The following is a 57,671-nucleotide window of genomic DNA, read 5'->3' as shown; positions in this document are numbered from 1 at the left end:
GCGGATGGGGGGAGTCGGCGGTGGAGTAGCCCAGTTCGGGTACGTCCACGAGCTTGTAGTCCACCACCGGGGGGCTCTGCACCCGGTGGTCCAGCATCACCAGACCGGTCTCGGTCGTGCCGTAGCTGTCCAGGAGCGGGACGTCGAGGGCGTCGCGGAGGAACTCGGCCAGCTCCGGGGCGAGCGGGGCGGACCCGCAGGGGGCGTGGATGACACGCCCTCCCAGCACATGGTCTCGCAGGTGCGCGATCACCTCGGCGTGGTCGGCGTCGCGCAGCTCGCCGCGCGCCGCGCGCTGGTTCAGCTGGGCGTGATAGCTCTCGAAGAGCAGCTCGCAGACCCGCGGCACCATGGCGATCTCGGTGGGCCGGATCAGTGCCAGGTCGTCCAGGAGGGTGGACAGGTCGCTGTTGGCCACGAAGTGTGCGGTGCCGCCGGAGGCCAGCGTCTTGATCACCAGCCTCCTGGCGACCAGGTGGCTCTGCGGCAGGAAGTTGGCCGTGATCAACGGGTACTGGTCATCGGGTCGCGCGGATGGGCGCCACATGAGGGACACCGTCGACTCCGGGAACATCACGCCCTTGGGCGTGCCGGTGCTGCCGGAGGTGTACACCAGGGCCGACAGCGCGCCGGCGGTGCTGCTGTCCGGCGGCAGTTCGGGCACCGGCGGCAGCGAGCCCGCGCGGTCCACGACGTCGGACAGCAGCTCCAGCGACATCGGTGCACCCGTCGTGGCCAGCAACCGGCCGGCGGCCGCCAGCGCCTCCCGGTGCTCGGCGAGTTCGGGGTGGTGGTCGAAGACGAGGATCCGGTGCACGCAGGTCTGTCCGTCCAGCGCTTCCAGCACGGTGGCCAGCCGGTCGGTGCTGGTGGCGAAGACACGCGGCGCGGCCTCCGCCACGAGGTGGCGGATGTGGTCGACCGAGGCGTTGGTGTGCAGTGGCACGGCGACCGCCCCGACCTGGCCGCACGCCAGATCGACGGTGGTGTAGTCGGTGCCGGCGAAGCCCAGGACCGCGACCAAGTCGCCTTCGCGCAGCGGGTGTCGCGGGTGGTGGTACCAGTCGGCGGCGACCGCGCTCAGTCGCGACCACAGTTCGCCGTACGAGACGGTGTCGAACCGGGGCAGCAGCCGCACGGTGACGCGGCCGTCCACGCTCACGTACTGCCTGGCCCGCTCGCCGAGTGCGGGCCGGTCGGCGTACGCCGCAAGGGTCCGCCTCACGATCGCGGACAGGCGAGGCCGGGGTCCGGCGGTCTCCGCGAAGACGCCGGCCGTCGGCATGTGGTCGGCGAGCTCCGGCTCGGCCCGGAACAAATCGGCAATACGCTGCTTCCGGCTTTTCCCTACGGGAGCGTGCATGGTGGCGCCCGGTGAATCATTACCCATGACCACGCCTTTCTGTGACCGCGAATTTGTTCCGGCGCATGGGCCTGGCAGAAAGCCGAGGGAGACCGCCACGGGCCGGGCCGGCGTATTGGAGCAGAGCGCTCCGGTGGCCAAGGCGCGGTCAGCTTACTGTGCGCCATGAAATGGAGGCCAGGGGTGGCGGGGGAGGGGCGGAAAGTGTGCCCGGGGCAGTGGTCGGCATTTTGCTCGTGCGCACCGGAGCGGGATTTACTCGGTCATTCGCACGCCGTGCCCGTCACCGTGGTTCAGTCACGGCGCCGGGGGGCTGCTGCGGCCGTTGCGGCCCTGCGGCCGGCCGGTCTCCGCGGTGGCCGGGTGTGCAACCGGGGAAAGTCCGCGGTTGCACACCGCGCGGGGTGCTGCGGCAGGGTTGCAAAAAAATACCTTGGCGGAGGTATTCTTATGGCGGGTCGGTCGGAGTGCGCGCAGGCTCCGAGGCCCCTGACTGAGAGCGCGGGTGTGGCTGAGGAGTGGTCGAACGTGACAGACAGCGAAGCAGAGCTCCAGCAACGGGACGCGCGCGTGCACCCGCCGGAACACGTGGACGTCGAAGCGCGGTACACCGATCCCGACGCCGGTGAGGACGTCGAGTGGATCCCGATCACGGCGCTCGACCTGTCCCACTCGCCGCGCTCCGCGGGGGAGAGCGGCGAGCACGTACGGGTCCTGGCGGAATCACAGGCCGACCTGCCGCCGATCATCGTGCAGCGCGGCACCAACCGGGTGGTCGACGGCCTGCACCGGGTCCGCGCCGCCCGGCTGAGGGGCGAAGCGACCATCCGGGCCCGCTGGTTCGACGGCGACGACGCGAGCGCCTTCGTCCTGGCGGTGCGGCTGAACGTGCGGCACGGACTGCCGTTGTCACTGGCCGACCGCAAGGCGGCCGGCACCCGAATCCTGTACGAGCAGGAGGACTGGTCGAACCGGGCGATAGCGTCGGCCGTCGGACTGTCGCCCAAGACGATCGCCGCCCTGCGCGAGACGGTCGGACGGCCCGGAGGGCAGGCCCGGATCGGCAGGGACGGCCGAGTGCGGCCCGTCAGCACCGCCGCCGGGCGCGAGCGCGCCAAGGAGATGCTCTTACGGGAGCCCTCCTCCTCCCTGCGGGCGGTGAGCGCGGTCGCCGGCGTGTCCACGGGCACCGTCCGCGATGTGCGCGACCAGCTCCACCGGGAGAGCGGGGAAGGGATCCCCAGGCAGCGGCGCACCCCGCCCGCGCGGAACGCGGAGGCGCCGCGCGCGCAGACCATGCCGTCGGAGCAGGTCGCGTTGGACCGGTCGACCGCGCTGCTGCGCTCCCTGCGTACCGACCCCTCACTGCGGTTCAACCAGTCGGGCCGGCTGCTGCTGAGCATCCTCGCGGTGGCCGCCATCGACCCACAGGCGCAGGACGGTCTCGTCCTCGACCTGCCCGACCACTGCCTCGACTTCGTCGCGGAACTCGCGCAGGCGAGCGTGCAGGCGTGGCAGGACCTGGCCGTGCGCCTGTCGCGACGCCGGTCGGCGCCGCCCGAGCAGCGGCAGCCGGCGGTGAACTCCGAAAAGCGGGGAAATCGCGGGGCTTGACGCTCCGGCGAATTCCTTGGTTCTGTCATGGAGCAACATCGGAAACACCGAAAAAGCTTCCAACAGAAAGCGCTTCGAATGCGCACCGGAAAATCAGCTTGGTTATTCGGATTTGGGACGGGGTGTTGAGGAAATGACCGATGCATACGGCTGGACCGGAAAGGACCGTAGGGTTCAGCGAATTGTCCACTCGGCTTCCGGGACGACTTTCCTGGTTCCGCTCGACCACTCCCTGGCCGACGGCCCGGTGGCCTCCGCCGACGGATTCGCCGGGCTCGTCGAGGCGATGGCCGCCAACGAGGTGGACGGGATCATCGTCCACAAGGGACGCGTCCGGTTCCTGCCGACCGAAGCGCTCGGGCGGCTGGCGTTGATCGTCCACCTGAACGGAAGCACACAGCACGCGCCGGACGTGGACGCGAAGATCCTGGTCGGGGCCGTGGAAGAGGCAGTCGCCCTGGGTGCCGACGGCGTCAGCGTCCACATCAACCTGGGATCGAGCACCGAGGCCGCCCAGCTCACCGACCTTGGCGCGGTCGCCGGCCGGTGCGCCCGCTGGGGCCTGCCACTGCTCGCGATGGTCTACCCGCGCGGCCCTCGTATCACCGACCCGGCCGACCCCGTTCTGCTGGCGCACGCGGCGAACGTCGCAGCGGACCTCGGAGCCGACATCGTCAAACTCCCCTACACCGGCTCGCCCCTGACGATGCGCGAGGTCGTCGCGGCCAGCCCGATCCCGGTCGTCACCGCCGGCGGCGGCGTGCTCGAGGACAGCGGGAAGTTCCTCGACCGCATCGACAGCACGATGCAGTCCGGCGTGCTCGGCGTCGCCGTCGGACGCAACATCTTCCAGGCGCCGGACCCGGGCGGCCTGGCCCGCTCGGTGGCCCGCCGGGTCCACGCCGGAGCGCGGTCGCTCGAACCCCTGGCCGCCCTGCGCCAGGAACTGTCCGAGGCGACCGTCTGACGGGCAGCCCCCACCCCAGCAATCCCCTCCCCGCACACCGTGACGTCCGTCGCCGACAGCCACGCGCGACCACGACAGGCAAGCAACCCACAAACAAAGGTGCGAACATGAAATCCGCATGGATCGACCTCCGCGGCACCGCCGCCGAACTCGCCACCGCCATTGTCGAGGAGAGCACCCACGTCGGCGTCGAGACCGTCGTGCTGGACGACCCCGAGCTGGCCGCCAAGGTCCCGCCCAACATGCAGAAGGCCGCCGTCGTCACCGGGGACACGCCCACCACCCTGATCGACCAGCTCGTCGACGTGGTCGACATCCTCATCGCCGACCACAGCATCGCCGAGAAGTTCGAGGGCCTGCGCCCCGACCTGCGCTCCGGTGTCCTGATCAAGGTGCTGGACGAGCAGACCCTCGACCTCGCCTGCCGGATCGCCAACGAGGCTGAACTGACCCTCGTCGAGTTCCGCCAGGACCCCAGCAAGATCCCGCTGGAGATCCTGCTGGCCGCGGCCGACAAGGCCAAGGGCTCCATCGTCACGGTCGTTGAGGACGTCGAGGACGCGGCCACCACCCTCGGTGTGCTGGAGCGCGGCTCGGACGCGGTGCTGCTGGCCCCCAAGCGCGTCGGCGACGCCACCGAGCTGTTGCAGGTCACCCGGGGCGAGGCCGCCTCGCTGGAGATGGAGGAGCTGGAGATAGTCCAGCTCACCCACCTCGGCCTGGGCGACCGGGTCTGCGTCGACACCTGCTCCCACCTGCGGCCCAACGAGGGCATCCTGGTCGGCTCGTACTCCACCGGCCTGGTGCTCGTCAGCAGCGAGACCCATCCGCTGCCGTACATGCCCACCCGCCCGTTCCGGGTGAACGCGGCCGCCCTGTCCTCCTACACCCTGACGCCCGGCAACCGCACCCAGTACCTGTCCGAGCTGCACTGCGGCTCGGAGATCCTCGCCGTCAGCACCGACGGCAGCGTGCGCACCGTCGTCGTCGGCCGGATCAAGATGGAGTCCCGGCCGATGCTGCGGATCGAGGCCCGCACCCGCAGCGGCCAACGCGTGGACATGGTCGGTCAGGACGACTGGCACGTCCGGGCCCTCGGCCCCGGCGGCAGCGTGCACAACTTCACCGAGCTGCGCCCCGGCGACGTCATCCTCGGCCACACCATGACCGACCAGCGCCACGTCGGCTACGCGATCCGGGAGTTCCTCCACGAGCAGTAGAGCCCCCGCCGGTCACCGCGGCGCTGGGGCAACGTCCTCCGCGTCCCACGGATCTGAAGGAAGAGAGTGCGTGAGATGGCGCTCATAGTGCAGAAATACGGCGGAACGTCGGTCGCCACACCTGACAAGGTCATCGAAGCGGCACGGCAGATCCGGGCGGCACACGAGGACGGGAACCAGGTCGTCGTGGTCGTGTCCGCCATGGGCGGGGCCACCGATGAACTCCTCCGGCTGGCATCGGCGGTGACCACCCGCCCCGACGCACGCGAACTCGACGCCCTGCTGTGCACGGGCGAGGCCGCGTCCGCCGGACTGGTTTCCCTGGCGCTCGACCACCAGGGTGTCGCGAGCCGCTCGTTCAGCGGCCCGGAGGCGGGCATCCGCACCGACCACCGCCACGGCCGGGCCACGATCGTGGCGGTGGACCCGCGCAGGCTCCGCGAGGAGCTCGCCAGGGGAGCCGTCCCCGTCGTCGCGGGCTTCCAGGGCGAGTCCATCGCCACCGGGGCCCGCACCACCCTGGGCCGCGGCGGCTCCGACACCACCGGCGTCGCCCTGGCCGCGGCCCTCGGCGCGGACCACTGCGAGATCGTCACCGACGTCGCCGGCGTCTACACGGCCGACCCCCGCACGGTCGCCGGCGCCCGCCGACACAACTCCCTGCTCTACGAGGAGATGGCCGAACTGGCCGTCAGCGGCGCCAAGGTGCTCGCCTCCGACTCGGTCGACTACGCGCGAACCCACGGCGTCGACCTGAAGGTGCGCTCCAACCGTGCCGCCATCGGCCCGCAGACCTGGGTGGGCGACGGCCGGCGCGCCACCGGGGCGGCGTCGGGGGAGTCCTGGACACCCGCGGACCACCTCCGCCCGATCGCCGGGGTCGCGGGGCGCTCCGGCCTGGTCCGCTGCGTACTGCGGCGGATCACCTCGGACCACGTCCTGCGCCTGCTCGGCGAACTCGTCGAGCGCGAGACCGAGGTCGAGCTGCGCCGCTACGGCAATCTCGGCACCGAGGACGCCGGCGACATCGCGCTCACCCTGCCCGAGGACGGCGTGGAGGACATGCGGGAACTGCTGGCCGACACCGACCGCGGCATCCGTCTGGACGAGGCGCACTGGACGTCGAACCTGGCCCGGCTCTCCGTCGTCGGACTGGGCATCGGCCGGCGGCCGTACGCACCGCTGCGGCTGCTGGAAGCCCTTCGCTCGGTCGGCGCCGCGCGCACCGACCTGCACGTCACCTCCAACCGGCTCAGCGTGCTCACCGGCCGCAGCGATCTGGCCGCGGCCACCCAGATCGTCCACGACACCTTCCTGTCCGAGCCGGTGACGTCCCTGGTCCACCCGGCGGATGCGGACCACGCCGGCACCGCCTGGCCGTTGGCCGCCGGGAGTCGGCAGCTCGACGCCGCGATGCCCGCGCTGGCCGCCGCCGAGTGACTCCGGCCCCACACCATGAGGGAGAACACCGATGCCCGTCATCCGACTCCATCCCGGCCGTCCGAGCGGGCCGACCCCACGCGGCCTCGCCGGGATGCCGCAGCCGGAGGGTCCCCGATGACCGTCCCGCCGGCCTTCGACCCCACCTCCGACGACCAACTCGCCGACCCTTACCCCGTCTACGCCCAGATGCGCGCGCAGTGCCCGGCGCTCCACGACCGGGAGCGGGACATCTGGATCCTCACCCGCCACGAGGACGTGCTGCGCGTCGTCCACGACCCCGAGACCTTCTCCTCCGAGAGCGCGGTGCGGATCACCGCGGGACCCGAGTCCGACGAGGTGAAGCAGGTCCTGGCCGAAGGCTGGGCGCTGACACCGAACCTGACCGAGAGCGACGGCGAGGAGCACACCCGGCTGCGCGTGGCGGTCAACCGCGTCTTCACGCCACGGCGCGTGGCGGCCCTTGAGCCCTTCGTCAAGGACACCGCCGACGAGTTGATCGCCCGGTTCGCCGCGGCCGGACGGGCCGACATCATCGAGGGCTACGCCTGGCCCCTGCCCCTGATGGTCATGGCGCGGATCCTGGGGATGCCGCCCCAGGACGTCCCGCTGCTGCGGCAGTGGAGCTCCAACTGGCTGAAGCTGTCCGTGGGCACCGGTGAACCCGCCGAACGCGTCGACTGGGCCCGCGACGTCGTCACCATGCAGCACTACGTGATGGGGCTGCTGGCCGACACCGACCGGGCCGGTGAGGACTCGCTGCTCTCCTCGCTGGCGCGCTACGGCCTCGAGCACGGTCTCGACGACGTGGAACTGATGCGTATCGTGATGAACCTGATCATCGCGGGGCACGTCACCGTCACCCGCGCCATCGGCAACGGCCTGGTCACCCTGCTGGAGAACCCCCGCCAGCTCGCCGCCCTGCGCGCCGGCGAGGCATCCGCCGACGACATGGTCGAGGAGATCCTGCGCATCGAGTCCCCGGTGCAGGGCCTGTTCCGCACCGTGACACGGGAGACGGAGCTCGGCGGGAAGCGTCTCGTGCCCGGCGACCGCGTGATGGTCCACTGGGGCTCCGCCAACCGCGACGACCGCGTGTTCGAGAACCCGGAGGAGTTCGCCCTGAGCGGCAGGCCCCGCCGCCACCAGATGGCCTTCGGCCGGGGCGTCCACGCCTGCCTCGGCGCCTCCCTGGCACGACTGCAGTTGCGCGTCGCCGTCCCGCTGCTCTTCGAGAGGCTCCCCGGCCTGCGTCTGGGCCCCGCCCACTCCCGCACCCGCGAACGGCTGGTCATCGCGCGCGGATTCGAGGAGCTGCACCTCCACTGGAACGTCCCCTCCCAGCCCGAGGCGGAACCGACCGCACCCGCACCCCACCCGCGACCCGTCGCCGGCCGCCCCGGGCCCGAGTAGGCGGCTGCCATGACCTACGACGTGATCGTGATCGGCGGCGGATCCGCCGGCTGTGTCCTCGCCCACCGGCTCAGCGCCGACCCGCGGCGCTCGGTCCTGCTCCTGGAGGCGGGCCCCGACTTCGCCACCACCGACGACACACCGCCGGACATCAAGGACGCGACCTACGCCCCGTACACCTACGACTGGGGCTACCGCTCCGTCCCCGACGCCTTCGGCAACGAGGTCGCTGTTCCGCGGGGCCGCGTCATCGGCGGCTGCTCCGCCGTCAACGTCTGCGTCGCCATGCGGGCCCGGCCCGCGGACCACGACGCGTGGGCCGCCGCGGCCGGTCCCGCCTGGGGCTACGCCGAGATGCTGCCCCTCTACCAGGAGATGGAGCACTACCCGTACGGCGAGGAGAAGTACCACGGACTCGGCGGCCCCTTCCGCATGACGCTGCCGGCTCCGGAGGATCTCGGGCGGCACGCCGTCGCCGCACAGCAGGCCGGCGTGCGCCTCGGGCACGCGGAGGTCGCCGACTTCAACGCGCCCGGCCCGCCGGGTTTCGCCCGCACCCCGCTCAGCGTGGCCGACGGCGTACGGCTGAGCACCGCCATCGGCTACCTCAATCCGGTCCGTGAGCGCGCCAACCTCCAGGTGCGCGGTGAGACGCTGGTCGACCGGGTGCTGTTCAGCGGCACCCGGGCCCGGGGCGTGCGGCTGGCCACCGGCGAGGAGATCCCCGCCCGGCACGTCGTGCTCAGCGCGGGGGCCTACAACTCGCCTTCCATCGCTCTGCGTTCGGGGATCGGCGACCGCGGCGACCTGACGGCGCTCGGCATCGGCGTGGTCGCCCACCTGCCCGGGGTGGGACGCAACCTCACCGAGCATCCCGCCTACTGGAACGTGCACGCGGCCAAGGAGCCCCCGGCCGCGGCCCGGTCGGTGTTCGGCAGCGTCCTCAGCGTCGCCACCGGGCCCGACGAGCCCGACTTCGACGTGCAGATCCTGCCCTCGGCGGCCGTCCCGGCCGGCAGCCTGCCCGAGCAGTTCGTGCCGCGGGCCGAGAACCATCCCACCGGCTGGGACATGGTCTTCTTCGTCTCCTGCGTCCAGCCCCGTTCCCGCGGGAGCGTACGGCTGTCCTCGCGCGAACCCCAGGACGCGCCGACGATCGACCTCGGCCTGTACTCAGCAGCCGAGGATGCCGAGCGGGTCGCCGACGGGGTACGTCTGGCCCGCCGCCTGGCCCGCACCCGCCCGCTGGCCGACCTGCTGGCCGACGAGCGGGTGCCGGGCCCGGACATCAGCGACCGCGAACTGGCCGACGCCGTCCGCCGGGCGCCGGCGCACTACAACCACGGCAGCGCCACGATGCGCATGGGCCGGCCCGACGACCCGATGGCCGTGGTCGACGCCGACGGCGCCGTGCGCGGCGTCGAGGGACTGACCGTCGCGGACGCCTCGGTGTTCCCCGCCATGCCCCGCGTGGCCACGAACGTCCCCGCCGTCGTGGTCGCCGAGCGGATCGCCTCGGTGCTGTGTGAACGACTCGCCCCGCGCGACTGAACCCCACCACCAGCCAAGCCGGGCACGCCCGGCGCACTGTCAGGAGGATCCCGTGTCCACGACCGTCGAAGCCGTACAAGTCCTGCGTACCCGCTGGTCGTCCGAGAACGAGGCCGACCGGTTCACCGTGGACGACCCGGCGACCGGCCGCCCCCTGGCGGTCGTCCAGGGGGCCGACGCCGACCGGGTGGACCAGGCGGTCAGGACCGCCCACGAAGCCCACCACGCGTGGAAGGCCCGCACCCCCCGCGAGCGCGGCAAGTGGCTGTGGAAGGTCGCCCAGGTGATCCGCGAACACGCCGACGAGATCGCGGCGCTGGAGTCCAGCGACAACGGCAAGCCGCTCACCCAGGCGCGCCAGTTCGACCTGGAGGGCGCCGTCACCATCTTCGAGATGTTCGCCGGAATGTGCGAGGCGATGCCCGGCCAGGTCCGCGACGCGGGCAGCATGCTCGACGTCACGGTGCGCGAGCCGTTCGGCGTGGTGGGCGCGATCGTGCCGTTCAACTGGCCCCCGCTGCACACGGCGGGCAAGCTCGCCCCTGCCCTGGCGGCAGGCAACGCCGTGGTCATGAAGCCGCCGGAGCAGGCACCGCTGTCGGTGCTGCGCATCGCCGAGCTGGTCCAGTCGGTGCTGCCGGACGACGTCGTGCACATCGTGCCCGGCGGCGGCGAGGTCGGCGCCCACCTGGCCGGCCACAAGCTGGTCGGCAAGATCTCCTTCACGGGTGCGCCCACCACGGGTCAGGCCGTGATCAGGACGGCCGCCGACAACCTGACGCCGACGCTGCTGGAGCTCGGCGGCAAGAACGCCCTGATGATCTTCGAGGACGCGGACCTGGAGTCGGCCCTGCCCTGGGCGGTGGAGGGCGGCTACTTCAACCAGGGCGAGGCGTGCACCGCCTCCTCACGGGTCCTGGTCCACGCCGACCTGCACGACGAGGTGGCCCGCCGCCTCGCGTCCGCCGTGCGGCGGTTGAAGGTCGGCGCCGGCTCCGACGCGGGCACCCATGTCGGCCCGCTGGTGAGCCCCGGGCAGCGGCAGCGGGTGCTGGACTATCTGGAGATCGGTGTCGGCGAGGGGGCCACCATCGCCGCGCAGGCGCCCCTGCCCACCGACCCGGACCTGGCGGACGGCTACTACGTGCCGCCGACCCTGTTCACCGGCGTCACCCCCGACATGCGGATCGCCCAGGAGGAGATCTTCGGGCCCGTCGTGTGCCTGATCCCCTTCCGTGACGAGGCCGAGGCCGTCCGCATCGCCAACGGCACGGAGTTCGGCCTGGTCGCCGGAGTGTTCACCCGCGACTCCGAGCGCGCCCTGCGGGTCAGCCGGGAACTGCGGGCCGGCATCGTGTTCGTCAACCACTACAACCGAGCCTTCACCGGCACGCCGTTCGGCGGCGTGGGCGCCAGCGGGTACGGTCGCGAGCACGCCCTGGAAACGCTCCAGGAGTACAGCTTCAGCCGCAGCCTGCGCCTGCCCTCCGGCCGGGAGTCGATCCCGCGCTGGGCCCCCTCCCTCGACGTCGTCGACGAAGCCTGACCAGAGTCCGGACATCAGCAAGGTGGTTGCCTGTGAGTACGACAATGCGCGCGGCGGTCTGCGGAGCGGCGGGCGGTCCCGAGGTCCTGGAGATCCGGGACCTGCCCGTCCCCGAGGTCCGCGACGGCTGGAGCCTGGTCCGCGTGCACGGCGCGGGCCTGAACCGCTCCGAGCTGAGGACCCGTCAGGGACACTCCCCGAGCGTCACCTTCCCCCGGGTGCTGGGCATCGAGTGCGTGGGTGTCGTGGCCGACTCCACCGACCCCCTGCTGCCGACCGGGACGACTGTCGCGGCGGTGATGGGGGAGATGGGCCGCCAGTTCGACGGCGGCTACGCGCAGTTCGCGCTGCTGCCGAACGCTCTGCTGATGCCCGTGACCACCACCCTGCCGTGGGAGGTCCTGGCGGCGCTGCCCGAGACCTATCTGACCGCGCACGGCTCCCTGGACGCCCTGGGCGTCACACCCGAGCGCGGCGGACGGCTGCTGATCCGCGGCGGGACCTCGTCGGTGGGGCTGGCGGCGGCGCAGATCGCCGCCGCCTACGGCATCGAGGTCGCCGCGACCACCCGCAACCCGGACAAGGCCGAGGCGCTGAAGGCGTCCGGAGTCGACCACGTCCTGCTGGACGACGCCCGGCCGCTGACGGACACCGTGCACGCGCTGTGGCCCGACGGCCCGGAACATGTCCTGGACCTCGTAGGCACCCACACCGTGGTGGACTCGCTGCGGCTGGCGCGCCGCGGCGGGACGGTGTGCGTGGCGGGCTCGCTCAGCGGCTGGCTGATCCCCGACTTCGAACCGATCGCCATGATCCCCACCGGGACCAGACTCACCGCCTTTCACAGCGACACCCTCAAGGGCCGCGCCGGTCAGGGGCTGTTGCAGCGGATCGTCGACGAGGTCGAGGCGGGCGTCTACCGGCCGAACCTCGACCGCGTCTTCGCCCTGGACGACATCGTGGCCGCCCATCGCCGGATGGAGGCCGACCAGGCCACGGGCAAGGCGGTCGTGCTGCCGTGGGCCGACGCCCCCGGCGCGTGAACGGACCCGATGACGCACCACCGCGTGACGAGAAACCACTTCCTATGCGGACCAGGAGCGCTGCCATGAGGACCGAGTTCGTCGAGACCGCCGTCGTCGGAGGGGGCCAGCAAGGGTGCTCGGTGGCGGGCTCACTGGCCCGGCTCGGCTACCGGGCGGTGGTCTTCGAGCGGGGGGAGATCGGCCAGACCTGGGCCAAGGAGCGCTGGGAGAGCCTGCGCGTCAACACGCCCAACCGGACCGTCACCTTCCCCGGGATGCCCTACGACGGCGACGACCCCGAGGGCTACATGCCGGCCCGCGAAGTCGCCTCGCGGCTGCGGCGCTACGTGAGCGAAGCGGGCATCGAGGTCCGCGAGCACACACCCGTGCGGTCGGTCGAGGCACCCGTCGACGCCCCCGCCCACCCCGACGCACGCTTCCTTCTCCACCTGGAGAACGGCCGGAGCGTCGAGGCCCGCAACGTCGTCGCCGCCCTCGGCGGCTACTCCTCACCACGCCTGCCCGAGCTGACCGCCCGGATCGACCCGTCGATCACCCAACTGCACACCCGCTACTACCGCGACCCCCAGTCCCTGCCACCCGGCGCGGTACTCGTCGTGGGCTCGGGCAACAGCGGCCAGCAGATCGCCGAAGACCTGCGCGACGCCGGCCGGCAGGTGTACCTCGCGGTCGGCCGGCACAAGACCTCGCCGCGCCGCTACCGGGGTGCCCAGGTCCTGGACTGGCTGCAACTGCTGCCGCTGGAGGGCAACTTGGAGTCCGCGTCCGGCGGGCGAGGCGACTCGCCGGTCCTGCCGGGCGTGTCGGTGCTCAGCGGCAAGGCCGGCGGCCGCGACCTCAGTCTCGGTGTGCTGGCCCGCAAGGGCGTCACCCTCGTCGGCACCGTCCGCGGTGTGCAGGGTGGCGTCCTGCTGCTCGAGGACAACGTCCGCGCGATCGCGCGGGACGCGGCCCGCGCCGAGACCGAACTCCTCTGCGCCATCGACACCGCGATAGAGCAGCACGGCCTGGTCGTGCCCGAACGCACGCCCGTACCCCCCTTCGATCCCTCGCAGTTCGCGGACTACGGGGACAAGCTCGACCTGACCGCGCAGAACATCACGACGATCGTCTGGGCCACGGGATTCGTACCCGACTACGGCATCCTGCCCCGTGCCGCCCTTGCCGAGAGCGGCATGCCGGTGCACCACGCGGGGGCCGGCACCCTGCCGGGGCTGTACTACGCGGGCCTGCCCGAGGGCGGCTCGGTGATGCCGCTGCTCATCGCCTCCACCCGGCTCCAGGCCGAGCGGGTCGCCCGCGGCATCCACCTGGACAACACGCTGCGCCACCGCTCGCCGGCGGCGCTCGGCCGGCTCTGGGGCTGACCGCCCGCCGGTTTCGGCAACACCGGTACGACGCAGACAGCGGCGCCCGGCGGGTTCTCCCGCCGGGCGCCGCCGGTGTGTCGTGCTGCCGGCTGAGCCCGCGGCCACAGCGTGGCGGTGACCCGTGCCGGGTGTTCTGGCAGACGGCACAAACGAGCCGGCGTCCGTCCCCGATTCCCTGGGGCGGACGCCGGCGGCGCGGGCACGTCATGCCGGTCGGGGCACGACCTCCAGGCCCAGGGGGCCGTTGATGATGAACGACTCCACGCGCGCGGGCTGTTGACCGGGGTGCGCCAGGGCGAGATCCGGCAGCCGGCGGAACAGCGTGCTCAGGGCGACGTCCGCTTCGAGGCGGGCGAGGTGCGCGCCGAGGCAGAAATGGGGCCCGTGACCGAACGCGAGGTGTTCCTTGCTGGACCGTGTGGGGTCGAAGCGCTCGGGGCAGTGCGGGTGTAGCTCCGGGTCGCGTCCGGCGGCCGCGAAGGCGACGGTGATCGCATCGCCCTTGCGGATGACGACGCCTTCCCCGAGGTCGATGTCCTCCAGGGCGCAGCGCATCGGTATGTGCATGATCGGTCCCTCGAGGCGCAGCGTCTCCTCGATGACGTCCTGCCAGCCGATGGTCCCCTCCTGGATCCGGGTGAGGGTCTCGGGGTGGTCGAGCACGGCCTGGACGGCGCTGGTGATGAGGTTGACGGTGGTCTCGTATCCGGCGCCGATCATGAGGAACAGCGTGCCGAGGAGCACGTCCTGCGACATCGGCTCCTGGCCGGGGTCGGAGGGCAGCAGCAGGTCGCTGGTCAGGTCGGCGGCCGGGTGCTCCTGCTTGTACCGCAGTAGTTCGTCGAGGCGGCTGTAGAGGTTGTCGCTGGCGGCCAGCGCCTCCTTCGGCCCGAGCGAGGAGTTGAGCACCGCGTCGATCCCGGTGCCGATCGCGGTGCGCAGGTGGTCGGGGACGCCGAACAGATCGCAGATGACCGTGATGGTCAGCGGCAGGGACAGGGTCTGGCGGATGTCGGCGACGGCCCCCGGAGGCAACGCGGCCAGCGCGTCGATCAGGCGGTCGGCGGTCGTCTGGACCTGCGGGCGCATGCGCTCGACCTGCCGCGGTGAGAACGTGGGGGCGACACGGCGCCGGGACCTGCGGTGCTCGTCGCCGTAGAAGTTGAAGAAGCTCTGCTGCAGGGCGAGGGCGGCGAGCGGCCAGCCGTCGGGCATGTGGTCCAGGTCGGGCCAGTGCTGCCGTATGTCGCGTGAGACGCGCGGGTCGTTGGTGAGCGTCTGGATGACGCTGTGCCGGGTGACCGCCCAGGCGCGGACGGGTCCGGGAAGTTCCACGAGCACGGCCGGTGCGTCGCGCAGCGCGGTGGCCTCGGCGTGCATCGCCCGGCCGGTGGGATCGAGAACGGGGCAACTGGTCATGGACAGGGACGACATGAGGCACTTCCTCACGGGAGATCGAACGGGCAGTGGCGCCGGTGCCTCTCAGCTCCTGGCGGTGGCGACGCCGGCGGGTGCGGCCACCGCCGGTACGGCGGCGGGGTGTTGCACGGGCGGGCCGGCGGGGTGTTCCCGCAGGAACAGCGATGCGACCAGGCCGATCACGCCGATGGCCGCCATGTACAGGGCGATGGGCGTCCAGCTGTGGTACTTGCCGAGCAGTGAGGTGGCGATGAGGGGGCTGACGGCGCCGCCGAGCAGACCGCCCACGTTGTAGCTGATGGACATTCCGGAATACCGCAGGACCGTGGGGAAAAGCAGCGGAAAGAGCGCCCCTTGGACGCCGTAGTTCGCGGCGAACCCGGCGAAGAGCAGCAGGAAGCCGAGTGCCATCAGCGGGAAGGACTCGCTGTCGAGCAGCGGGAACCAGGCGAACGGGGCCGCCGTCATGGCGACGATGCCGCCGATGAATACCGACTTGCGGTTGAACCGGTCGCCCAGCCAGCCGAAGAACGGCATGGCGAGGATCAGGAAGACGCAGGATCCGACGAGCAGCATCAGCATGGCGGACTGGCTCACGCCGATGCCGGCACCGTATTTGAGCGAGAAGACCGACCCGAGATAGAACACCAGGAACAGGGGAAGCGCCGACAGCGACGCGCACAGGGTGACCAGGCCGTACCGCGACAGGACGTCGAACGCCGGGATGGCCCTGACCGCGCCCTCGTCCTTCGACCGCTGGAACTCGGGGGTCTCCGCGAGCCGCAGCCGGACGTGGAGCGCGATGCCCACGAGTACGGCGCTGAAGAGGAACGGCAGTCGCCAACCCCAGGACAGCACCTGACGTTCCGGAAGCAGGGTGGTGAGGAGGAGGACTCCGTTGGCCAGCAGCAGTCCCCAGGCGTTGCCGGTGCCGACGATGGCGGTGAGCAGGCCACGCCTGTTCGGCTGGGCGCTCTCCAGCGCCATCAGGAAGCCGCCGCTGGACTCCCCGCCGACCGAGCACCCCTGGATGAAGCGGAGGATCGTCAGCAGTATCGGGGCGGCGATGCCGATCGTCCTGTAGGTGGGCAGCAGGCCTATCAGGACCGTCGCGCCACCCATCACGACGAGCGTGGTGACCAGTGTCGCCTTGCGGCCGATCCGATCGCCGCAGTGCCCGAAGACGAAGGCGCCGAGCGGTCTGCCCACAAAGGCGACCGCGAACGTTGTCAGAGACAGCAGGGTGCCGGTGGTGGGGTCGAACGAGGGGAAGAACAGCTTGTTGAAGTAGAGGGACGAGAACGAACCGTAGATGAGGAATTCGTAGAACTCGATGCTGTTCCCGATGAGGCTGCTCAGCACGGCTCTTCTGCGCTGGCCCCTGCTGATGATGACGGAATTCACTTCGGCTCCGAGGATGGTTTGCCGGTGGACGGGACAGCCCTTCAGTTCTGGAAGTCCTCCTCCCACCATTCCTGCGCCGAGCGCGATGTCCGCTGCGCCTCACGCCTGCGCAGTTCGGCGCGCTGGGTCTTGCCGGAGACGGTTGTCTTGGGCAGATCGGCGAACTCGATGCGGCGGATGCGCTTGTAGGGCGCGAGGTGTTCGCGGGCGTGCGCGAGGATGTGCTGTGCGATCCGGGCTTCCGGCACGTAGCCGGCGGCGAGCGTCACGTACGCCTTGGGCACGGCCAGGCGCAGTGGTTCGGGGGAGGGCACCACGGCCGCGTCCTGGACGGCCGGGTGCTGCAACAGCACGCTCTCCAGCTCGAAGGGGGATATCCGGTAGTCGGATGCCTTGAAGACGTCGTCGCCGCGTCCCAGGAAGGTGAAGCGGCCGTCGGTGTCACGGGTGGCGAAGTCGCCGGTGTGGTAGTAGCCGTCGCGCATGCTGCGTGCGGTCGCCTCGGCGTCGCCCAGGTACCCGACCATCAGGCCGAGCGGACCGGCGGCCAGCGGCAGGCAGATCTCGCCCTCCCCGGCGTCGCCCTGGACGGGGGCGCCGGTGCGCGGGTCCAGCAGCGTCACCTCGTAGCCCGGCATCGCCCAGCCCAGTGTCCCGTCGCCGTCCGGCATCCCCGGCGGATTCCCGATCGAGGCGGTGGTCTCGGTCTGTCCGTAGCCGTCCCGTACGGTGATGCCCCATGCCTCGCGGACTCGGCGTACCACCTCCCAGTCCAACGGCTCCCCGGCGGCCACCGCCTCGCGCAGCGACATCGGCAACCGCGTGAGGTCCTCCCTCAGCAGGCTCCGCCAGACGGTGGCCGGCGCGCAGAAGGAGGTCACCGCGCGGCTCGACATCATCTCCAGCAGGGGGCGGGCGGCGAACCGCGGCTGGTTGACGACCATGACCGTCGCCTCTGCGTTCCACGGGGAGAACAGGTTGCTCCAGGCCCATTTGCCCCAGCCGGGCGAGGAGATGTTGAGGTGCACATCGCCGGGGCGCAGGCCGAGCCAGTACATGGTGGACAGGTGGCCGACCGGGTAGCTCACGCTCGTGTGCCCGACCATCTTGGGCAGGGACGTCGTGCCCGAGGTGAAGTAGATGAGTGACACGTCCTCGGGCCCGGTCCGTACGGCCTCGCGGAGCGGGTCGGCGGCATAGGCCTGCTGGTAGTCACGCCAGCCGGGCACCGGGGGTCCGACGGCGATGCGTGTCCATCCGCCGTTCAGCTCCTCCAGCTTGGGGGTGAGGTCGGTCTCGGCGATGACATGTGCCACTCCACCGCGTTCCAGCCGGTCGGTCAGGTCGGCGGGCGTGAGCTGGACGGCCGTGGGGATGACCGTGCAGCCCAGCCGGAACGCGGCGAGCACGGACTCCCACAGTTCCACCCGGTTGCCGAGCATCAGCAAGATGCGGTCCCCGCGTCGTACGCCGGCCGACCGCAGCCATTGGGCGACCCGCTGGGAGCGCTCGGCCAGTTCGGCGAAGCTCAGTGCGGTGTCGGCGACGAGCGCACCCTGCTTGTCCAGGTCGACCACGCGCAACGCGGTGGCGTGGTTCCCTTCGGCGATGGCGTCGAACCAGTCCTCTACCCAGTTGAAGGTCTCCCCGATCACGGGCCTGGGAAAGGCCCGGGCGCGCGGGAGGTCCCCGTAGGAGGACAGCAGGTGGTCGCGGGCGCGTCGAAACTCCTCGGTCGCTGTACGCATGGTGGCTACCTCCCGGTGAACTCTGCGTGGCCCGGGCCGTCAGCGATGAACCGCTGCATGCCGGTCGTTCGATCCGCGGTGGCGAACAGCCCGGCGAACGCCGTCTGTTCGATCGCCAGTCCGGTGGCCAGGTCGGTGCCCAGGCCACGGTCGATGGCGGTCTTCGCGGCGTGCAGAGCCAGTGCCGGGCCTGTCTCGAAACGCCGCGCCCATTGCAGTGCGCTGTCCAGTACCTGGTCGGTGGGCTTGACGAGGTCCACCAGGCCGAGTTCCAGTGCCTCGGCCGCGCCGACCTGGCGCCCGGTGAAGATCAGCTCCTTGGCCCTGGCCGGGCCGATGAGCCTGGGCAGCCGTTGGGTGCCGCCGGCCCCGGGGATGACGCCCAGCAGGATCTCGGGGAGTCCGAGCCGTGCCTCGCTGCCGCAGATGCGTACGTCGGCGCAGAGGGCCAACTCGCAGCCGCCGCCGAGAGCGGGCCCGTTGATCGCGGCCACGACCGGCTTGGGGATGGCGGCGACCGCGTCGAAGGCGGCCTGGAGCACGGCCGCGTGCCGGACCATCTCGGCATGCGTCATCGTGGCCATTTCCTTGATGTCGGCCCCCGCCGAGAAGGCCCTGGGCCCGCCGTGCAGGACGACCGAGCGGACCCGGTCGTCGGCTGCGGCCTGCTCGGCGGCGCGGTGCAGTGCGACCTGCGCGGCACGGTCGAGCACGTTGAGCGGCGGTCCGCTGAGACGGATGACGCCCACCGCTCCGTCGACGTCCAGCCGGACGACGGGGCGTTCCACCTCGGGAAGAGTCCTCATGCCCACAACAGGCCTCCGTTCACTTCCAGGACGTGGCCGTTGACGTAGCTGGACTCGGCGCCGGCCAGGAAGACCGCCGCGTCGGCGGCCTCGTCGGCCTGGCCCGGCCGGCCGAGCGCCAGCCTGGTCTTGTAGCGCGCCCAGACCCGGTCGTTGGCGGTGAGGTGCTGACCCATCCCCTCGTCGAGGATCCCCGGGGCCAGGGAGTTGACGAGGATGCCGCGTGGGGCGAGCTCGATCGCGCTGACCCGGGTGAACATCTCCACCGCGGCCTTGGTGGCGCAGTAACCGGAGGCTCCGATGGCGACCCGGGTCGCCATGCTGGAGGAGACGTTGACGATCCGGCCGGCCGGGCTGCGCTCCAGGTAGGGGACGGCGGCCCGGGTGCAGAGGAAGACCCCGGTCAGATTGGTGGCCACCATGTCCTGCCAGTCGTCGACCGCCAGCCGCTCCACCCGCCCGTCCCGGCTCACGCCGGCGTTGGCGACCAGGATGTCGAGACCGCCGAAGAGTTCGGTGGTCCGGGCCATCAGCGCCTCGACCGAGCTGTCGCTGGTGACGTCGACCGGGATGTAGGCACTGCGGTCGGGCGCGAGGTCGAGGACCTCCTTGATGTCGTAGGGGTTGCGGGCGGCGCAGACCACCCGCGCTCCCTCCTGCAGGTAGCGTTCCGCGATCGCCCGGCCAAGGCCACGAGAGCCCCCGGTGATCACGGCGGTCTTCCCTTTGAGCCTCATCGTGGTCCTCCTTGGTCGGAGTCGGCGAAGGGGAGCCCGGCGGAGCAGCCGGCCGTGCCGATCACATCGAAGAGCGAGCCGCAGCCACGGCAGTCGTAAGGCACCTTGCACACCGCCCCGCCGAAGCGGCCGGCCCGCGCGACGTTCTCCCCGCCGCAGTACGGGCAGCGGGGGGCGGCGCCCGCCACCTGGTATCCGGCCATGCGCAGGGCGTCCCGGCCGGCCGGGGTCACCGCGGTCGGCTGCCACGCGCCGCGCTCCCACACGATCTCGCTCTCGTGTCCCGGGGCCGCGTCGGCGAGTGCCGACCGCACCCGCCGGGCGATCTCGCCGAGGGCGGGGCAGCCGAGCCGGGTGGGGGTCAGACGGACCTGGATCCGGCCGTCGGCCAGCGACACCGAGCGCAGCACCCCCAGGTCGCGCAAGGTGATGTCGATCTCTGGATCGGAGATGCCGGCGACCACGTCGGCGAGCTGATCGGCGTTCAACTGAACACCCCCGGGGTGTACTCGCCGCGGACCGCGCGGCCGCGTGCGAGGGAGTTGGCCAGTGCGTTCCCGCCCAGCCCGGCGGTCCGCGCCAGCGGGCGGTCCGGCAGCCGCGACCCGGGTCCGCCGCTGTCGCCGACCAGCGCCGCGAGCCGCTCGTGCAGCGTGACGGCCAGAGCCGAATCGCCAGGCAGTGTGCCTGTCCCGACCTCCTGCAACCGGGCACCGAACATGTCGGCGGCGCACTCGGTCACTTCGGCGTAGGCACGTGTGAACTCCGCCCGGGTCTCGGGCCAGGCGGTCAGCGCCCGCGCCCACCGCCGCCAGTGGTCCAGATGGACCAGCTGCTCACTGCGGATGGCGGTGATCGCGGGCAGTTGCGTCGCGCCGGGCTCGGCTTTCGCGGTCTGCTCGGCGAGTACGGTGACGGCCGCGGCGACGACGAGACCGCATGCCACGGTGGACGGCCAGTCGGTGAGCCGGTCGATGGCGCGCGAGACCTGCCACTGCGCCTGCTCCCGATCGAAGAACCGGGCGTCGACAGCGGCCTCGTCGAAGCCGTAACGCATCAGGATCGTTCCTGCATGCGCCAGCGCTTCCTGGCCGATCGAGCCGACCGCCAGCGCCTCTTCGAGGTCGATGTAGTCGCAGATACGGTCGCCCAACCGGTTGCCCAGGACGAACAGGTCGTCGGCAAGCGCCAGCCACAGGTCCCGGAGCCCGGGCTCGCCGGCCTCGTGCGTATCGTCGCGGCGCTCGGACAGGCCGATGTCGCGTTCCTCCGGTGCGGGGGCGACGGCGGGCAGGGCGGAGCGGTCGCGGCGGCGTGTGGTGGGGAAGCCGGGTTGGCGGTGCGGCATCCGGGTCTTGGCGGCGAGGAGGTCGCGATCCCCCGGGCTGGAGACGATCATGTCGGTGCGTCGGACCACCCAGAGCTTGGCGAGGTCGTCGCGGCGCCCGAAGGTCTCCTTGGCCAGGTGCCAGGCGGCGTCCCGGCACGGTGAGACGAGGGAGCCGACATGGTTGAGCGGCGTGCTGGAGCCACTCTGTGCGAACACCTCGTAGACGTCGGTGTCGTTCGGGACATGCGGCATCTACGCCACCCCCTTCAGCGCGCGCCGGTACCGGGCGTTGCGGTCCAGGGAGTCGCGCACCCAGTCCAGCCGCCGCTGCGATGACGGTCCGCCGTTGGCGATCAACTTCTTCACCTCGGCCCAGTCGGGCATCGCGAACTCCCACTCGCCCGAGGGCGCCTGACGCACCAGGGCGGGGTCCACCTGTACGCCCAGCTTCCGGAAGACTGGAATGATCTTGTTCAGCCAGGTCTGGCGCACCGCGTCGTTGCTGTCCGGCTTCAGGCCGACCTGCCACATGCGGTTGGCATGCAGGGTGTCGGTGTCGGGCGGCCCGAGGTAGACCAGGATGCGAGGCAGCCACAGCTCGAACGCCTCCTGCACCCGTCGGCGCTGCTCGGCGTCACCATGCGTCATGATCTCGTGGGTCAGATCCAGGGCGTGCTGGTAGTGGAAGGACTCCTCGCGCTCGACCTTGCGCAGCGCCCGGGCGTACGGCAGGTACACGCCCTTCGCCAGGGACTGGAACTGGCAGATCGCGGCCGAGTTCGTCAGGAGCAGCCCGGTGCCGAGCTCCTCCCAGGTCGCGAAGGAGAAGTGGAAGATGTTGTGCAGCTTGGTACGGCCCTCGAGGTAGTCGAGGAAGATCTGTTCGCGCGGCATGCCCAGGTCTTCGGCGACGCGTGCGACGGCATGTCCGTGGCCGACCTCGTCCTGGATCTTGGCCATGAGCATCTGCCGCCTGGTGTGGCTGGGTGCGCGGTCCAGCCACTCGACGTACTGCAGCACGCCCACCAGCTCGTTGAGCGCCTGTACGCCGGCGAACCGCCTGGCGCCCTCCCGTACGTCGTCGGGCATCGGATCCCACAGCTCGTAGGTGCGGTGTCCCGCCACGGTTGCCGTCGGCATGGCGGTCTCCTTCCATGGTGTTTGCAAGGTTTTTGAGTAGGTGTCCGGCCGGCTCAGTACCAGCGGACGACCACGGCCCCCGCTGTCATGCCGCCGCCCACTCCGGCCAGCACCAGGCGCTCGCCCCGGCGGAACGGCCGGAGTTCGTTCTCCGCGCGGAGGGTGAGCGGGATGGAGGCCGTGGCGGTGTTGCCGAACTGCGGTGCGGTCAGCGGCACTCGGTCGGGGTCGACGCCCAGCTCACGCGCGCACGCTTCCACCAGACGGGTGTTGGCCTGGTGCAGGATGAAGCGGTCCACGTCCTCCAACCGGACCCCGGCCGAGTCGAGCGCCTCGCCGACCACCTTGGGCAGCACGCCGAGCGCGTACTCGCGCACCTCGCGGCCCCGCATGCGGAACAGGTGCTCGCCGGCCTCCCGGCTGCGGGCGTCCAGCGGCGTGCGGGTACCTCCGGCGGGCACCTCGACCAGGTCGCGGTGCTCGCCGTGGGCGACCAGCCGCCAGCCCAGCACGCCGTAACCGTCGGGCACCGGACCGAGCAGCACCGCGCCGGCCCCGTCGCCGAAGAGGCTGACGGTGCGCCGGTCGGAGCGGTTCATCAGCGAGGAGTAGATGTCGGTGCCGACCACCAGGGCGTGGTCGCCGCCCTGCCCGGCCAGTCGCGCCGACAGCATCGAGTCGGAGACCGCCAGTGCGTAGAGGAAGCCGGAGCACACCGCGTTGACGTCGAACGCGGGGACTTCGGTCAGGCCGAGCTTGTCCTGCAGGATCGCCCCGGTGGAGGGCTGCGGCTGGTCCGGGGTCGACGTGGCCACGATCATCACACCGAGCCGGGCCGCTGCCTCCGGCACTGCGCCCAGCGCCTCGCGCGCGGCGTGCAGCGCCAGGTCGGAGGTGACGGTGCCGGGCTCGCGGTACCTGCGCTCCCGGATGCCGGTCCGCTCGACGATCCAGCCTTCTTCCGCGCCCGTCCACTCGGCGACCTGTGCGTTGTCAATCACCAGCGGTGGCACGTGGCCGCCGAGACCGAGGAAACCGAAGCCCATCACAGGCCCCTCGCCGTAGCGTGTTCCTGCGGTACCTGGACGACGGCGCAGGCCCAGGTCCAGGCCGCGCCGCCGCCGATCACCAGGGCGTAGTCGCCCGGCTGGAGCGACGCGTGATCACGTAGGTCGGCCAGGTTCGCGAGGAAGTCGCCGCACCCCAGGTGGCCGGTGGCCACGCCGAACCGCAACGCCTCGGCCTTCAGCACGTCGTCCAGTACCGGCGTGTAGATGGAGTCCAGCACGCTCACTCCGAGCCGCGGGAGCGCGATGTACTTGACTCGCGGGTCGTCGGGCTGCAGTCCCGCGTCGTGCAGGCTTTCCACGATCACCTTGCGGATCAGCCGGCCGGCTATCTGGCTGAACCGCTCCTTGCCGTGCTCCGCCATGTAGGACTTCTTGGGTCGGCGCAGGTCGATGTACTCGTTGTGTGACAGGGGTGCGGGGCTGAAGTCGTCGCCGTGCCGGAGCATCAGCTCGAGACCGGCGTCGGTGGCGGTGGCCATGGACACGAGCGCGTAGTCGTCGGGTTCCGCGTCGCCGCGGTGAAGCAGCGTTGCCGTCCCCGCGTCGCCGTAGCCGAGGCCGTAGTCGCAGGCCCAACGGCGGAAACCGGGGGGTTCGAAGCGGTCGCCGGTGGTGACGAGGGCGGCGCCGAGCTCGCGGTCGGCGGTCAGGTGCATTGCGGCCAGCTGGAGGGCGAGCGCGCCGCCGTTGCAGCCTTGCTGGACGCCGTAGGACTGGGCCTCGGGATTGCCTATTTCGTTGGCCACGAAGTGCGGTGGCGACCACATGTCATGCCCTTGGTGGTAGATCCAGGTGTGCAGCACGAGGCCCACCTTGGAGGGGCTCCAGCCCGACCGGCTCATCGCGTCACGGGCTGCCGCTACCGCCAGCTCGGGACCCGACCACTGGGTCGAGACGGGCAGCTGGTTGACTCCGATCTTGTCCGCGTCCGGGGTGTCCAGCTTGCCCGCCGCGATGGCGTCCTCGACGGTCTCGTGATCCGGTGGAAACCACGAGGTCGCGGTCTTGATCCGAAGGTCGTTTCCGAATTTCATCAGGTTCCTTCGAAAGCTCGGGATCTGTGGGGAGCGGTTCTCCGGCAGACGAGTGGCTGCCGGACGGGGGCCGGCGTTTTGTGTGGCCGGGGGAGGGCGACCGAGTGCCGGGCGTAGCGCGGTACGCGGGTCGTTCATCCATGGGGAGCTGACACCGGCGCCCTGAGTCGTCGATGGCTTCCTGCCGGAGCTATATACCTTTGCGGAGGTATGTAACTTCGGCGGAGTGCGGTCTCGTGGCCTGTGCGGAGGCGCGTGCGCCGGCCGCAGGTGGCTTCCCGGCTGCTGTGCAAATGCGGGATATCCCCAGTTGCACACCGGGAGCCCTTCCTGGGCGACGTCAAATACCTTACCGAAGGTATGTTCTTTGGGCCATGGTCTCCGCCCGTCGCGCGGTCCTTGCATCCTGGTGGCGGGCGAGCGCGGCCCCGGCGTCTTCTGCGAGTCGGCGCCGGGCGCGCTGCACGGGAAGATGCCGATACTCACACGGCGCAGGCCTGCTTCTTCGAGGTCAGGGTCATGACCGAGGCGGTGGACCTAGCTGTTGGTCCCCATCCCAGGGCCGGTGCTGCCTGCGGCCGAGGTGGTGCCGCCGGATTTCACTCAAGGGCGCGCCTGACATCGCCGCGATGTCCATCACCGGGCCACGGTTGTCGGCGTACTGCCTCGGGGTCGCACTCCGCACGGGATCACGTATCGCTCCCCTCGGGGAGTCCGAAGCCCGTCAGAGATCCTTCGCCGTAGCGTGTTCCTGCGGTACCTGGACGACGGCGCAGGCCCAGGTCCAGGCCGCGCCACCGCCGATCACCAGGGCGTAGTCGCCCGGCTGGAGCGACGCGTGATCACGTAGGTCGGCCAGGTTCGCGAGGAAGTCGCCGCACCCCAGGTGGCCGGTGGCCGCGCCGAACCGCAGCGCCTCGGCCTTGAGCAGCTCACTGATCACCGGGCCGTATATGGAGTCGAGCAGGCTCGCCCCGAGCCGCGGCAGGGCGATGTATTTGATCCGCGGGTCGTCGGGCCGCAGTCCCGCGTCGTGCAAGCTGTCCGCGATCACCCTGCGGATATTGCGGCCGGCGACGGTTTCGAACCTCTTCTTTCCGTACTCCGCCAGATAGGACTTCTTGGGTCGGCGCAGGTCGATGTACTCGTTGTGTGACAGGGGTGCGGGGCTGAAGTCGTCGCCGTGCCGCATCATCAGCTCGAACTGGGCGTCGGTAGCGGTGGCCATGGACACGAGCGCGTAGTCGTCGGGTTCCGCGTCGCCGCGGTGAAGCAGCGCCGCCGTCCCCGCGTCACCGAAGCCGAGGCCGTAGTCGGAGGTCCAGCGGTCCATTCCAGGCGGTGCGAAGCGGTCCCCGGTGGTGACGAGCGCGGCGCCGAGCCCGTGGTCGGCGGCCAGGTGCATCGCGGCCAGCTGGAGGGCGAGCGCGCCACCGTTGCAGCCCTGCTGGACGCCGTAGGACTGGGCCTCCGGATTGCCCACCTCGTTGGCCACGAAGTGCGGTGGCGACCACATGTCATGCCCTTGGTGGTAGATCCAGGTGTGCAGCACGAGGCCCACCTTGGAGGGGCTCCAGCCCGACCGGCTCATCGCGTCACGGGCAGCCGCTACCGCCAGCTCGGGAGCGGACGAAGTGACCGAGACCGGCAGGTGGCTGATGCCGAGCCGCTCCGCGTCCGAGTCGGTCAGCTTCCCGGCCGCCACTGCGTCCTCGACACGCTCGCGGTCCGGTGGAAACCACGAGGTCACGGTCTTGATCCGAAGGTCGTTTCCGAATTTCATCAGGCTCCTGTCGAAAGCACGGGATCCATCTGGAGCGGACACTGACGCACTCGGCGACCAGTGGTCACCGCCAGGATCACATACCTTCGCAGAGGTATGTGACTGTGAAGAAGTGCAGACGGTGATCCGCGCACGGCTTCCCCCACCGTCCCGCTGAGATGCACCGCGTCCAACGGGCCCCGCTGCTTCGCCCCGCCGTCGCCGTGGCGGAGTCCTAACTCCCTGACAGATGGGCGAGGTTGACCGATCGGGTTGCCGTCCCAGATTTGCAAACCTTCGCGAAGGGATTATTCTGAGAGAGCCCGCCTCGGGCGGCCGCTGTCCCGCTCATCCCTATGGAAGAAGCCACCCCATGGCCATCTCAGACGCCCGATCGCCACGGTGGGCCGGGTACACACTCGCCCTCCTGGCGTTCGTCCAGTTCATTGTCACCATCGACTTCAACATCGTTTATGTGGCGTTGCCGGACATCGGTCGCCAGCTCGACTTCTCCGCCCAGGCGCTGCAGTGGGTCGTCAGCGCCTACGCCGTCGCGCTCGGCGGGCTGCTGCTGTTCGGAGGCCGCGCGGTCGATCGGCTCGGCCCGCGCCGCATGCTGGTCATCGGACTGGTGGTCTACGCGCTCTCCTCGCTCGCAGGCGGACTCGCGCAGAACGCCGGGCTGCTGGTGGCCGCCCGTGCGGCACAGGGCGTGGGCGGTGCGCTGCTCACGCCGGCGACGCTGAAGCTCATCTTCACCACCTTCGCCGTGGGTCCGGAGCGCAATCGGGCCACTTCCGTGTGGGGCGCCATGGGCAGTGCGGGCCTGGCCGCCGGCTCGCTGCTCGGCGGGGTACTGACCAGCGCCTTCGGCTGGAGCTGGGTTTTCTTCGTGAACGTCCCGCTCGCGCTGGGCGCCGCCTTCGCGGCCACCCGGATCCTGCCCGCGGACCGCTCCTTCGATGGCGGTCGGAGCTTTGACGCCATCGGGGCTGTGGTCGCCACGATCGGTTCGACGATGTTGGTGTTCGGCCTCGTGAGCGGCCCGGACAAGGGCTGGGGCTCGATCGAGGGGGCCGGCTCCCTGGCGGTCGGCGTTCTGATGCTGGCGGTCTTCGTCCTCATCGAGAAGAGCTCCGCCGACCCCCTGGTACCGCTGAAGCTGTTCGGCCTGCGGGGCCTGACCGTCGCCATGCTGGCGTTGATCGTCTTCCAGGCCTCCGCGAGCGGCACGTACTACCTGCTCACCACCTACCTGCAGACGGTGCTCGGCTACGCACCGCTCGCCGCAGGGCTGGCGTTCCTGCCACCGACCGTGGCCTGCATGGCGGTGGCGATGAAGCTCAACGCCCGGGTGCTGGGGTGGCTCGGCGTTCGGACGACGCTCTTCGGGGGCACGTTGCTCACCGCCGTCGGGCTGGCCGCGATCGTCGCCGGCATGTTCGCGCACGGCAGCTACTGGACGCTGCTGCCGGGGGTCGTGATCTGGGGCGCCGGCGGTGGCTTCGCCTTCCCGTCGCTCTACGTCGCCGTGGCGTCATCAGGGGCCGAGCCGGCCCAGCAGGGCGTCGCCTCGGCGCTCGCCTCCACATGCCGTCAGATCGGCGGCGCCATGGGCCTCGCGGCCCTGGTCGCGGTGGCGAACTCCTCCGCCGGCCACAACCCTGGCCCTGACGCGCTGGTCGGCGGGCTCCGCATGGCAGGGTGGGTCGCCGCTGTGGGGACGCTCGCCGGCGCGTTCATCGGACTCGGCCTGAAGAAGCAGCCTCGGCCGACCCCTGCGCCTGCCACTGCCTCGGTGGTGGAGACGGATCTCTCGGAGGCCGCTCCGCGGGTCGGTTGACACCGCATCAGCAAGATGCGTGCTCGGGTGGGTCCGGTCGGTCGGAACGGGGACACCTCGGTGTCCGTACGACGCGGATGATCGTGGGCCGGCCCGGGCCCGCAGTCGACCGCGCGCAGAGTCCTCGCGAGGGCCGACGCACGGTCGGCGAGCAGGTAGGCGACCGCCATCACAACGGCACGGCACCGGGGCGGCGTCGGGGTGTCCCGGCCCCGGCCGCCGTCCGTATGGGCAGCAACGAGGCTGTCGTGCCGAGAGTTTGGGCACCATGCACGTCCGCCCGCGGCACGGAAGCCTCGCGCGGTGTGGCAGGGCGGGGGAGTCCCGGCCCATGTATCCGCCGCGCCCTGCCGGTCGTCGGCACCGCGGCGGCAGCCAACGGCCGGGACACAGACAGGGATCCGCCCGCCCCGCCGCGATCCCCTCTCTCGCGGGTTGCGGCCGCGCACGGCGCCTTCCGGCGCCGCGATCTGCGCGATCAAGGACTGACAGGAGCTTTCCCATGCTTGTCCAGGCCGGCCTGTCCGCCGAGACCGAGACCGAGGTGCCTCCGACGAAGGAGGTCCGCCGTCTGGACCGGGTCGTCATCCGGTTCGCGGGGGACTCCGGGGACGGCATGCAGCTGACGGGCGATCGCTTTACGTCGGAGACCGCGTCGTTCGGCAACGACTTGTCCACGCTGCCGAATTTCCCGGCAGAGATCCGAGCGCCGGCAGGCACGCTGCCGGGTGTGTCCTCCTTCCAGCTGCACTTCGCCGATCACGACATCCTCACGCCGGGCGACGCACCGAACGTCCTGGTGGCGATGAACCCGGCCGCCTTGAAGGCGAACCTGCCGGATGTTCCGCGCGGCGCGGAGATCATCGTGAACACCGACGAGTTCACCAAGCGCGCACTGGCCAAGGTCGGATACCGGACAAGCCCACTCGATGACGGCTCCCTGGACGGCTACAGCGTGCACCCGGTACCGCTGGGGACGCTGACGGTGGAGGCGCTGAAGGAGTTCGGTCTGTCCCGCAAGGACGCCGACCGGTCGAAGAACATGTTCGCGCTGGGTCTGCTCTCGTGGATGTACCACCGGCCCACCGAGGGCACGGAAGCCTTCCTTGGGAGCAAGTTCGCCAAGAAGCCGGACATCGCCCGGGCGAACATAGCGGCATTCCGGGCAGGCTGGAACTTCGGCGAGACGACCGAGGACTTCGCGGTCTCCTACGAAGTGGCTCCCGCCGCGCAGACCTTCCCTCCGGGCACGTACCGTTCGATCTCCGGCAACCTGGCCCTGTCGTACGGTCTGGTAGCGGCTGGCCAGCGGGCCGAACTGCCGCTGTTCCTCGGCTCGTACCCGATCACGCCCGCCTCCGACATCCTGCACGAGTTGTCCAAGCACAAGAACTTCGGTGTCCGGACCTTCCAGGCCGAGGACGAGATCGCCGGCATCGGCGCCGCGCTGGGTGCGGCCTTCGGCGGCTCGCTGGGTGTGACAACGACCTCGGGTCCGGGCATCGCGCTGAAGTCGGAGACCATCGGTCTGGCGGTCTCAGCCGAGCTGCCGCTGCTGGTCATCGACATCCAGCGCGGTGGCCCGTCGACCGGGCTGCCGACCAAGACCGAGCAGGCGGACCTGCTCCAAGCGATGTTCGGCCGCAACGGTGAGGCGCCGGTGCCGGTGATCGCCCCGGCCACCCCGTCGGACTGCTTCACCGCGGCTTTGGACGCAGCTCGGATCGCGCTGACCTACCGCACCCCCGTCCTGCTGCTGTCGGACGGCTACCTCGCCAACGGCTCCGAGCCCTGGCGGATCCCGGAGACCGATGAACTGCCGGACCTGCGGGTGCAGTTCGCCTCCCAGCCGAACCACACCCTGGAAGACGGCACCGAGGTCTTCTGGCCGTACAAGCGCGACGAACACACCCTGGCGCGGCCGTGGGCGGTCCCCGGCACTCCGGGTCTGGAGCACCGTATCGGCGGCATCGAGAAGGCCGACGGCTCGGGCAACATCTCCTACGACCCTGCCAACCACGACTTCATGGTCCGCATCCGGCAGTCCAAGATCGACGGCATCGACGTCCCGGACATCGAGGTCGACAACCCCGGCGCCGCCGAGGGTGACGGGGCGAAGCTGCTGGTCCTGGGCTGGGGTTCCACCTACGGCCCCATCACGGCTGCCGTCCGCCGCGTCCGTGCCGCGGGTCAGAGGGTCGCGCAGGCGCACCTGCGGCACCTCAATCCCTTCCCGGCCAACCTCGGCGAGGTCCTCACCGCTTTCGACAAGGTGATCATCCCGGAGATGAACCTGGGCCAGCTCGCCATGCTCATCCGGGCCACATACCTGGTCGACGCCCACTCCTACACGCAGGTCAACGGCATGCCGTTCAAGGCCGAGCCGCTCGCCCACGCCCTCAAGGAGGCCCTCCACCATGGCTGACACCGCTACCGCGGCGCCGGGGATCGCCGCGCTGTCCCTGGTGCCGAAGTCCGAGGCCAAGCAGTCCATGAAGGACTTCAAGAGCGACCAGGAGGTCCGTTGGTGCCCGGGCTGCGGTGACTACGCGATCCTCGCCGCGGTCCAGGGCTTCATGCCGGAGCTGGGCCTGGCCAAGGAGAACATCGTCTTCGTCTCGGGCATCGGCTGCTCGTCGCGCTTCCCGTACTACATGAACACCTACGGCATGCACTCCATCCACGGCCGCGCGCCGGCGATCGCGACCGGCCTGGCGACTTCGCGCAGGGACCTGAGCGTGTGGGTGGTGACAGGCGACGGCGACGCCCTGTCGATCGGCGGCAACCACCTCATCCACGCCCTGCGCCGCAACGTCAACCTCAAGATCCTCCTCTTCAACAACCGGATCTACGGCCTGACCAAGGGCCAGTACAGCCCGACGTCGGAGGTCGGGAAGATCACGAAGTCGACGCCGATGGGCTCCCTGGACGCCCCCTTCAACCCGGTGTCGCTGGCGATCGGCGCGGAGGCGTCCTTCGTGGCCCGCACGGTGGACTCCGACCGCAAGCACCTGACGGAGGTCCTGCGCCAGGCGGCGGCGCACCCCGGCACCGCTCTGGTGGAGATCTACCAGAACTGCAACATCTTCAACGACGGCGCCTTCGAAGTTCTCAAGGACAAGGAGAAGGCACAAGAGGCCGTCATTCGCCTCGAGCACCGTGAACCGATCCGCTTCGGCACTCCGCTCGCGGACGGGAGGGGCGCCAAGGGCGTCGTTCGGGACCCGGCCACCGGCGACCTGAGGATCGTCGATGTCACGCCGGAGACCGAGGCGCAGATCCTGGTCCACGACGTACACGCGACGTCCCCGACCACGGCCTTCGCGCTCTCCCGCCTCGCCGACCCGGACACCCTGCATCACACCCCCATCGGCGTGCTTCGCTCGATCGACCGCCCGGTCTACGACACCGAGATGGCCGAGCAACTCGACACCGCTGTTCATCAGCAGGGCAAGGGCGACCTCGCCGCGCTCCTCACCGGCGGCGACACCTGGACCGTGAGCTCGACTCCGGGCAACATCCCACTCTGACAACCCGTCAAGGTGTGATGCCCGGGCCGACGTAGTCCCTCCGGAGTCGGCTCCGCTTCGGCCAGGTCCCGCCGCCCAATACCGGGATGGCCGCTGCGCGACTGTACTGCCGTATGGCCCGAGCGTGGGAGGGCCGCAATCCGTGATGGACCGCGCTCCGCCGCTCAACAGGGCCCGGGTCAGCTTCATCATGGAGCGGGTGACGGGAATCGTGTCGGAGTCGTGCGAAAAGTGGACCGTCCGCGGCGCCTGACATGCTTGCTCTGATTGCCCACCGTTCGTATCACGGCTCAACAACCGTGTGGACCTTCGTCGTTGCCATCCTCATCGTGCTCGCGACCGGTTGGTACATCCAACGCCGAAAATAGGTGCGACACGATAGCCACGGAGACGAGAAGGTCTACCAGAGGTCGGCGTACTTACTTTGGCCGGGAGCTGCCTTGGTGCGAGTGATCATGGCCCATTGCCACCGCCGCCTGCGACACATTCACCGGGTAGCCTCCGCGCACGCCGCGGTGGTGGCCGCCCACGCTGGGCACGCGCCGATGCAGGTTCTGGTGGACCACCCTGGCATGGAACTCGGAGCGATACCGGCAGGTCAGGCGTCGGCAATTGGCGTGAGGGTGTCCAGCCAGACGTCGAAGACGAAGCGTGTGTCGTGGGGGCCGCCCTCCAACCACCAGGTGCTCACCGTGGCGACGTCGTCAGCGATCTCTTCGATCGTGCACTGGATGCTGGTCGGGCAGGGGTAGGGCGAGGTCGGCCCCAGATCCCCGCCGAAGTAGGCGGTTTTGCCGACCAGTTGGTGAGGGCGGTCGTAAACGTCGGCGAACTCCACCAGGATCAGGCCCGGTTGCGGTTCGTCGGTGAGCCAGTAGACAGCGGTAGCGGGCAGTTCGCAACCATCACCCTCGCCCAGATTTGTCCCCATGGCCGCACACTACCCAATAGGTGTCACAAGGCACGACCGGTTTAAGTCGTCTCCGACGGGACGCTCTCGCTGGGCACACGTTCGGTGGGATACCGGGGAGGGAGATCTTTCGGATGAAGTGGGCTCGACTGGAGTCGCACTTGCCGGCGAATCGCGGCCGGGGTGAACGCTGGCAATTCCCCGTCGTGTGATCAATGGGATTCTGTTCCGTCAGCGGACCGGCCGCCCCTGGTGGGACCTGCCTCCCTGCTTCGCTAACCGAAGACAGTCACAATCGTCATCGCAGGTGGTCGGCGGACGGCACACGATCCCCGAGCAGAGAGACCAGCGGGCCGGCCGCCGGGGCTGCGGCAGCCAAGGCGGCCGGCCGGCAGGGTTCGACAAGTCGATCTACCGCTGCCGCAACGAAGTCGAGCGGACGGTCATCGGGCTCAGGAGCTTCCGAGCCGTCGCCACGGCCTTCGACAAGCAGGCGTACGTGTTCTACGGGCCGGTCACCGTGGCCGCGGTCCGCCTACGGCTCCGCCTGCAGTGAAACGCCTCGTTGAGCGTCCCAACATGAGCTGTCGGACTCGGTCTACCAGGGTGAGCGGGTGTCGCGGAGTGCTTCTGGGGTCTGCTCGGGCAGAGCCGTGTTTTGGTCGGTGCGCAGCAGCATGCCCGGGTCGGGTTCGAAGTCCTCATTGGGCGGTGCCGGCTGGTGGAAACGCTCGGTGCGCGAAATGGTGACCTCCACCAGTCGGCCCTCCTGGAACATCCAAAGCCCGAAGCAGTCGTCGTCCTGGTCGCGAAGCAGAACTTGCACCGTATGCGGATGCGGCCACGGCAGCGACTCCAGGTGCCTGAGCAGGCCCTTGCGGGCACGCATTTTCTCGAACTCCAAGGCCCACCCGAACTCGTAGCCCCAGTGCCCCGCTATCGGGACGAAGCGACCTTGCCATGTGCGTTCCGGATCGTCCTGGGTCAGCGGCTCCATCACCTCGTCCGACCAGCGGGCGAGCACGATGACCTCGGCGTCTCTACTCATGGCGGAGTATCACCGCATCCGCCTGATCCACTGCAACCGAATTCCTCAACCGGCCACTGCAGGCAAGGGGGCGGATCGGCCACGCCAGGGTCAACTCGCGGGTACGGGCGGCGATTCGGACCACGCCGCCCGCCGACCGCACGCGTTCCACCCGCACGGCATCCAGATGCGGAGCCACAGTTCGTACGAGGTCGTCACACTCGTCGAAGGTCCCGCTTCCCGTGGCGGAGTGTCACCGGTGCACAGGGCCCAGCCCGGCGTCACGGAAATCTCGCCGAGGTCACTTTCACGTGTACGCCGACACCCGGAAACCTGAGTCCTTCCTGCATGGTCGGCGGCGCCATGGGCAGACCATCCATGATGGGCTTGATGGCCTGGGCTGTTCGAGAGCCGTCGGGGCCGGGGCCGGGCAAGGCCGCCCAGCTTGCGAACAATGCACGGACCAGCGCGGTCGGCATCGCGCGACACGTCTGTCAGGCGGCTTCTGTCAGGCGGCTTCTTTCAGCTGCGGGGAGGAGTCCTCCACCCGCAACGCATAGGCGGCAGCGCCGGCGTAGGAAGCCTCGACGACAAGAACGGCGATCAGCAGCGCATGGGGCCACCCATCCGCCACGATGCTGACCAGGCGTCCCACAGCGAGGCCGCTCATGAAGGTGAACAGCGTGATGAGGGAAGTCCTGGTGTAACGCGTGTTGGAGGCTCCCAGGCAGAACAAGATCGCCATGGCTACGAACAGTGACCCGGAACCGCTCCTGAAAAGGTTCGCCTCCGAGGGCGACTGAATGTCGACCCCGTAGACGTCCAGCAAGAGGTGGGGAGCCAGGAGATAGATCAACCCGATCACGGCGATCCCGAGGCCCGCTGAACCAAGAACCATCCTTTTCAGACTCATCTTTCAGATACCTCCGGTTTGGGAGCTCGTCGAAGAAGCTCCGGAACATGCGGCACGAACTGCTCGTGGTGCTGGAAGCGGTCCTCGCCGTTCGCGACCAGAACGGGTCGCCGGATCAAGGAAAGGTGCAGCTGAACAGCGGCCGTCTCGTTGAAGTGCCGGATGCAGCCTCCGCGTTCGGACCTCGGCGGGCGGAGCGGGGCCCTCGGCCGGGAGCCAGCGGCCGGGCGCCGTGGCAGCGTGCCCGGCCACCATGGAGACCTGGTGGGGTGTGGGTGTCGCAGACTTGCCAGTCGGAGCCGCATCAGCCCTGCCTGCGCCTGGGCGGCATGGTGTGGGCTCCGTTCGTTCGAGCTGATGGCGAGGTGTAGCTCGTTCCTCACCATTTACAGTATGATCATAATGCTACAGGCCGGGAAGCGCTCATCAGGCAAGACTGAGGCGATCCGCCCGCTGGCCGTGTCGCAGGTATTGCCGACCGGCGAACCGCCGCCGTCGAGACCGTCCGGCAGCGCATGAGAGCGGGAAAAGGTCAGGCGGACCGGCGACTGGCCTCGCCACCGCGGCGACCGGCTCGTCCGGGCGGCGCTCCAGCCGTGTGTCCCGGCCGGAGTCCGCTCATTCGTCGCCGAAGGGACGGATATCCCGGGTGTGAACCCTGCCGGACGTCGATGATTGTCGATGTAACGACAAAAACTGACCCCCGCCGATAGGCTCTGACAGCCTGTCACCGACAAGCCCATGGGGGTCTCGTGACACAACGTCCGCTCGCCGGATCAGTCAAAGGGTTACGCCGTATCGCGGTCCTCACCGCACTCGCCCTGACCGTCCCGCTGACGGCCACCACCGCCGAGGCACACAGCGGCGTGGACTCAGTCCCGGGCAATCCCGTCATCGCCTGGAACATCCACGCCCAGACCGCCATCTACGACACCGCCAAGCAGTCACCCACCACCAGCACCCGCAGCTTCGCCATCGTGCAGGGCGCCGTGTACGACGCGGTCAACGCCGTCGCCGGCCGTCCGTACGAGCCCCTGGTCAGCGCGCCCCGCAGCCGCCCCGGGGACTCCACCGCCGCGGCGGTGGCCACAGCCGCCCACGACACGCTGCTGTGGCTCTTTCCCGCGCAGGCCGAGTCGCTGAACGCCCGCTACGACGAGGCGCTGGCCGCGATCCCCGACGGCCGCGCCGAGGACGGCGGGGTGGCCGTCGGCAGGGCCGCCGCCGCGGCGATGACCGAGAGCCGCCGTGACGACGGCTTCGACCCCACCGCGCCGTGGACCGTCGGCACCGAGCCGGGCGAATACCGCCCCACCCCGCCTGGCTACGTCAACGCCGGCGCCTGGGTGCCGAACCTGAAGCCGTTCGTCGTTCGCAACGCCGGCGCCTACCGGGTCAAGCCCCCGCCAGCCCTGACCAGCGCCGCCTGGGCCCGCGACCTGAACGAGGTCAAGAGCCTCGGTGCGGCCACCAGCACCGTCCGGACCGAGGACCAGACCGAGGCGGCGATCTGGTGGGACGACCCTGAAATGGTCGAATGGTCGATCACCCGGCAACTCGCCGGCGCGCACCACCTCGGCAGCCTGCGGACGGCCCGGCTGCTCGCCATGGTGTACGTGGCCTCCGCCGACACACTGATCGCCTGCTACACGGCCAAGGCGCACTGGAACTTCTGGCGCCCGGTGACGGCCATTCCGCTCGCCGGCACCGACGGCAACCCGGCCACCGAACCCGACCCGGGCTGGACGCCGCTGCGGGTCACCGCCCCGTCGCCGGAGTACCCGTCGGGCCACGCCTGCTTCACCACGGCGGTCATGACGGCCCTGGGGGCGTTCTTCGGCCGTGACGATCTCACGTTCGGCGCGTACAGCCCCGCTTCCGGCACGACCCGCCACTACGACAGCCTTCGGGCGGCGACAGCCGAACTCATGGAGGCGCGCATCTGGGCCGGCGTTCATTACCGCTTCGCCTCCCAGCACGGGCACCGGCTCGGGCTGACGGTCACCCACGACGTCCTCAACCACGCCTTCCAGCGGCGCTGACGCGGACGTCCCTTCCACCACCGCCAGGAGGCAGGGAGAACAGCTCGGGACAGCACCGACACCGAACCTCTTTCATCCTGGTTCCTGAGGAGTGAAACAGGCTGATCAGGTGAGGTGACGTGGCGAAGCCCCTCGTCGTCGTTGGTGTGGCGATCTCACTCAACACGCCGACGGCGGGGGGCTTCGCGGAAGGCCTGCTGGTTCAATCGAGTGCAGTGGCATCAATCCGATAGGGCGATACGCAAGTTGATGTCCGGTTCGTGCTTGCGGGTTGAGCGAGGTTGGCGGGTCGGGTGTCCGGGGTCGGGGGCCAGGCCGGGTGAACGTGTCCACCGATCCGGAGTGAGTCTGGGCAATGTGAGCCCGTCGAGGTGTTATGGCACCATCCCCGTTGTGGATGACCGTACGCAGGACGTGGATTGGTCCGGCCTCTTCCATGGCTCGGGCCCGGCCGGCGACACGCCGCTGCATCTGGCTGCTCTCCTCGGCGACGATGCTGAGGCTTTCGTCGACGGGTACGCGCACCTGTGGTCGGCGACGCTTCGTCGCGAGGGCAAGGCCTGGCCTGCGACGGCGCCCACCGCGCTGCTTGTCGCCGAGCTCCTGGACAATCCGCTGCTGGGGCCGGATGATCCCTCGTTGCCCGATGCCATGCTCGCCTATCTGTACGAGGTCGGGGTCGCCGCCGACCTCGGAGACCGGGCTGCGGAGATCCGTGCTCGGGTCAAGGGCCGCGCACCGGAGCTGCGGGCCTGGACTGCCGAGTACGTGTCGACCGATGCGGACGGCAAGGCCCGGATGTGGCGGGACGGGCCGGGGCTGGGTGACCTTGTCCTCGATCAGGCGGCGCTTGCCTGCTTCGACCTGGTTCCCGCGCTCCTGCGGCGAACACTGCCGTACCTCGCCTCGGAACGCGCCAGGCGCAGGACTTGTGCCGCAGCAGCTGTCGGGTCACTGGCGCGGCATCCCGTAGCCTGCGCGCAACGTCCGGAGTTGCAGCACCAGTTGACGTCGATGGCCCGGGCCGCCGATTCCTCGTACGACCTGGCGACGATTGTGATGGCCATTGGCCACCTCGGCGGTGACACGCGCCCCTGGCTGGGTGACCCGCATGCAGGCGTTCGGGCCTGCGCGGCTCTGGCGCCTGACCTTGCCGGCGACGACGCAGCGGACCGGGTGCTGATGGAACTGGCGCGGTCGCCGCAAGCCTTCGGCAAGTCCTTCGGCGACATGGCTCCACCCCTGCAACTCCAGTCCAAGTCGTACCAGGACCTGATCACAGGGCGACGCGCGAGCTGATGCCCGGTGTCCGGGACGGGGGTTACGGTCGCGGCAGGGTGAACAGCCCCTGTGGCTCACCACGGGGTCGGCCGGGCCGGTGGGGGTGGTGGAGGTGGGGGCGGCTGCTCGTTCCGGAGCAGGGGGATCGGTGCGCGCAGTCGCAGCGTGCCGGGAAGGTCCAGTCGGCCCCGGCTTTCGGCCAGCACGATCCGTTGCACGGTGAGCGTGCCGTCGATCGTGCACTCCCCGCTCCGTACGCGGGCCAGACAGGCGTTTTGGACGACGGCGACAAGCCCCGCGACCTGATAGAGCAGCGTGAGTTCGACGTCCAGCGTGCCGATCCTGGTGCCGTCGACGAACACGTCCACGAACGGGCGGTGGCTGGAGGTGATGCTGTGCGTCGCCAGCGCGACGACCTCCTCGCTGCCCGGCACGGAACGGGTCCGTCGTGCGGCGGCCGTCAGCTCCGCGTGCTTGCGCCAGCCGGCGGACGCCAGGTCGAGAAGGTCCAGGCCGAGGAAGCCGTCGATGACGGTCGCCAGCTCGCGCTCGACCGCCTGGTCGGCCGCCGGTGTCAGGGAGGGCACTCCGCTGAGGAGGGTCCGGGCCAGCCCGTGGGAGCGGACGGGGTCGACGAGCGCGTCGGCGGAGTCCTGCATCTCCCTGCCGAGCAGGAAGGCCCGTACGGTCAGGGGTTCCAGCGCGTGAGTGGTGGTCATGGCGTTGCCTCAGCCTCTGTCGGTGCCGTCGATGCGCTGGTTGCCGGGGTCGAGGTGCGGTTCGAGGCGTACGGTGCGGGTCGGCGGGCCGGTGTCGTACGGCTCACGTACGTCGGACCTCGTCGTGCCAGGGCGCAGTACGGTGCTGACGTGGTCGTGGATCCAGCGTGGTCCCCGTTGGCGGTGGCGGACCAGGGCGAGTCCGGCGACGGCCAGGAGTAGTACGCCGCCGAGGGTGGGCCCGACGACCAGTCCGACGGGGGTCGACCCGTCCACGGAGTCGGTCCTGTCGACCGTACCGCCGTCGCCGGTACCGCCGACCTGGCCGTTGGTTCCGCCGGTTCCGCCGTTGGCGCCCCCGCTGGCCTGGCCCCCACTGGCCTGGCCCCCGTCGGTCTGACCGCCGTTCGTGGTCCCGGTGGTCTGCGCGGCCGTCACCGTGAACTCGGCCGTGGCACTGTCGTACCCCTCGTCCGTGCAGGTGGCCAGGACAGTGTGCGTGCCTTCGGACGATCCCTCCGGCACCTGGAACGGTTCGGTGAATGCTCCCGCTTCGGACACCGGGACGGCGGTGGCGAGTGATTCGGTGTCGTCCCATGTCACATCCACACTGGAGCAGTTGAATGCGGAACCGTCCGCGGCGACTTCCGCTTCCGGAGGGCCTTCGGAGGGATCGAGTCCGAGGGCGGCCTCCTCCTCGGGCTCGACGGTGAAGGTCGCTTCGGCGCTGATATCCGTCTTGGTGGTGCATACGGCTGTCACCGTGTAGTCGCCCGGCGTGGCGTCGGCCGAGACCGTGAGGCCGACCGAGAAGGTGCCGGCGTCGATGTCGACGGGGGCCGTGGTGGAGGGAGCCGCGTCCACCATGGAGACCTCGGCTGTGCCTGGTCGCCGTTTGGTGGTGTCTCCCACCGCGTTCTGAAGGCCGCCCAGGTAACAGTCCTCGAAACCCGAGCCCCGTACGTCGATGTTCGTCCCCGGCCGCCCCGCTGTCGCACTGATCTCGATGTACGGGTACGGCTCCGCCATCGCGCCCGGCCCCGAGAACGCGGTCGGGCCCAGTGCGACCGCGGTGCCCAGCAGCACCGTTGTCAGCAGGCGGCCGATGATTCGCACGACGGAGAGCATGGGGCACGGACCAGGAAGGCGGGAGAAGGAGCTGACGAGGCACGAGAAGGCCCAGGCGCTGGGCCCGGATCGCTGCCCTTCGCGCATCATCTCCCATTCTCCTCCGCCTTCGCCGTGTTCGCTCGTCAACCGATACCGGCTCCCCGTGCTGATGACACGTCAATACGTGCGTGTTCGGGCCGAACTCGGCTTCCTGGAGGGGGCCTTGGAGGACTGTGAGTGTCTCCTGCTCCGGAATGCGATCACGTGCCGGGACGCGGAGAATGGAGGTATCGCCCATGCGCCCGGCCCGCTGCGGCCGTCCCCTTTCACCGAGACGTGGAACGGAGACGTGGAACGGAGGCGTAGTGATGTCAGCAGAGACGCCCGTGGTGTACTTCGACATCGGCGATACACTCGCCGACGCCGCCTTCGAAGTTGACGGTTCATTGACTCTGCGGCCGAGACCCCGGGTCTTCGAGGTGCTCGACGCGCTCGCGGGGGTGCGCAGCGGCATCGTCTCGAATCCGGGTGAGGGCGCGGTCGCCCGGGAACGAGCGAAGGCCGCGCTCGACGAGGCCTTCGCGGGCCGTTTCACCGACGACGGTCTTATCCATTGGGGTCCGAAGACCTCACGCGGGATCTTCGACGACGCGGTGGCGGGCGCGGGTGTCGCGGCCGACGACTGTGTCTTCGTGGGTGAGGACCCCGACGAACGTGCGGTCGCCCGCGAGGCCGGTCTGCGCACGGCAGCCCATCCGGTCTTCGCACGCGCGGCCATCGCGGGCCGTTCCGTCTTCTGGGCGAGGATCGAGCTGCCGGCGGGCCGGACCCTGGCCGACCTGGAGGCGGTGGCAGGCGGCACCGAGGTCGTTCCGGTGCATGTCGCCGGCGGCGGGCTCGTCCTCGCCATGACGACCGTGCGGGGCGTGGAGGCGCTCGAACTGGGCGGCTTCACGGTCCGCCTTCAGGACCAGGTGGAGGAGACGGCGGCCTTCCTGGTACGGGACGACCGCCCGGTCGTGCCCGCGGCGCCCCTCGCGGACACCTCGGCCGAAGGGCGGGCGCGGGTGGAGGCGGACCTGCGGGCCTCGGCCGCGTTCGACCTCGTCGCGAGCGAACTCGCCGGGACGGGGCGGGCCGGCGGGCCGGGGCGAGGCCTACGGGACGAGCGAACGATCGTGTCGCTGGGGCCTGCCCCAGGTGGTGTCTACGTCGCCGCCTCGGCCGGTGTCCCCGTCGAGCAGGTGCACATCGAGGGCTCGAAGCCTGGCCACACCGAGCGGCTGCTGCCTGACCCGGCGCTGCTGTCCCGCCCGGGCGAGCCGGATGCCGAGGGGCTCGTCCAGAGGTCGCGGGGACTCGCGCCGGCCGCCGGACTCGTCGGCGCACCCTCCGCCGCGACGGTCGCCTCGGTGCGCGCGGCCGTCACCCCGGAGGTCATCCGCGACCATGTCGCCCGTGTCTCGGGCGTCGCTCCGCTGGTCGACGGGGAGCCACGGAAGGTCCGCAGCCGTGACGCGGCGAGCGACGACAACCCGGTCGTGGCCGACGTACTCGCCCGCCGGCTCCACGACCTCGGCCTCGCGGTCAGGCTCCACCGTTTCACCTGGCGGGGCCACCGGCTCTCCAATGTCGAGGCCGAGTTCCCCGTCGAGGGTTCGGACGGCGCCGTACTCGTCACGGCACACCTCGATTCGACCGCCGACCAGGGCGAGTACGTCGACGAGAACGGTCGTCCGCGGCCGTACGATCCCGCCGTCGACCCGGCGCCGGGCGCCGACGACGACGGGAGCGGGGTGGCGGCGGTCATGGCGGCGGCCGAATGTCTGAGCACGATCGTCAAGGGCGACAGGAAGCCGACCCGGACAGTGCGCTTCGTGCTCTTCAACGCCGAGGAGCAGGGGCTCGTCGGCAGCAAGGTCTACGCCCGGGCGGCGGCAGCGGCGGGGGACAGCATCGCGGGCGTCCTGCAGATGGACATGATCGCGGGCTTCCAGCGCGACGGGGGCGGGGGCGGCGGGGCGAACGGTGCGCGGCCGGTCGAGATCCACGCGGGTTCCGCTGTTCCCGGCCCCGCGGTGGGCGCTTCGGAAACGCTCGGCGACCTCGTCGCTGCGGCCGTGGGGGAGGTCGAGCCCGGCCTCACGACGCAACGGCTCAGGGGCGCCGACGACCCGGCCGCCGGCCGCAGCGACCACGCGAGCTTCCACGAACGCGGTTGGGCGGCCGTCGCCGTGTGCGAGAACTTCTTCGACGACACCGCGCCCGCCTCCGGCACCCGGCAGTACCACAAGCCGGGCGACACTCTCGACGACCGGGACCACAACACGGAGTACGCGGCTTCGATCGCTCGCGGGGTCACCACGGCTGCCCTGACGCTCGCGGGTCTGTGAACAATCCCCACCCCGCAGCCCCATCCAGATCCCCATTCCTGTCCTCGAAGGCAAGGAGCTGAAGCCATGACCACGACGATCGACAGGAGGGACACCGGCTACGACCACCTCGCCAGCAGCGCCGGGGCCGCCTCCTTCCTCGACGAGACCGACCGGGTGGCGGCCGAGGTCGAGCACACCCTCACCGCCGAGCCCAGCAAGGTGAACCGCTTCACCGGGCATCTGACCGAGCTGCGGGTGGACGGCGCCCCGGGCTTCACCGACGCCGACATCGCGGGCATCGAGGCCGGTGGACAGCCCACGGAGGACACCCGCGACGCCGGGTATCTCGCCAAGGCCAAGGAGTACGTCGCCTCGGTCTCGGAGGCGATCGGATTCGCGGCCGGCGAGCCCGTCGAGTTCGAGGCCGATCCGACGGTGACCAGGACGAGCGACGGTATGCGCGTCGTCAGCCTCCAGCAGAAGCACAACGGCATCGAGGTGTGGGGGATGCAGCCGAAGGTGTGGCTGCACTCGGACGGTACGGTCGACCGGGTCGTCGGCGACACGGTGAGCGTGCCGACGGGCGTCTCGGCGAAGCCTGCGGTCCCGGCCGAGGTGGCCCTGCGGGTGGCGGCCAAGAAGGCTGCCGAGCCGGTGACCCTCCGGAGTCCCTTCGGTGACGCAGAACTCCCGCGTCTCGACATCTCCTACGGTCTCGGGCGCCTGTCGGTGCAGTCGCAGGCCGACCAGCCGATGACCTTCGCCGGGGGAGCCTTCGAGGAGGCCATCCCGGCCCGGCTCGTGTACCTCTACATGGGCGGAGACATCCGTCTCACCTGGTTCTTCGCGTTCACCCGGCCGAACTTCACGGTCCAGTACCACGCCTTCGTCGAGGCCGACGAACGAACCGCGGACAAGGACGCGCCCGAACTCCTCTACTTCTACGACACGAGCAGCCATGCCGTGGGCGGGCTGGTCTTCCGCGAGAACCCGGTCGACACACCCTTCGCCGAGGTCACCTTCCCGCTGTCGCTGGACGCCTATCCGGTCCAGGTGACGCCCGAGGTGCAGCCCCACCTGCCCCTGGAATTCCCCGGGCCCTGGACGGTGGCCGGCAACGGAACGCTGTCGACCGACGGCAACAACGTGCGTGCCGTCAACGGCAGGAGCCGGCAGCCGTTCCAGGTCCCGGTGGACGCGGAGGGCAACGCGGTGTTCAACGCCGACCCGGACACGCCCGAGCAACTCGTCACCAACATCTTCTACTTCTGCAGTCTCGCGCACGACCTCTTCATGATGCTCGGCTTCACGGAGGAGAACGGGAACTTCCAGGCGGTGAACAGACCGGGGCACGGCAAGGGATCTGACGCGGTCCTCGCCCTGGCACACCCGGGATCGGTGCCGGGCACGGCCAACATGGCCACGAGGGCGGACGGACTGGCGGCCGTGATGAACATGGGGCTGGTCACGGCGACCGGCCGCCACACGGCCAACGCGTTCGACGTCGTCATCCACGAGTACGTGCACGGCGTGACGAACCGTCTCGTCGGCGGCCTGTTCGACGCGAACGGCCTCTCGGAGGACCAGTCGATCTCCATGGGCGAGGGCTGGAGCGACTACTTCGCCCTGACGATCATCAACTTCACCCGCGCGCAGGAGCACGTCGTCATCGGCGACTGGGTGGTCGACGAACCGGGCGGCATCCGGCAGCGGCCCTACGACGCGGACTATCCGGGCACCTTCGGGGACATCGGCAAGACGCGAGGCGAAGTCGCGGGCGCGGGCAACGCCGACCTCAGCTACCGGGAGGAGCACAACGTCGGTGAGATCTGGTGCGCGGCGCTCATGGAGCTGACCCGCCGGGTCACCGCCGCGCTGGGCAGCAAGGAACGGGGCTACCGACTGACCTGGCAGGCGGTCGTCGACGGTCTGAAACTCACCCCGAAGAACCCGTCGTTCCTCGTCGCGCGCGACGCGATCCTGCGGGCCTTCAAGGGAATGGAGGGCGGACGGCTGACCAGCGCCGAGTACGAGGAGGTCCGGCGCGCCGCCTGGGAAGCCTTCGCCCGATACGGAATGGGCTTCGACGCCTTCTGCCCGAACGCGTCCTACGACGGCTGCCAGGGCGGCACCCAACTGCCCCCGCCCGGACACCCGGACTAGGGCGGACTGGGGCCTGTCGTCAATTTCCCGCCGACCGGGCACAGGCCCACGTACAACCAGTACGAGGGCTTTGGGTCGCGGCGACCAGGCGAAGGAAGATGCGCACTGAGGTAGCAGTGCCCGCGAGGATCCCGGCCGCGAGCGCGCGGGGCCCGACCAGCGCCCAGCCGACCCGTACGACCCGGTTGGCGGGACCGGGGGCCGTGCTCTTGTACTGGCGCGGACAACTATTCCGTTGCCGTCGTAGTCCTGCGGGCAGTGGCAGCTCTTACCTGGACCAGCAGCTCGGCGCCGTGGCGGTCGAGTTTCGCCGACGCGGGCATGACGTCACCAAGCGAGTAGTGAAGACTGGATACATGCGACCTCATGCCCCCGGCGGCCTCCTGTTCGTAGCGCTCGGTGTCATCCTTGTCGCCGCCGGCTACGTCTGGAGGGGACGTGTCCTGCGTCCCCTCTCGGCGAAACGGGCCCAGGCAGCCGTGATCCGGGACCGTTCCAGAAACCTGCTGCGCTCTGCGGACATGGCGATCGCCGGAGCGCGGCGCCGGGCCGCACGTGACGAACCGGCCATCGTCACGATCGGAGACGTGACCAGGGTGGCGCGTCAGCACTACGGGTACCACTTCGTGGAGCGCGAAGAAGCAGCTGCCGCCCTCCGCGAGCGCTATGAGGCCTCCGACTGCCGGGTGGACTGCATGACCGACGCCTTCAACTGACTGCCTCCTCGGCAAGTGCTTGTCGCCAGGGTGCCGGAGCTGTCAGCTGATCGTTGGTCACGCTGCAAAGGCGCCGTGATTCAACGCTGGGCCTGGTCGGAGTGGTGGTGTTTCGCCGATCCCTGCTTCATCCGGGCTGGCCAACCGACGGCGTCTCAACCGCAACGGCGATCGGCAGCTCAACGGGCCAGGCTGTCGGCCCCCCCACCCTCAGCACGTCCAACCGGCTGCCCTGTGCCGCCGGCCGGGCCTGCAGGGTGCGCGCGGTCAGGGCCGGATATTCCCGGGGTTGGTGGGGTGAGGCTGGCTGTTCGAGAGGCAGCCGGGACGGTTCGCACCAGCTCACCCCTGTGCCGGATAGGGGAATCGGCGAACTCCCGGGCTGTTCTCGAGTGGATCTGATCAGGGGCGGCCGGGGCGTGTGGGGTGAGTGTTTCCCTTTGCGGGGGTGGATCGTTGCTCTGCGTCTGGTCGTGGGCGGTCAGGGGCAGGAGGTGGTGCGGGTGACGTGGGCGTGCAGCAATCGAGGGGAGGGTTGAAACCCGTGGCGGGTGTAGGCCGGGATCGCGCGGGGGCTGGAATGCACGGTGACGCGTTCGAGACCGAGTTCCCGGGCGTGAGCCAGGAGCGCCTCGATGAGGCGGCCGCCCAGACCGCTGTCGCGTTCGCCGGGGATGACGTAGACGCACTGCAGGTCACCTGAGGCCCGCTGCAGGGCATGTGGGCTGGGCACACGGGGGAGGACCGCCAGCCAGGCCATGCCGATGATCACCTTGTCGCGGACCATGACCATACAGCGGTGCGAGGAGGCATTCTGCCTCGCCCAGGTGACGAAGTGCCGCACGAAGTCTTCGTGTTCGGCGACGGGCACGCCTTCGTTTTCGAGGATCCACTGCCATCGCAGCTCAGCCACGGCGCTCAGCTCGTCAGGTACGGCCGGACGGATAGTGATGTTGTCGTCCACTCGCGCATTGTGCTGTCGCCCGGCCGGTGGCGTCACCAGCGCGATGGGGCGATGTTGCCGGCCAACGACTCCTGACGGCCAAGGGGCGCAAGCCGGCCGAGACGAGGAAGTCTGCTGCCAGGCCGTGGGACATCGACGACGGGTTGTGGGCGCGCACCGAGGAGCTGCCGACGGCCGTCCCGCGTGATCCGCGGTGTCCGGGCCATAAGCGTGTGGACACCCGTACGGTGCTGTGCGGGATCCTGTTCGTGCTGCACACCAGGATCCGCTGGGAGGTCCTGCCCTCCCGGGGGCTGGGCTTCGGCTCGGGGATGACCTGGTGACGCCGACTGCGCACCGCTCGGTGTGGGGAGTGAGGGCACGAGGTGCCCCAGGAGATGGCCCTGTCGATGCGTCAAACGCAGTGGTAGCAGTCGGGCCCACGCAGCCTCACATGCGGGATCTCAGCACGTCGACCTCGCAACCGGGCGTGAACGGGTCGAAGCCGTGCTCGATGAGCCATCGAATGATCAGCAGGCTGCGCAATGACCACCACGCGTGGATCACGTCGAGGTCGATGTCGGTGCCGTAGCCCGCGATCACGTCGGCGAGGTGTTCCTCGTGTCCGAGCGTGAAGGTGGCGAGGTCGTACAGGGCATCACCCTGTCCGGCCTCGGACCAGTCGATGATGCCCGTGACCTCGTCGCCGTCGACGAAGACGTGCGCGATCTGCAGGTCGCCATGCGTGAACGCCGCGGTCCACGGCCGGAGCGCGGCTTGGGCGACCTGGCGGTTGCGGGTGACCAGATCCGCGGGCAGGACGCCGTTCGCCACGAGCCGCTCGCACTCGTCGTCGAGTTCCGCCGCCAGCGTGACGGTGCTCCGACCGGCCTGGCCGGACCAAGGCGGCAGCGGCGCATCGTGCAGCTTCCGGATGGCGGCGCCCGCCGCGGCCCACGCCGCCGGCGATCCGATCGACGGCCCGCCGAGGCGCCCGAGCGTAGTCCCCGGGAGCGCGGCGAGCGCGAGCACGGGCGGCTTGCGCCACAGGACCTGCGGGGTCGGTACCGGCGCGAGGGACATCGCTTCGATCTCGACGTCGATGCGCGCCTGATCGGCGTCCACTTTCAGAAACACATCGCCGACGCGCAGGGTCGCGCGCTCGGAATGGGCGACGACGACTTCGACCTCATCCATGGGCGACCAGTATCCCGGGGATGATCGCCGACGTCTCCGGGTTTCTCACGTGCGATTACGCGGCTGACCGCGCCCCGTTGGGGCTGATGGATCCGCTCCTGCTGAGGGGGAAGATCAGTCAACTTGCTTTTGTTCTGGGCTGGTTGGGGGGGGGACCAGCCTCGCGTACTCGTCTCACCAAGCAGGCAGTCGCCGTGCCGGAGTTGGCCGAAACTGCGGGCATCATCAAAACGCGTCGTGGAGGCTCCCGTTCCGCGCCGCGCCACTGGCATCATCTCTGGATGACTTCGTCGATATCCGAGTCGTGGTCCCGTATGGATACGTGGCTCGCCCGGCGCACGCCTCGAACGTTCGCCGCTCTGGCGCCCCCGGCGGAGCGCTCGGCAATCGCCACGGCTGAACAGGTCCTCGGGCAGCCTTTCCCCGATGCTCTGGTGGAGTCCTTGCTACGGCACAACGGCATGGGCCACTGCGACCTGTTGCCACCGTTTTGGTCCTTGCTCGATGTGCAGGGGATCATCTCCGCCTGGCAGACACGGATGCAAATCTACGGAGATGAGCTGGCGCAGGCTGCGGAAGGCGACCCGGACGGGGAATACGGGCCGTGGTGGCATGGGTTGTGGATCCCTTTCGCCTTCGACGGTGGAGGTGACTACCTCATCATCGACCAACGCCAGTACCGACGGCGTGGAAGGATCGGCAACGCCGATCATGAAACGGGATGCTTCTTCTCACCCCATCCCATGTGGGCGTCGCTCCCGGCTCTCCTCGACGCAACGGCCACCGCTCTGGAAACCGGCGAGACAGTGAACGGCTACCGGCCTGTCGCAGTCGACGACGACGAACTGGACTGGGACTTCTGATACGCAGGTTCAGGCTCGCGAAGACACTCTTCAACGCAGCCGACGCCTTCTAGGCGACGGCCCCCTGCCATCTGAGCAGCGTCCCTCGCCTCGCAACGAAGAGACGTTCGAGGGGCGTTGGGTGTCTTCGGGCTGACGCGGGTGGAATTCCGTTTCGGCGATTGGTACTGGCACTCGTACTCGTAAGAGGAAGAAGGCGACTGTGGATACTAATGACGCTGGCCTGCCATCTGTTGATCACCCTGCCGAGATCGCTTTCAGGCGCGGGTGCCAGGCCCTGGAGGCGGGGGACTGGGATCGCGCACGCAGCCTTTTCGAGGAGGCGGTCGGCGGTTCCGGCCCGCAGATGCTCTGGCGCGTGGCCGAGGCATGCCTGGAAACCGACCAAAGCGCATGGTGGATGCGTCGGGCCGTGGTCTCGGAGAGCGAGCCGGGCGGCATCACGGTAGACCCGGGCACGCTGCCTATCCTGGGAGGCAACGGCGATATGTTTCAACAGCATTGGGAGATCGCCGTCGAATCGAACGACCCGGCCCGTGCGGTTGCCGCGCTCACCGCCGCGCAACGCCGCCTGGGACGCGTGCTCGAGGACGGCCGTGAACTCCCGCCGGAGGGGGCCGACGATGCCCTGGCCGACACCGACCTCTACAGCCCCAACTACGTCGCCGTCGACGACACGGTCCCCCGCGTGTGGATGGACTGCAAAGACGGGATGTTCCCCCACATGGCCCGCACCGCGCTGCGCATCGTGGCAGACGAACTACGCAGAGCCGGGATACGCCACGCACACCTGTTCACCCGTCCCGCACCGCACTCCCCAGGCAGCTAGCAACGACCGCCGACGGGGCTGGGCGTCGCTCGACGATCTCGAACGGGGTAGTCACCTGGCGATTCGCCGTACATGGGGGCGGCCCTCGTCTGATCTTGTGCTCCGACCACGGTGCGCGTAGAAACTGGGTCTGGCCTGGGCTTATTGCAGCAGATTCAACCTGCGCAGCGACGGGTCACTGTGTGCAAGACCGGCGGCGAGCCTGCGAACGGACGGGGGCGTTGCCGAGCCGGCGTATGCCTCGCTGCTCGGTGCGCTGCTGCGCCGCAGGGACATGCCCGGCTCGCTAGGGACGGCCATCGATAATTCGAACGGCGACGCTTCCCCCCGTGACGGTGCACGGTCCTGCTCGGCGGATGAAAAACACGTTGGCCGGTCCGCCGCCAAGCTGCGACGATGCCCCCGTTTCTTAGCGGAGGGCATTTGTTCGTTTTCGTGTGTGCGGGGTGTGGCGCGAGGCTGACCAACCCGTTGTCCCAGGTCGAGCTGCCGGCTCACGCCCATCAGAAGTACGGGAACGGGATTCAGCTCCCGGTTCTCATGGAGTCGGGCACGTTCGCCGTGGAACCGGAGCCCTGGGGGCACCCGTGGTGGCGGTGGGAGGAGATCGATCCAGCCGAGGCGGCAGCCCGCGGCATGCACGCTCCGGTGTACGCCGTGTCCGGCGGCCCACCCGGCACCATCGTCATCGCACCCGGGGATACCCGCGGTACCGTGCTCGTTCCGGAGCAAGCCGGCGGCTACTGCTGCGGCCTTGACTGGGGTGACGGCCCCAACATGGCTTGTGAGGCGTGCGGCCTGCCCGTGGCGAACCGCATCGACGACTGTTCGCTTTGGCAGGCGGTCTGGCTCGCGCCGGACGCCGTGCACCGCCTACCCGTCGACGACGCCCACATCGCGATCCTCTCCTGGGCGGAGCTATTGGTGGAGAGGAAGGTCACGCCCCCGAGCGTGCCGATCACGAGATGGGGCTCGCTGCTCGGGCTGGGCCACTGGTGGTCTTGGAACCCGCAATGGGAGGCGGCAGCCGGCCGAGGGCTGGCCCACCTGCTGGCCGCCTCGGACGGCCGGTCGGTGGCTGTCCCGGACGGCCTGATCGCGGAAGTGTTCCAACGCGCCCTCGACGCCCTGCTGCCCGCGGTCCAGCCGGCACGGCGCGCCGTCCTGGCCGGACCCGGACTGCCCGCCCCGGATACGGACGCCGACATCGTGATCGTGCCGACCCACTCACAGACGGGGGAAGTCTGGAGACCGGTCGGCCCGGCTGGATCGGCATACCCGGTGCCGCTGCCGTTCGGGGTGTGGATGTGGCTGGCCTTCCCCGAGCCACACCTCCACCTCCCAGCGTCAGGAACCATGCCCGACGGCGTGTTCCGCGACGACCCGCCCGCGCCGCGTCCCCACTACCTGTTTCGGGCCGACGCGGGAACCTTCCAGCACACGTTGGTCCGATTGCCGGCCGTCCGCAGCCCGTGGTTGCGCGAGATCCTGGAGAATCTCACGCACCACATGCGCGCGGGCCTCTTCTAGCCGACTGGCAGAGGCGCCGGTACTCACTTTTTGGAACTGTCGCCACTGCACAGAAGCGGTCAGTGGTGCATGCCGAAGTGGTGAGTATCGGCCGTCCGTTCTCGTGGATAAAGACAGCCGTCGACACGGGCGGGAGCGTGGCGCTGTTGCTGGGGCTTGCCGCCGAAGTGTCTGCTGGCCGGGCCGGTGGGGGAGAGAGGCGGCCGCAGCAGATCGTGAGCCGCGGCAGCAGGGAACTGTGGGCCGGATAGCCGGCGTTGGTGAAGCCCCGCGTTTCGTGCAGTTCGGCGGCCTGGAGTGCCGAATCAGGGCTCTGGCCTGGGCGAGCATGGGTGCTGCGGCCTGGGGTGCGTTTCTCTGGGCGGTGGTGTTCTGGCTGGTCAGCGGGTGGTGGGGTTACGCTCCCGGCGGCGGCGTCAGCCCGAACCGCGAGATGACGTCCGGCAGCCATTCCGGCTGGCCGAATTCGAGCCCGTACTTGGCCACGAGTGCCGGGATCGCGTCTGCGGACGGCGGCGGGCCGTCGGCGAGCATCTCGGCCATCTCGCGGAAGCAGTTCTCGAAGCCGGCCGGGCTGATGATCTCGATCATGCGGGCAGGGACCGGGCCGGCGTTCCACATGGCGTGCAGCTCGCCGCGCGGCTTGGTGATGTAGCCGCCGGGGCCCAGCACGGCTTCGCGGTCGCCGGAGCGGAAGCCGATCTCGCCTTCGGTGACGATCGAGTACTCGTCCTCGCGGGTGTGCAGGTGCGGCGGCACCAGCGCGCCGACCGGGAACGGGTGCTCGACGACCGACAAGGCGCCGTTGGTATCGGCACCCCAGAGCTTGAATACCACTCCGATGGAACCGAGGAAGCCCTCGGTGCCCTCGCCGGGGCGGACGACCGTGAGTGGAGGGACCAGGTCCTCGGTCATGGCGATCACTCCTCTGATCGATTTCGAGATACACTGGTGTTCTGTCAAAAGTGTCCGCCCCGGACCGTGAGGCGTCAAGTTGAGTGAACAGCATCGTTCAGTCAAAACGCGGGGCTACGAGATGCGCAAGCGGGCCGAGGACGTCAGTCGCACCCGGCAGCGCATCGTCGAAGCCGCCGTGTATCTGCACGGCACCACCGGCCCCGCGGCGACCAGCATCGCGGCGATCGCCGAGCGTGCCGGAGTCACCCGGCTGACCGTCTACCGACATTTCCCCGATGAGCCGGCGCTGTTCGCGGCGTGCTCCGGACACTGGCTGTCGCAGCAGACGTTGCCCCGGCCGGAGGAATGGGCCGCGGCCGAGGACCCCGACGAGCGGCTGCGGATCGGGCTCACCGACCTCTACCGCTTCTACCGCGGCGGCGAGCAGATGCTGACGCTGGCCGTCCGGGACCAGCACGCCGTCCCGGAGCCGATCCGGCAAGCGTGGGAGGAAACGAATCGGGGATACGTCGAGGTTCTGGTGGGGGCGTCCCTGGAGGACGACGGTCGGATCCGGCGCGCAGCGATCGGACACGCGGCGGCCTTCACCACATGGCACTCACTGTGCCGGGAACAAGGACTCGAAGACAGTGAGGCGGTCGAGGCCATGGCCGCGCTGGTCGAGGCGGTCAGCGCAGAGAACTGAATCAGCGCTCGGCGACGAACCCGTACGCGCGGCCCGGCCGGTCCGGGGCGACCGTCGATTGCGCCTTCGTAGGTGGAAACGGACGCCACTGGTCGCGGGAGTGTCGACACAGTAGCTCCCGTGGGCTGAGGGAAATGTTGCTGAGATCTGACACCACCTGGCCTGAGCTGAGGTCCGGTGTCTGGTCGAGCCGTAGACAATGGACCTCAGCGCCTGCGTGATCGATGATCGGACCGTGAAGAGAGTTATCGATCTTGATCAAGCCGTCGTCGAAATTGCAGAGCGTCGACATGGGTGGGAGTCCACAGGATTGGTTGTCGGGCCTGTCAGTTGGCGTGACGAAGCAGCTTCTTGGCCTCGGCAGCTTGAGACGGACCGCTCGCGAGTGGAGGACCCCGATTCAATCGGCGTCCGTATCACGGGGCTGGCAGAGACCGAGCTTTGTGTGGTGCTGTTCCGCGGTGGCTGGGCCGATGTCGACTTCATCGCGAGCATCGATGATGCCGGTGTACTCCCTGCCCCGGATGTGGGATCGCCGCAAGGCTTCGGGAACCTCCTTGACCGCTGCGTGTCCAGGGTGTTTGGTCCTTCGCGGCAGTAGCTTCCCGGTGTCGTGATGGCGGCCATTGGCCGGCCCGCGGCATGTCGAGGAAGAGTGCGCTGTCGTCAGTCAGCAGTCAGTACCGGTCTCTGCTGCAGATCTCGAATTTTCTTCGGACCTGCTCTTCGCCGCAGTTGGCTCACGGAGTGAACCAACTGCGGAAAGCGGTGAGCGAGGCCGAGTACGACTGGTTGCTCATCGAGTGGTGTCAGACGCGTGGGCGATGATCTGGACATGCTGCAAGCGAGAGATGAGCACGGCCGACGGGTGGGGAACCCAGAGGACTCAGCGTTGAGCCGGATGGTGGCGAACCTCAGCCGGGGCAACGCCTTCGTGATCGTCGAGCGAGTCGATGCCGACGCGGACGGCGACTGGTATGTGCAGGTGTGGCTGAGGGATGACAACACGTATCAGCTGGAATTCCGCGACGGGATCGCGGCGGAGCACTACCAGACCCGGACAATCTCCCAGGACAAGGTGATCGCCGCCTTGAGCGGCTGGGCTGAGGAACGTCCAGGGTGGAAGGACGCTTTCATGTGGAGCAACATCAGCACGATGTTTGCGGACCCGGACTGACCCTGCCATCGAGGGGTCGGCAGGGTCATGGACCCGTTCCTTCAGTTATGGCGCATCAGGATGACGTCCGGGTTGGCCATCGGGACAGTGGGTCGAGCGGCCTCGGAGGTGGCCAGCAGGGCAACGATGGTGACCGGTTTGTTGTGGGCGTACGATCCCGGCTCTCCAGTTGCGTACGGATGAACGTCCCCAATGACGGTTCGTGTTATTGGTCTGGCCGGGGGCGAGATCTCGAGATCGTCTCTGCTGCAGACGGTTTGGCCTGGTCCTGGCAGGATGCGTGAGTGCAGATCTTGAGAATGGTGGGCTGTGTTGGCCTGCTGGTTGCACTCGTGGGATGAGGCGGTTCTGGTGATGGCGCCGCGGCTCCGGGTGACGTGGAGCGTGTGGAGGCGATGGCTTCGATGGACCCGAGTTCGATCACTGTCCTGGTGACCTTCATCGATGGACCGGCCGACGGTCGGACTGAGCATCTGCCGTTGCCCGAGGCGACGGGCAAGGTCACCATCGATGGCGTGACATATCGGTGCAGCCCGGGCCCGCCGCCGTAGGTGAAGGACACTTCGGAGGGACTGGCCCAGGTGATGCGACCGGTCTGAGGTGACGCTGTTTGTCAGGCCACGTCCTTCTCTCCTCGATGGCCATGAGGCGGTTCTTCAGTGGGTAGCTGGGGCCGTTGATGGAAGTTCATCAGCACTTCTGAGCTACTCCGACGCGATGACGGCGGACCTTCGATGGCTCTGTCGGCGGCGAGCGTCGTTGACGCAGAGCTCACAGCAGCAGTGAACCTGTGGCATAACATGCACGCCATGAGATCGAGATCGCGTATAGGTACGGTCATAAGCGGCATCGCCGCCGCCACCTTGCTCACCATCACCAATGCCTCTGCGGTGGATGGGGATGAACGGGCTACCGGCACCACAGATCCGGGCACTTCGGCATTCTGTACCCCCGATGGCTCGTGGGCCCAGGCATGTTTCTACGCGTATGGTGACTGGTTCGGTGTGGATGACACCTATGAGGACGGCCTCTCAGCCGTCGTTGATTGGTACTTGACGACGCCCCTCGGTGAGAAAACACGCTCCGGACGCATTTGGAACCCTGATGGTTCTAACGCGGGTTGGCGCTTCAAGAACAAGGACTTCACCGAAGGCTACTGGGTGTATTTGAGGCACTGCCGAGGCAGTTACTCGACTCTGAATGTGCAGGCAGGCTCCTGCAGCACTTGGCACGCAACGAAAGCCTGACCTGGATCGTTCATGTGGGGCCGCCAGTTCACTGTCGGCCCCACATGATGTCGCGCGGGAATCCGGCAGGCTGTTGGTCGACGACTCACAACGGCTACTGAGCTTGAACTCATGATGTCGCCGGGGTGAGTGACAGGCTGGTTCCGGCGAGGCATACGTCGATCAGGTGTGGGCGGTACTGGATCTTGCTCATGCCGTGGCGGATGGTCTTGATGAGGTGCTCGGAGGTGGTGAAGGCGGTATTGGACAGCCAGCCGCGTCGCAGCAAGGACCAGATGCCCTCGACCGGGTTGAGGTCGGGTGCGTAGGAGGGCAGCTGGTAGACGGTCAGCTAGGGCGGGTATTGGGTTGTGATCAGTTTGCGGGTTTCGCCCTCGCGGTCGTGTCTGATCCGGCAGATCTTGTTGTATGACGCGAGTACAACTGACAGATGCCGAGTGGGAGTTCATTGAGCCGTACCTGCCGATCGGTGAGTACGGCCCGTACCCCGAGCGTCTGCGCCGGCAGTTCGAGGGCGTGATCTGGCGGTTTCGGACGGGCGGCCAGTGGCGGGAGATGCCGCATGAGTTCGGCGCCTGGTCGACTGTCCACAACCGCTTCCGGCAGTGGAGGGACGCCGGGGTGTTCGAGGCCCTGCTGGAGGGCGTGATTACGGGGGCCGCGAAGCGGGGTGAGGTGAACTTGTCGCTGGTCAGCGTGGATTCGACCACCGTCCGGGCTCACCACGACGCCGCTGGGATGCACCTGGGCTCCGACACGCTTGCCGACCTGGAGAAGGTCGCCGAGGAGGTGGAGAAGGCCCGGCAAAGGGGGGCAGCTCGGAGGAACAAAATCCGCAGGACGCCGCACACGATTCGGAACGGGACGAGCGACGACGTGTCCGGCGCAGGCGCAAGCTTCGTCTGAAGGCCGCCCTGCTCGGGCGTTCCAGGGGCGGTCAGACCAGCAAGGTCCACGTCGCCGGAGAGCGCAAGTGCCGCCCGCTGGCGCTCGTACTGACCGAAGGGCAGGCCGCTGACAGCCCTCAGCTCATCCCCATCCTGAAGAAGGTGCGGGTCCGTGGGCCGGTCGGCCGTCCCCGTACTCGCCCCGACGCGGTCGCCGGGGACAAGGCTTACTCGTCCCGCGGCAACCGCGCTCATCTGCGCACACGCGGCATCAAGGCAGTCATCCCGGAGAAGAAGGACCAGGCCGCCAACCGGAAGAAGAGAGGCTCCACGGGCGGCCGGCCCGTCAGCCACGATGCCGAGCTCTACAAAGAGCGGAACACCGTCGAGCGCCTGATCAACAAGCGGAAAGCCTGGCGAGGCATCGCCACTCGCTACGACAAGACCCCTGCGAGCTACCTCGCCGGCCTCCACCTTCGCGGCGCGATGATCTGGATCAAGGACCTGGCCAAGTGCACCGAGGCTCGGTAGCTGTCACCGACGGCACTGCGTAGGCTGTGCAGGAACCAGGTCGAAGCAGCCGGACTGTCACCAGAGAGGCGCTGGAGTTGTCACACATAGCCGATCACTGGTCTTCCTGTCGCCGGGGCGCGGTGTGACTCGCGCCGACCTCATCGCCATGCTCCGCGAACAGACTCCGGCATGCGGCCCTGCACGTGACGCCTTGATCGCCGGGGCTGACTTCGTCGTCTGGGATGGCCTGGTCCCGGCCAACCGGCACGCGGGCGTCTTCCGGCGTCGAATGCACAACTCCTTGAAGCGTGGCCGCACGGTCGAGGGTGCGGCCGAAAGCGTCGACATCCTTCTGCGGGCCGGAGAAGAGCCGCTTCGTACTGGATCCATCGACGCGGTGGACAGGTCGTCCTGGTTCACGATCTTCCTGAACTCCACGGCGACAGTAGTGGTGGCCTGCTGCGGCGGACGCCGACCCACCACCACGGAGTCGGCCGACACCCCCGAGTCCGGCGCCCAAGCTCGCGGGTGACAACAAGCCTGCCTAGGTGACGCCTATCGCGCTTTGGCTCACCAAGACCACCCCTTGATCGCGACCGAATACTCGCCCTAGTCCTGCCGGGCGATGAACTGCCGGATGCCGTAAGCGAGATGGACGTTGAGGTTGATGCCCCTATGTACTGTCAACCGGTGCCTGGTGCCGGTTGTGGCAGTGAGACGGCTCGGATGTACTGGTAGATCTCTCGTGCCACGTGGCGCTTGAGGCACGGTACTGCGTCGTTCGAGGTTTTCGCTGGGTTCGCCCCTCGTGTCGGAGGCTAATGAGCACGATGGGGTAGCGAGCGGCGTTCGCTTGGCGGCTGCCGCCGCGGTTGAGACGGCGGTGCCGGCTCTTGCCGGATGAATGCCGGGGCTCGCACCACAAAGGACGCCTACCTGGTGAGGCGGTTCTGGTTTTCTCCTGCAGCGATGAGCGGAGCTGTCGGCTGTCGGGGCCTACTCCGAAGGCCTTGAGCAGGTCGCGGTAGTCGGTCCAGGCGAAGCTCGTAGTCGAGGTAGCCCACCTTTCCTTCGGCGGCCCGCCGGGGGCCTGTCGCCGCACGACCTTCTCAAAGTTTTCGTCGGACCAGTATCCGCTCGCGGCACAGGCGAGCCTTCTCCACGAGGGCGTCGTTGCCAGGGTGCCGTTCCAGGTACTCGCGCAGTACCAAGGACAGCATGGGGGATGCGCGCCAGCGAGGGGCCTCCGGCCGGCCGGGCCCGTTGTCATTCGGGGCGGTGACCTGGGAGCTCCGCGTCGGGAATGCCAGCCGGGGCAGTTGTGTTGAAGGCGGCGTGGGAGTGGAGGGGACAGTGTCCCCGGGCCTCACTTATTGCCTGCGGGGAAGATCGTTCGGCTGAAGCCCCGCAGAGTCTTTCGCCGCGTAGGCGACCGCCCTTCACTCCCATAATTCTTCGCCGAGAGCGGTGAGCGTCGGGAATGCGACACGGCGAGACGCTGTTGAAAGAGTCGTCTGACATGTTCGAGTCAAAAGGCTCGGGTGGTGGCGGAAGGAGCACCTCATGGCACGCAGCGCCGCACGTCCCGTCGTCCGGCTGGCCTCGACGGCCCGTACCGGAGTCACCTACGTGACCCGCAAGAACCGCTTGAACGATCCCGACCGCATGGTCCTGCGCAAGTACGACCCGCAGGTCGGTGCGCACGTCCTGTTCCGAGAGGAACGCTGACACCCCTCGGCTCGGCTCCACGTCGAAGGCAAGAGAAAGGCCACCCATGAGGCACGGCATCCACCCCGTCTCCCGCGCGGTCGTCTTCCGCGACCGCGCGTCAGGCTTCCAGCTGCTCACCCGCTCCACCATCCACACGGAGCACACGGTCGAGTGGGAGGACGGCACCACATACCCCGTCGTCAACGTCGACATCTCGTCGGCAAGCCACCCGTTCTACACCGGCACCTCACGCGTCGTGGACACCGCGGGCCGCGTGGAACGCTTCCAGCGGCGCTACGGCACCACCGTTGCCGTCCGACCCTGACCGAGGACAACGTTTCCACCCGCGAGAGGAGACCGCTGTGAAGGTCCGTAAATCGCTGCGTACGTTGAAGGTCAAGCCCGGCGCCCAGGTGGTACGCCGACGGGGCGTCACCTACGTGCTCAACAAGAAGGACCCGCGCTTCAAGGCTCGCCAGGGCTGACGCACTGACCGACGTACAAGGATCCGGCCCGGCCCCGCAACTGCGGTGCCGGGCCGACGGCTGCCGCGGCGAAGGCGG

The 57,671-nt window shown here is 69.3% G+C and carries 48 protein-coding genes and 3 pseudogenes (1 of these 51 running past the window's edge); 30 read left to right on the top strand and 21 right to left on the bottom strand.

Going from position 1 to position 57,671, the window contains the following annotated elements:
* Positions 1–1,363: the 5' portion of a carboxylic acid reductase gene (gene car / locus ABKA17_RS46065; RefSeq protein ID WP_353698473.1), read on the bottom strand. The gene continues 2,150 nt to the left of window position 1, outside the view; the window shows 1,363 of its 3,513 coding nt (coding positions 1–1,363); it begins with the start codon at positions 1,361–1,363; its stop codon lies off the left edge, out of view.
* Between the two features lie 528 nt (positions 1,364–1,891).
* On the opposite strand from car, the gene ABKA17_RS46060 reads away from it, so the two are divergent.
* The 9 genes from ABKA17_RS46060 to ABKA17_RS46020 all read left to right on the top strand — a co-directional run bounded on the left by ABKA17_RS46060 (position 1,892) and on the right by ABKA17_RS46020 (position 13,527).
* On the top strand, positions 1,892–2,977 hold the full coding sequence (locus ABKA17_RS46060) for a ParB/RepB/Spo0J family partition protein (protein ID WP_353698441.1): 1,086 nt from the start codon (positions 1,892–1,894) through the stop codon (positions 2,975–2,977).
* A gap of 133 nt (positions 2,978–3,110) precedes the next feature.
* Complete coding sequence (locus tag ABKA17_RS46055) at positions 3,111–3,944, top strand: 2-amino-3,7-dideoxy-D-threo-hept-6-ulosonate synthase (RefSeq protein WP_353698440.1); 834 nt, start codon at positions 3,111–3,113, stop codon at positions 3,942–3,944.
* A 107-nt stretch (positions 3,945–4,051) separates the two neighbouring features.
* Positions 4,052–5,164, top strand: coding sequence for a 3-dehydroquinate synthase II family protein (locus tag ABKA17_RS46050; RefSeq protein ID WP_353698439.1), 1,113 nt, complete (start codon positions 4,052–4,054; stop codon positions 5,162–5,164).
* A gap of 75 nt (positions 5,165–5,239) precedes the next feature.
* Entirely contained in the window at positions 5,240–6,604 is a 1,365-nt protein-coding gene (locus ABKA17_RS46045; protein ID WP_353698438.1) for an aspartate kinase, read from the top strand.
* A gap of 117 nt (positions 6,605–6,721) precedes the next feature.
* Positions 6,722–8,017: a cytochrome P450 gene (locus ABKA17_RS46040; protein WP_353698437.1), complete on the top strand. Its 1,296-nt coding sequence runs from the start codon at positions 6,722–6,724 to the stop codon at positions 8,015–8,017.
* A gap of 9 nt (positions 8,018–8,026) precedes the next feature.
* On the top strand, positions 8,027–9,568 hold the full coding sequence (locus tag ABKA17_RS46035; RefSeq protein ID WP_353698436.1) for a GMC family oxidoreductase: 1,542 nt from the start codon (positions 8,027–8,029) through the stop codon (positions 9,566–9,568).
* 52 nt (positions 9,569–9,620) lie between these two features.
* The gene (locus tag ABKA17_RS46030) at positions 9,621–11,114 is read left to right on the top strand and encodes an aldehyde dehydrogenase family protein (RefSeq protein WP_353698435.1); all 1,494 of its coding nucleotides are present in this window, start codon (positions 9,621–9,623) and stop codon (positions 11,112–11,114) included.
* A 32-nt stretch (positions 11,115–11,146) separates the two neighbouring features.
* Positions 11,147–12,157 (top strand): zinc-binding dehydrogenase, encoded by a 1,011-nt coding sequence (locus ABKA17_RS46025; RefSeq protein ID WP_353698434.1) that lies wholly within the window; start codon positions 11,147–11,149, stop codon positions 12,155–12,157.
* A gap of 65 nt (positions 12,158–12,222) precedes the next feature.
* Entirely contained in the window at positions 12,223–13,527 is a 1,305-nt protein-coding gene (locus ABKA17_RS46020) for a flavin-containing monooxygenase (protein WP_353698433.1), read from the top strand.
* A gap of 207 nt (positions 13,528–13,734) precedes the next feature.
* Here the strand turns inward: ABKA17_RS46020 and ABKA17_RS46015 are convergent, their stop codons facing one another.
* The 11 genes from ABKA17_RS46015 to ABKA17_RS45965 all read right to left on the bottom strand — a co-directional run bounded on the left by ABKA17_RS46015 (position 13,735) and on the right by ABKA17_RS45965 (position 26,001).
* Positions 13,735–14,964, bottom strand: coding sequence for a cytochrome P450 family protein (locus ABKA17_RS46015; protein ID WP_353698432.1), 1,230 nt, complete (start codon positions 14,962–14,964; stop codon positions 13,735–13,737).
* Between the two features lie 48 nt (positions 14,965–15,012).
* Positions 15,013–16,353, bottom strand: a complete 1,341-nt coding sequence (locus ABKA17_RS46010; RefSeq protein ID WP_353698431.1) for an MFS transporter — start codon at positions 16,351–16,353, stop codon at positions 15,013–15,015.
* Positions 16,354–16,394: 41 nt separating this feature from the next.
* Positions 16,395–18,101 carry an AMP-binding protein gene (locus tag ABKA17_RS46005; protein WP_353698430.1) on the bottom strand — a complete coding sequence of 569 codons (1,707 nt, stop codon included), beginning with the start codon at positions 18,099–18,101 and terminating at the stop codon, positions 16,395–16,397.
* Positions 18,102–18,106: 5 nt separating this feature from the next.
* Complete coding sequence (locus ABKA17_RS46000; RefSeq protein ID WP_353698429.1) at positions 18,107–18,907, bottom strand: enoyl-CoA hydratase/isomerase family protein; 801 nt, start codon at positions 18,905–18,907, stop codon at positions 18,107–18,109.
* Positions 18,904–19,644: an SDR family NAD(P)-dependent oxidoreductase gene (locus ABKA17_RS45995; protein ID WP_353698428.1), complete on the bottom strand. Its 741-nt coding sequence runs from the start codon at positions 19,642–19,644 to the stop codon at positions 18,904–18,906. The genes ABKA17_RS46000 and ABKA17_RS45995 overlap by 4 nt, the downstream gene beginning before the upstream one ends.
* A complete protein-coding gene (locus tag ABKA17_RS45990; protein ID WP_353698427.1) occupies positions 19,641–20,132 on the bottom strand; it encodes an iron-sulfur cluster assembly protein in 492 nt (163 codons plus the stop codon). Before ABKA17_RS45990 ends, ABKA17_RS45995 begins: the two co-directional genes overlap by 4 nt.
* A complete protein-coding gene (locus ABKA17_RS45985; protein WP_353698426.1) occupies positions 20,129–21,226 on the bottom strand; it encodes a Phenylacetic acid catabolic protein in 1,098 nt (365 codons plus the stop codon). Before ABKA17_RS45985 ends, ABKA17_RS45990 begins: the two co-directional genes overlap by 4 nt.
* A complete protein-coding gene (locus tag ABKA17_RS45980) occupies positions 21,227–22,114 on the bottom strand; it encodes a Phenylacetic acid catabolic protein (protein ID WP_353698425.1) in 888 nt (295 codons plus the stop codon).
* A gap of 53 nt (positions 22,115–22,167) precedes the next feature.
* Positions 22,168–23,160 (bottom strand): 3-oxoacyl-ACP synthase III family protein, encoded by a 993-nt coding sequence (locus tag ABKA17_RS45975; protein ID WP_353698424.1) that lies wholly within the window; start codon positions 23,158–23,160, stop codon positions 22,168–22,170.
* Complete coding sequence (locus ABKA17_RS45970) at positions 23,160–24,218, bottom strand: ketoacyl-ACP synthase III family protein (protein WP_353698423.1); 1,059 nt, start codon at positions 24,216–24,218, stop codon at positions 23,160–23,162. Before ABKA17_RS45970 ends, ABKA17_RS45975 begins: the two co-directional genes overlap by 1 nt.
* Before the next feature lie 724 nt (positions 24,219–24,942).
* The gene (locus ABKA17_RS45965; RefSeq protein ID WP_353698422.1) at positions 24,943–26,001 is read right to left on the bottom strand and encodes a ketoacyl-ACP synthase III family protein; all 1,059 of its coding nucleotides are present in this window, start codon (positions 25,999–26,001) and stop codon (positions 24,943–24,945) included.
* A gap of 352 nt (positions 26,002–26,353) precedes the next feature.
* On the opposite strand from ABKA17_RS45965, the gene ABKA17_RS45960 reads away from it, so the two are divergent.
* The 3 genes from ABKA17_RS45960 (at position 26,354) to ABKA17_RS45950 (ending at position 31,353) form a co-directional block, all read left to right on the top strand.
* Positions 26,354–27,823, top strand: coding sequence for an MFS transporter (locus ABKA17_RS45960; protein ID WP_353698421.1), 1,470 nt, complete (start codon positions 26,354–26,356; stop codon positions 27,821–27,823).
* Between the two features lie 502 nt (positions 27,824–28,325).
* Complete coding sequence (locus tag ABKA17_RS45955; RefSeq protein WP_353698420.1) at positions 28,326–30,248, top strand: 2-oxoacid:acceptor oxidoreductase subunit alpha; 1,923 nt, start codon at positions 28,326–28,328, stop codon at positions 30,246–30,248.
* A complete protein-coding gene (locus ABKA17_RS45950) occupies positions 30,241–31,353 on the top strand; it encodes a 2-oxoacid:ferredoxin oxidoreductase subunit beta (protein ID WP_353698419.1) in 1,113 nt (370 codons plus the stop codon). Before ABKA17_RS45955 ends, ABKA17_RS45950 begins: the two co-directional genes overlap by 8 nt.
* Positions 31,354–31,951: 598 nt before the next feature.
* Here the strand turns inward: ABKA17_RS45950 and ABKA17_RS45945 are convergent.
* Entirely contained in the window at positions 31,952–32,284 is a 333-nt protein-coding gene (locus ABKA17_RS45945) for a hypothetical protein (RefSeq protein ID WP_353698418.1), read from the bottom strand.
* A gap of 91 nt (positions 32,285–32,375) precedes the next feature.
* Here ABKA17_RS45945 and ABKA17_RS45940 point away from each other — a divergent pair.
* Positions 32,376–32,819: pseudogene (locus ABKA17_RS45940) on the top strand (transposase); the annotation flags it as partial.
* 42 nt (positions 32,820–32,861) lie between these two features.
* On the opposite strand, the gene ABKA17_RS45935 reads toward ABKA17_RS45940, so the two are convergent.
* Entirely contained in the window at positions 32,862–33,311 is a 450-nt protein-coding gene (locus tag ABKA17_RS45935) for a hypothetical protein (protein WP_353698417.1), read from the bottom strand.
* A gap of 487 nt (positions 33,312–33,798) precedes the next feature.
* Positions 33,799–34,203: a DUF4345 domain-containing protein gene (locus ABKA17_RS45930; RefSeq protein ID WP_353698416.1), complete on the bottom strand. Its 405-nt coding sequence runs from the start codon at positions 34,201–34,203 to the stop codon at positions 33,799–33,801.
* A 752-nt stretch (positions 34,204–34,955) separates the two neighbouring features.
* Between ABKA17_RS45930 and ABKA17_RS45925 the strand changes: the two genes are divergently transcribed.
* Positions 34,956–36,245: a vanadium-dependent haloperoxidase gene (locus ABKA17_RS45925; protein WP_353698415.1), complete on the top strand. Its 1,290-nt coding sequence runs from the start codon at positions 34,956–34,958 to the stop codon at positions 36,243–36,245.
* A gap of 393 nt (positions 36,246–36,638) precedes the next feature.
* Positions 36,639–37,544, top strand: a complete 906-nt coding sequence (locus ABKA17_RS45920; protein ID WP_353698414.1) for a hypothetical protein — start codon at positions 36,639–36,641, stop codon at positions 37,542–37,544.
* Between the two features lie 56 nt (positions 37,545–37,600).
* Here ABKA17_RS45920 and ABKA17_RS45915 read toward each other — a convergent pair whose 3' ends face one another.
* Positions 37,601–38,245 (bottom strand): hypothetical protein, encoded by a 645-nt coding sequence (locus tag ABKA17_RS45915; protein WP_353698413.1) that lies wholly within the window; start codon positions 38,243–38,245, stop codon positions 37,601–37,603.
* Between the two features lie 9 nt (positions 38,246–38,254).
* A complete protein-coding gene (locus ABKA17_RS45910) occupies positions 38,255–39,361 on the bottom strand; it encodes a hypothetical protein (RefSeq protein WP_353698412.1) in 1,107 nt (368 codons plus the stop codon).
* 362 nt (positions 39,362–39,723) lie between these two features.
* Here ABKA17_RS45910 and ABKA17_RS45905 point away from each other — a divergent pair, with 362 nt between their 5' ends.
* The 3 genes from ABKA17_RS45905 to ABKA17_RS45895 all read left to right on the top strand — a co-directional run bounded on the left by ABKA17_RS45905 (position 39,724) and on the right by ABKA17_RS45895 (position 44,609).
* Positions 39,724–41,748: a M20/M25/M40 family metallo-hydrolase gene (locus tag ABKA17_RS45905; RefSeq protein ID WP_353698411.1), complete on the top strand. Its 2,025-nt coding sequence runs from the start codon at positions 39,724–39,726 to the stop codon at positions 41,746–41,748.
* Between the two features lie 66 nt (positions 41,749–41,814).
* A complete protein-coding gene (locus ABKA17_RS45900; protein WP_353698410.1) occupies positions 41,815–43,893 on the top strand; it encodes a M36 family metallopeptidase in 2,079 nt (692 codons plus the stop codon).
* Positions 43,894–44,249: 356 nt separating this feature from the next.
* Positions 44,250–44,609 (top strand): hypothetical protein, encoded by a 360-nt coding sequence (locus tag ABKA17_RS45895; RefSeq protein WP_353698409.1) that lies wholly within the window; start codon positions 44,250–44,252, stop codon positions 44,607–44,609.
* 481 nt (positions 44,610–45,090) lie between these two features.
* Here the strand turns inward: ABKA17_RS45895 and ABKA17_RS45890 are convergent, their stop codons facing one another.
* Positions 45,091–45,573, bottom strand: coding sequence for a GNAT family N-acetyltransferase (locus ABKA17_RS45890; protein ID WP_353698408.1), 483 nt, complete (start codon positions 45,571–45,573; stop codon positions 45,091–45,093).
* Between the two features lie 26 nt (positions 45,574–45,599).
* On the opposite strand from ABKA17_RS45890, the gene ABKA17_RS48050 reads away from it, so the two are divergent.
* Positions 45,600–45,896, top strand: coding sequence for a transposase (locus tag ABKA17_RS48050; RefSeq protein WP_502994552.1), 297 nt, complete (start codon positions 45,600–45,602; stop codon positions 45,894–45,896).
* Positions 45,897–46,002: 106 nt separating this feature from the next.
* Here the strand turns inward: ABKA17_RS48050 and ABKA17_RS45880 are convergent, their stop codons facing one another.
* Positions 46,003–46,749, bottom strand: coding sequence for a phosphotransferase family protein (locus ABKA17_RS45880; RefSeq protein ID WP_353698407.1), 747 nt, complete (start codon positions 46,747–46,749; stop codon positions 46,003–46,005).
* 20 nt (positions 46,750–46,769) lie between these two features.
* Between ABKA17_RS45880 and ABKA17_RS45875 the strand changes: the two genes are divergently transcribed.
* From ABKA17_RS45875 to ABKA17_RS45865, 3 genes are all read left to right on the top strand, one after another.
* Positions 46,770–47,612 carry an SMI1/KNR4 family protein gene (locus tag ABKA17_RS45875; RefSeq protein WP_353698406.1) on the top strand — a complete coding sequence of 281 codons (843 nt, stop codon included), beginning with the start codon at positions 46,770–46,772 and terminating at the stop codon, positions 47,610–47,612.
* A 202-nt stretch (positions 47,613–47,814) separates the two neighbouring features.
* Positions 47,815–48,441: a tetratricopeptide repeat protein gene (locus ABKA17_RS45870; protein ID WP_353698405.1), complete on the top strand. Its 627-nt coding sequence runs from the start codon at positions 47,815–47,817 to the stop codon at positions 48,439–48,441.
* Between the two features lie 423 nt (positions 48,442–48,864).
* Entirely contained in the window at positions 48,865–49,971 is a 1,107-nt protein-coding gene (locus ABKA17_RS45865) for a hypothetical protein (protein WP_353698404.1), read from the top strand.
* Positions 49,972–50,367: 396 nt separating this feature from the next.
* Here the strand turns inward: ABKA17_RS45865 and ABKA17_RS45860 are convergent, their stop codons facing one another.
* Complete coding sequence (locus tag ABKA17_RS45860; protein WP_353698403.1) at positions 50,368–50,886, bottom strand: cupin domain-containing protein; 519 nt, start codon at positions 50,884–50,886, stop codon at positions 50,368–50,370.
* Between the two features lie 121 nt (positions 50,887–51,007).
* Here ABKA17_RS45860 and ABKA17_RS45855 point away from each other — a divergent pair, with 121 nt between their 5' ends.
* The 3 genes from ABKA17_RS45855 (at position 51,008) to ABKA17_RS45845 (ending at position 53,998) form a co-directional block, all read left to right on the top strand.
* Positions 51,008–51,574, top strand: coding sequence for a TetR/AcrR family transcriptional regulator (locus ABKA17_RS45855; protein ID WP_353698402.1), 567 nt, complete (start codon positions 51,008–51,010; stop codon positions 51,572–51,574).
* Between the two features lie 817 nt (positions 51,575–52,391).
* Positions 52,392–52,751 carry a hypothetical protein gene (locus tag ABKA17_RS45850; protein ID WP_353698401.1) on the top strand — a complete coding sequence of 120 codons (360 nt, stop codon included), beginning with the start codon at positions 52,392–52,394 and terminating at the stop codon, positions 52,749–52,751.
* A 734-nt stretch (positions 52,752–53,485) separates the two neighbouring features.
* A complete protein-coding gene (locus ABKA17_RS45845) occupies positions 53,486–53,998 on the top strand; it encodes a hypothetical protein (protein WP_353698400.1) in 513 nt (170 codons plus the stop codon).
* Positions 53,999–54,107: 109 nt separating this feature from the next.
* On the opposite strand, the pseudogene ABKA17_RS45840 reads toward ABKA17_RS45845, so the two are convergent.
* A pseudogene (locus ABKA17_RS45840) lies at positions 54,108–54,329 on the bottom strand (transposase); the annotation flags it as partial.
* A gap of 77 nt (positions 54,330–54,406) precedes the next feature.
* Between ABKA17_RS45840 and ABKA17_RS45835 the strand changes: the two are divergent.
* The 5 genes and pseudogenes from ABKA17_RS45835 to ykgO all read left to right on the top strand — a co-directional run bounded on the left by ABKA17_RS45835 (position 54,407) and on the right by ykgO (position 57,593).
* Positions 54,407–55,416 (top strand): annotated as a pseudogene (locus ABKA17_RS45835) (IS5 family transposase).
* Between the two features lie 193 nt (positions 55,417–55,609).
* Positions 55,610–55,930 (top strand): hypothetical protein, encoded by a 321-nt coding sequence (locus ABKA17_RS45830; protein ID WP_353698399.1) that lies wholly within the window; start codon positions 55,610–55,612, stop codon positions 55,928–55,930.
* 1,031 nt (positions 55,931–56,961) lie between these two features.
* Positions 56,962–57,126 carry a 50S ribosomal protein L33 gene (rpmG, locus tag ABKA17_RS45825; RefSeq protein WP_353698398.1) on the top strand — a complete coding sequence of 55 codons (165 nt, stop codon included), beginning with the start codon at positions 56,962–56,964 and terminating at the stop codon, positions 57,124–57,126.
* Between the two features lie 46 nt (positions 57,127–57,172).
* Positions 57,173–57,433 carry a type B 50S ribosomal protein L31 gene (locus ABKA17_RS45820; protein WP_353698397.1) on the top strand — a complete coding sequence of 87 codons (261 nt, stop codon included), beginning with the start codon at positions 57,173–57,175 and terminating at the stop codon, positions 57,431–57,433.
* Between the two features lie 37 nt (positions 57,434–57,470).
* On the top strand, positions 57,471–57,593 hold the full coding sequence (ykgO, locus tag ABKA17_RS45815) for a type B 50S ribosomal protein L36 (protein WP_353698396.1): 123 nt from the start codon (positions 57,471–57,473) through the stop codon (positions 57,591–57,593).
* The last annotated feature ends 78 nt before the right edge of the window (positions 57,594–57,671 follow it).

Source organism: Streptomyces sp. RG80 (assembly GCF_040446465.1).
In the GTDB taxonomy this organism is placed as follows: Bacteria; Actinomycetota; Actinomycetes; order Streptomycetales; family Streptomycetaceae; genus Streptomyces.
Note: the sequence above shows the minus strand (reverse complement) of the source record. Positions and strands in the feature narration are given on the sequence as shown.

Excerpts from the sequence above, each read along its gene's own strand:
- ABKA17_RS46055 (WP_353698440.1), top strand. The coding sequence starts at position 3,111 with ATGACCGATGCATACGGCTGGACCGGAAAGGACCGTAGGGTTCAGCGA.
- ABKA17_RS46050 (WP_353698439.1), top strand. The coding sequence starts at position 4,052 with ATGAAATCCGCATGGATCGACCTCCGCGGCACCGCCGCCGAACTCGCC.
- ABKA17_RS46045 (WP_353698438.1), top strand. The coding sequence starts at position 5,240 with ATGGCGCTCATAGTGCAGAAATACGGCGGAACGTCGGTCGCCACACCT.
- ABKA17_RS46040 (WP_353698437.1), top strand. The coding sequence starts at position 6,722 with ATGACCGTCCCGCCGGCCTTCGACCCCACCTCCGACGACCAACTCGCC.
- ABKA17_RS46035 (WP_353698436.1), top strand. The coding sequence starts at position 8,027 with ATGACCTACGACGTGATCGTGATCGGCGGCGGATCCGCCGGCTGTGTC.
- ABKA17_RS46020 (WP_353698433.1), top strand. The coding sequence starts at position 12,223 with ATGAGGACCGAGTTCGTCGAGACCGCCGTCGTCGGAGGGGGCCAGCAA.
- ABKA17_RS46015 (WP_353698432.1), bottom strand. The coding sequence starts at position 14,964 with ATGTCGTCCCTGTCCATGACCAGTTGCCCCGTTCTCGATCCCACCGGC.
- ABKA17_RS46005 (WP_353698430.1), bottom strand. The coding sequence starts at position 18,101 with ATGCGTACAGCGACCGAGGAGTTTCGACGCGCCCGCGACCACCTGCTG.
- ABKA17_RS46000 (WP_353698429.1), bottom strand. The coding sequence starts at position 18,907 with ATGAGGACTCTTCCCGAGGTGGAACGCCCCGTCGTCCGGCTGGACGTC.
- ABKA17_RS45995 (WP_353698428.1), bottom strand. The coding sequence starts at position 19,644 with ATGAGGCTCAAAGGGAAGACCGCCGTGATCACCGGGGGCTCTCGTGGC.
- ABKA17_RS45985 (WP_353698426.1), bottom strand. The coding sequence starts at position 21,226 with ATGCCGCATGTCCCGAACGACACCGACGTCTACGAGGTGTTCGCACAG.
- ABKA17_RS45980 (WP_353698425.1), bottom strand. The coding sequence starts at position 22,114 with ATGCCGACGGCAACCGTGGCGGGACACCGCACCTACGAGCTGTGGGAT.
- ABKA17_RS45975 (WP_353698424.1), bottom strand. The coding sequence starts at position 23,160 with ATGGGCTTCGGTTTCCTCGGTCTCGGCGGCCACGTGCCACCGCTGGTG.
- ABKA17_RS45970 (WP_353698423.1), bottom strand. The coding sequence starts at position 24,218 with ATGAAATTCGGAAACGACCTTCGGATCAAGACCGCGACCTCGTGGTTT.
- ABKA17_RS45965 (WP_353698422.1), bottom strand. The coding sequence starts at position 26,001 with ATGAAATTCGGAAACGACCTTCGGATCAAGACCGTGACCTCGTGGTTT.
- ABKA17_RS45960 (WP_353698421.1), top strand. The coding sequence starts at position 26,354 with ATGGCCATCTCAGACGCCCGATCGCCACGGTGGGCCGGGTACACACTC.
- ABKA17_RS45955 (WP_353698420.1), top strand. The coding sequence starts at position 28,326 with ATGCTTGTCCAGGCCGGCCTGTCCGCCGAGACCGAGACCGAGGTGCCT.
- ABKA17_RS45950 (WP_353698419.1), top strand. The coding sequence starts at position 30,241 with ATGGCTGACACCGCTACCGCGGCGCCGGGGATCGCCGCGCTGTCCCTG.
- ABKA17_RS45945 (WP_353698418.1), bottom strand. The coding sequence starts at position 32,284 with ATGGGGACAAATCTGGGCGAGGGTGATGGTTGCGAACTGCCCGCTACC.
- ABKA17_RS45935 (WP_353698417.1), bottom strand. The coding sequence starts at position 33,311 with ATGAGTAGAGACGCCGAGGTCATCGTGCTCGCCCGCTGGTCGGACGAG.
- ABKA17_RS45930 (WP_353698416.1), bottom strand. The coding sequence starts at position 34,203 with ATGAGTCTGAAAAGGATGGTTCTTGGTTCAGCGGGCCTCGGGATCGCC.
- ABKA17_RS45915 (WP_353698413.1), bottom strand. The coding sequence starts at position 38,245 with ATGACCACCACTCACGCGCTGGAACCCCTGACCGTACGGGCCTTCCTG.
- ABKA17_RS45905 (WP_353698411.1), top strand. The coding sequence starts at position 39,724 with ATGTCAGCAGAGACGCCCGTGGTGTACTTCGACATCGGCGATACACTC.
- ABKA17_RS45900 (WP_353698410.1), top strand. The coding sequence starts at position 41,815 with ATGACCACGACGATCGACAGGAGGGACACCGGCTACGACCACCTCGCC.
- ABKA17_RS45895 (WP_353698409.1), top strand. The coding sequence starts at position 44,250 with ATGCGACCTCATGCCCCCGGCGGCCTCCTGTTCGTAGCGCTCGGTGTC.
- ABKA17_RS45880 (WP_353698407.1), bottom strand. The coding sequence starts at position 46,749 with ATGGATGAGGTCGAAGTCGTCGTCGCCCATTCCGAGCGCGCGACCCTG.
- ABKA17_RS45875 (WP_353698406.1), top strand. The coding sequence starts at position 46,770 with ATGATCGCCGACGTCTCCGGGTTTCTCACGTGCGATTACGCGGCTGAC.
- ABKA17_RS45860 (WP_353698403.1), bottom strand. The coding sequence starts at position 50,886 with ATGACCGAGGACCTGGTCCCTCCACTCACGGTCGTCCGCCCCGGCGAG.
- ABKA17_RS45855 (WP_353698402.1), top strand. The coding sequence starts at position 51,008 with ATGCGCAAGCGGGCCGAGGACGTCAGTCGCACCCGGCAGCGCATCGTC.
- ABKA17_RS45845 (WP_353698400.1), top strand. The coding sequence starts at position 53,486 with ATGGCTCTGTCGGCGGCGAGCGTCGTTGACGCAGAGCTCACAGCAGCA.
- rpmG (WP_353698398.1), top strand. The coding sequence starts at position 56,962 with ATGGCACGCAGCGCCGCACGTCCCGTCGTCCGGCTGGCCTCGACGGCC.
- ABKA17_RS45820 (WP_353698397.1), top strand. The coding sequence starts at position 57,173 with ATGAGGCACGGCATCCACCCCGTCTCCCGCGCGGTCGTCTTCCGCGAC.